This window comes from Acinetobacter sp. ABJ-A23_2, assembly GCF_044538765.1.
Taxonomy (GTDB): domain Bacteria; phylum Pseudomonadota; class Gammaproteobacteria; order Pseudomonadales; family Moraxellaceae; genus Acinetobacter; species Acinetobacter nosocomialis_A.
Genome location: NZ_JBIUCP010000016.1, coordinates 1 through 57671, shown reverse-complemented (window position 1 = coordinate 57671; position 57671 = coordinate 1). Strand labels below are relative to the sequence as shown.

56 protein-coding genes and 1 pseudogene (1 of these 57 running past the window's edge) are annotated in these 57671 nt (G+C 39.3%); 34 read left to right on the top strand and 23 right to left on the bottom strand.

The genetic code is table 11. The features are described from left to right. Positions 1 to 619: the end of an NAD(P)(+) transhydrogenase (Re/Si-specific) subunit beta gene (locus tag ACH63V_RS07765; RefSeq protein ID WP_396463158.1), read on the top strand. It extends 836 nt beyond the left edge of the window; the window shows 619 of its 1455 coding nt (coding positions 837-1455); its start codon lies off the left edge, out of view; the stop codon is at positions 617 to 619. 51 nt (positions 620 to 670) lie between these two features. Here ACH63V_RS07765 and ACH63V_RS07760 read toward each other — a convergent pair whose 3' ends face one another. The 6 genes from ACH63V_RS07760 to ACH63V_RS07735 all read right to left on the bottom strand — a co-directional run bounded on the left by ACH63V_RS07760 (position 671) and on the right by ACH63V_RS07735 (position 7597). Then, the gene (locus tag ACH63V_RS07760) at positions 671 to 1492 is read right to left on the bottom strand and encodes an SDR family NAD(P)-dependent oxidoreductase (RefSeq protein WP_396463157.1); all 822 of its coding nucleotides are present in this window, start codon (positions 1490 to 1492) and stop codon (positions 671 to 673) included. A 239-nt stretch (positions 1493 to 1731) separates the two neighbouring features. Then, positions 1732 to 2133: a ribosome silencing factor gene (gene rsfS / locus ACH63V_RS07755; RefSeq protein WP_001047580.1), complete on the bottom strand. Its 402-nt coding sequence runs from the start codon at positions 2131 to 2133 to the stop codon at positions 1732 to 1734. Between the two features lie 81 nt (positions 2134 to 2214). Then, positions 2215 to 3009 (bottom strand): hydroxypyruvate isomerase family protein, encoded by a 795-nt coding sequence (locus ACH63V_RS07750; RefSeq protein WP_396463156.1) that lies wholly within the window; start codon positions 3007 to 3009, stop codon positions 2215 to 2217. Positions 3010 to 3025: 16 nt separating this feature from the next. Beyond that, positions 3026 to 3892 carry an NAD(P)-dependent oxidoreductase gene (locus ACH63V_RS07745; protein ID WP_396463155.1) on the bottom strand — a complete coding sequence of 289 codons (867 nt, stop codon included), beginning with the start codon at positions 3890 to 3892 and terminating at the stop codon, positions 3026 to 3028. An 11-nt stretch (positions 3893 to 3903) separates the two neighbouring features. Then, positions 3904 to 4692: a crotonase/enoyl-CoA hydratase family protein gene (locus ACH63V_RS07740; protein ID WP_016803787.1), complete on the bottom strand. Its 789-nt coding sequence runs from the start codon at positions 4690 to 4692 to the stop codon at positions 3904 to 3906. Between the two features lie 97 nt (positions 4693 to 4789). Continuing rightward, positions 4790 to 7597: an ATP-binding protein gene (locus ACH63V_RS07735; RefSeq protein ID WP_396463154.1), complete on the bottom strand. Its 2808-nt coding sequence runs from the start codon at positions 7595 to 7597 to the stop codon at positions 4790 to 4792. A 172-nt stretch (positions 7598 to 7769) separates the two neighbouring features. Here ACH63V_RS07735 and cysM point away from each other — a divergent pair, with 172 nt between their 5' ends. From cysM to ACH63V_RS07715, 4 genes are read left to right on the top strand one after another with little or no spacing between them, the layout of a single operon-like run. Further along, on the top strand, positions 7770 to 8702 hold the full coding sequence (cysM, locus tag ACH63V_RS07730; protein WP_002054567.1) for a cysteine synthase CysM: 933 nt from the start codon (positions 7770 to 7772) through the stop codon (positions 8700 to 8702). A 12-nt stretch (positions 8703 to 8714) separates the two neighbouring features. Continuing rightward, positions 8715 to 9533: a 3'-5' exonuclease gene (locus ACH63V_RS07725; RefSeq protein ID WP_396463153.1), complete on the top strand. Its 819-nt coding sequence runs from the start codon at positions 8715 to 8717 to the stop codon at positions 9531 to 9533. A 9-nt stretch (positions 9534 to 9542) separates the two neighbouring features. Then, positions 9543 to 10934 (top strand): 23S rRNA (uracil(1939)-C(5))-methyltransferase RlmD, encoded by a 1392-nt coding sequence (rlmD, locus tag ACH63V_RS07720; RefSeq protein WP_396463152.1) that lies wholly within the window; start codon positions 9543 to 9545, stop codon positions 10932 to 10934. 30 nt (positions 10935 to 10964) lie between these two features. Next, positions 10965 to 13271 carry a bifunctional (p)ppGpp synthetase/guanosine-3',5'-bis(diphosphate) 3'-pyrophosphohydrolase gene (locus tag ACH63V_RS07715; protein ID WP_004698623.1) on the top strand — a complete coding sequence of 769 codons (2307 nt, stop codon included), beginning with the start codon at positions 10965 to 10967 and terminating at the stop codon, positions 13269 to 13271. Positions 13272 to 13315: 44 nt separating this feature from the next. Here ACH63V_RS07715 and ACH63V_RS07710 read toward each other — a convergent pair whose 3' ends face one another. After that, the gene (locus ACH63V_RS07710) at positions 13316 to 14089 is read right to left on the bottom strand and encodes an SDR family oxidoreductase (protein WP_396463151.1); all 774 of its coding nucleotides are present in this window, start codon (positions 14087 to 14089) and stop codon (positions 13316 to 13318) included. A 112-nt stretch (positions 14090 to 14201) separates the two neighbouring features. On the opposite strand from ACH63V_RS07710, the gene mazG reads away from it, so the two are divergent. The 9 genes from mazG (at position 14202) to yjgA (ending at position 20839) form a co-directional block, all read left to right on the top strand. Next, entirely contained in the window at positions 14202 to 15008 is an 807-nt protein-coding gene (gene mazG / locus ACH63V_RS07705; protein ID WP_396463150.1) for a nucleoside triphosphate pyrophosphohydrolase, read from the top strand. Next, the gene (locus ACH63V_RS07700) at positions 14977 to 15387 is read left to right on the top strand and encodes a ComEA family DNA-binding protein (RefSeq protein WP_396463149.1); all 411 of its coding nucleotides are present in this window, start codon (positions 14977 to 14979) and stop codon (positions 15385 to 15387) included. Before mazG ends, ACH63V_RS07700 begins: the two co-directional genes overlap by 32 nt. A 125-nt stretch (positions 15388 to 15512) precedes the next feature. Next, a complete protein-coding gene (gene pcnB / locus ACH63V_RS07695; RefSeq protein WP_396463148.1) occupies positions 15513 to 16976 on the top strand; it encodes a polynucleotide adenylyltransferase PcnB in 1464 nt (487 codons plus the stop codon). Continuing rightward, entirely contained in the window at positions 16973 to 17455 is a 483-nt protein-coding gene (folK, locus tag ACH63V_RS07690) for a 2-amino-4-hydroxy-6-hydroxymethyldihydropteridine diphosphokinase (protein ID WP_031982042.1), read from the top strand. The genes pcnB and folK overlap by 4 nt, the downstream gene beginning before the upstream one ends. Positions 17456 to 17498: 43 nt before the next feature. Further along, positions 17499 to 18308 carry a 3-methyl-2-oxobutanoate hydroxymethyltransferase gene (panB, locus tag ACH63V_RS07685; RefSeq protein ID WP_032047472.1) on the top strand — a complete coding sequence of 270 codons (810 nt, stop codon included), beginning with the start codon at positions 17499 to 17501 and terminating at the stop codon, positions 18306 to 18308. 3 nt (positions 18309 to 18311) lie between these two features. Beyond that, on the top strand, positions 18312 to 19160 hold the full coding sequence (gene panC / locus ACH63V_RS07680; protein WP_212285031.1) for a pantoate--beta-alanine ligase: 849 nt from the start codon (positions 18312 to 18314) through the stop codon (positions 19158 to 19160). 22 nt (positions 19161 to 19182) lie between these two features. Next, entirely contained in the window at positions 19183 to 20034 is an 852-nt protein-coding gene (gene rapZ, locus ACH63V_RS07675) for an RNase adapter RapZ (RefSeq protein WP_042076255.1), read from the top strand. Continuing rightward, positions 20031 to 20300, top strand: a complete 270-nt coding sequence (locus ACH63V_RS07670; RefSeq protein WP_019458135.1) for an HPr family phosphocarrier protein — start codon at positions 20031 to 20033, stop codon at positions 20298 to 20300. Before rapZ ends, ACH63V_RS07670 begins: the two co-directional genes overlap by 4 nt. A 2-nt stretch (positions 20301 to 20302) precedes the next feature. Continuing rightward, positions 20303 to 20839 (top strand): ribosome biogenesis factor YjgA, encoded by a 537-nt coding sequence (gene yjgA, locus ACH63V_RS07665; RefSeq protein ID WP_004883153.1) that lies wholly within the window; start codon positions 20303 to 20305, stop codon positions 20837 to 20839. Between the two features lie 59 nt (positions 20840 to 20898). On the opposite strand, the gene ACH63V_RS07660 is transcribed toward yjgA, so the two are convergent. Next, a complete protein-coding gene (locus ACH63V_RS07660) occupies positions 20899 to 22527 on the bottom strand; it encodes an acyl-CoA synthetase (RefSeq protein WP_396463147.1) in 1629 nt (542 codons plus the stop codon). A gap of 411 nt (positions 22528 to 22938) precedes the next feature. On the opposite strand from ACH63V_RS07660, the gene thrS reads away from it, so the two are divergent. The 4 genes from thrS to ACH63V_RS07640 all read left to right on the top strand — a co-directional run bounded on the left by thrS (position 22939) and on the right by ACH63V_RS07640 (position 26726). Then, positions 22939 to 24861: a threonine--tRNA ligase gene (gene thrS, locus ACH63V_RS07655; RefSeq protein WP_396463146.1), complete on the top strand. Its 1923-nt coding sequence runs from the start codon at positions 22939 to 22941 to the stop codon at positions 24859 to 24861. Positions 24862 to 24866: 5 nt separating this feature from the next. Then, complete coding sequence (infC, locus tag ACH63V_RS07650; RefSeq protein WP_079377112.1) at positions 24867 to 25418, top strand: translation initiation factor IF-3; 552 nt, start codon at positions 24867 to 24869, stop codon at positions 25416 to 25418. 206 nt (positions 25419 to 25624) lie between these two features. After that, a complete protein-coding gene (locus tag ACH63V_RS07645; RefSeq protein ID WP_000566575.1) occupies positions 25625 to 26245 on the top strand; it encodes a glutathione S-transferase N-terminal domain-containing protein in 621 nt (206 codons plus the stop codon). 52 nt (positions 26246 to 26297) lie between these two features. Further along, entirely contained in the window at positions 26298 to 26726 is a 429-nt protein-coding gene (locus tag ACH63V_RS07640; RefSeq protein WP_396463145.1) for a YqaA family protein, read from the top strand. A 39-nt stretch (positions 26727 to 26765) separates the two neighbouring features. Here ACH63V_RS07640 and nreB read toward each other — a convergent pair whose 3' ends face one another. Further along, the gene (gene nreB / locus ACH63V_RS07635; RefSeq protein ID WP_019456644.1) at positions 26766 to 28016 is read right to left on the bottom strand and encodes a nickel resistance MFS transporter NreB; all 1251 of its coding nucleotides are present in this window, start codon (positions 28014 to 28016) and stop codon (positions 26766 to 26768) included. Positions 28017 to 28147: 131 nt separating this feature from the next. On the opposite strand from nreB, the pseudogene ACH63V_RS07630 reads away from it, so the two are divergent. From ACH63V_RS07630 to ACH63V_RS07610, 5 genes and pseudogenes are all read left to right on the top strand, one after another. Continuing rightward, positions 28148 to 28255 (top strand): annotated as a pseudogene (locus tag ACH63V_RS07630) (hypothetical protein); the annotation flags it as partial. 11 nt (positions 28256 to 28266) lie between these two features. Continuing rightward, positions 28267 to 28461: a 50S ribosomal protein L35 gene (rpmI, locus tag ACH63V_RS07625; protein WP_002054552.1), complete on the top strand. Its 195-nt coding sequence runs from the start codon at positions 28267 to 28269 to the stop codon at positions 28459 to 28461. Between the two features lie 11 nt (positions 28462 to 28472). After that, positions 28473 to 28832: a 50S ribosomal protein L20 gene (gene rplT / locus ACH63V_RS07620; RefSeq protein WP_000124858.1), complete on the top strand. Its 360-nt coding sequence runs from the start codon at positions 28473 to 28475 to the stop codon at positions 28830 to 28832. 91 nt (positions 28833 to 28923) lie between these two features. After that, on the top strand, positions 28924 to 29481 hold the full coding sequence (locus tag ACH63V_RS07615) for an NADAR family protein (RefSeq protein ID WP_396463167.1): 558 nt from the start codon (positions 28924 to 28926) through the stop codon (positions 29479 to 29481). Between the two features lie 58 nt (positions 29482 to 29539). Then, positions 29540 to 30043: a GNAT family N-acetyltransferase gene (locus tag ACH63V_RS07610; protein ID WP_396463144.1), complete on the top strand. Its 504-nt coding sequence runs from the start codon at positions 29540 to 29542 to the stop codon at positions 30041 to 30043. Positions 30044 to 30049: 6 nt separating this feature from the next. Here the strand turns inward: ACH63V_RS07610 and ACH63V_RS07605 are convergent, their stop codons facing one another. Beyond that, positions 30050 to 31051 (bottom strand): hypothetical protein, encoded by a 1002-nt coding sequence (locus tag ACH63V_RS07605; RefSeq protein ID WP_200001352.1) that lies wholly within the window; start codon positions 31049 to 31051, stop codon positions 30050 to 30052. 157 nt (positions 31052 to 31208) lie between these two features. Here ACH63V_RS07605 and pheS point away from each other — a divergent pair, with 157 nt between their 5' ends. The 3 genes from pheS to ACH63V_RS07590 are packed head-to-tail and all read left to right on the top strand — an operon-like array spanning position 31209 to position 34896. Continuing rightward, complete coding sequence (gene pheS, locus ACH63V_RS07600) at positions 31209 to 32189, top strand: phenylalanine--tRNA ligase subunit alpha (RefSeq protein WP_311069600.1); 981 nt, start codon at positions 31209 to 31211, stop codon at positions 32187 to 32189. A gap of 32 nt (positions 32190 to 32221) precedes the next feature. Then, positions 32222 to 34603: a phenylalanine--tRNA ligase subunit beta gene (pheT, locus tag ACH63V_RS07595; protein WP_396463143.1), complete on the top strand. Its 2382-nt coding sequence runs from the start codon at positions 32222 to 32224 to the stop codon at positions 34601 to 34603. Next, the gene (locus ACH63V_RS07590) at positions 34600 to 34896 is read left to right on the top strand and encodes an integration host factor subunit alpha (RefSeq protein ID WP_000126166.1); all 297 of its coding nucleotides are present in this window, start codon (positions 34600 to 34602) and stop codon (positions 34894 to 34896) included. Before pheT ends, ACH63V_RS07590 begins: the two co-directional genes overlap by 4 nt. Before the next feature lie 168 nt (positions 34897 to 35064). Here ACH63V_RS07590 and ACH63V_RS07585 read toward each other — a convergent pair whose 3' ends face one another. Further along, positions 35065 to 35310, bottom strand: a complete 246-nt coding sequence (locus ACH63V_RS07585; RefSeq protein WP_263612953.1) for a hypothetical protein — start codon at positions 35308 to 35310, stop codon at positions 35065 to 35067. Positions 35311 to 35403: 93 nt separating this feature from the next. Between ACH63V_RS07585 and ACH63V_RS07580 the strand changes: the two genes are divergently transcribed. Then, positions 35404 to 35538, top strand: coding sequence for a hypothetical protein (locus tag ACH63V_RS07580; protein ID WP_396463142.1), 135 nt, complete (start codon positions 35404 to 35406; stop codon positions 35536 to 35538). A 183-nt stretch (positions 35539 to 35721) separates the two neighbouring features. Here ACH63V_RS07580 and rho read toward each other — a convergent pair whose 3' ends face one another. Then, complete coding sequence (rho, locus tag ACH63V_RS07575) at positions 35722 to 36990, bottom strand: transcription termination factor Rho (RefSeq protein WP_001054522.1); 1269 nt, start codon at positions 36988 to 36990, stop codon at positions 35722 to 35724. 320 nt (positions 36991 to 37310) lie between these two features. After that, positions 37311 to 37637, bottom strand: a complete 327-nt coding sequence (gene trxA / locus ACH63V_RS07570; protein WP_002054512.1) for a thioredoxin — start codon at positions 37635 to 37637, stop codon at positions 37311 to 37313. A 279-nt stretch (positions 37638 to 37916) separates the two neighbouring features. On the opposite strand from trxA, the gene ppx reads away from it, so the two are divergent. The 5 genes from ppx to ACH63V_RS07545 are packed head-to-tail and all read left to right on the top strand — an operon-like array spanning position 37917 to position 43016. After that, on the top strand, positions 37917 to 39437 hold the full coding sequence (ppx, locus tag ACH63V_RS07565; protein WP_311069605.1) for an exopolyphosphatase: 1521 nt from the start codon (positions 37917 to 37919) through the stop codon (positions 39435 to 39437). A gap of 18 nt (positions 39438 to 39455) precedes the next feature. After that, a complete protein-coding gene (locus ACH63V_RS07560; RefSeq protein WP_213688850.1) occupies positions 39456 to 40277 on the top strand; it encodes an acetyl-CoA carboxylase carboxyltransferase subunit alpha in 822 nt (273 codons plus the stop codon). Then, positions 40214 to 41614, top strand: coding sequence for a tRNA lysidine(34) synthetase TilS (gene tilS / locus ACH63V_RS07555; RefSeq protein WP_396463141.1), 1401 nt, complete (start codon positions 40214 to 40216; stop codon positions 41612 to 41614). The genes ACH63V_RS07560 and tilS overlap by 64 nt, the downstream gene beginning before the upstream one ends. Further along, positions 41589 to 42425 carry a pyrroline-5-carboxylate reductase gene (gene proC / locus ACH63V_RS07550; RefSeq protein ID WP_005804294.1) on the top strand — a complete coding sequence of 279 codons (837 nt, stop codon included), beginning with the start codon at positions 41589 to 41591 and terminating at the stop codon, positions 42423 to 42425. Before tilS ends, proC begins: the two co-directional genes overlap by 26 nt. Before the next feature lie 21 nt (positions 42426 to 42446). Next, positions 42447 to 43016, top strand: a complete 570-nt coding sequence (locus ACH63V_RS07545) for a YggT family protein (RefSeq protein WP_000501183.1) — start codon at positions 42447 to 42449, stop codon at positions 43014 to 43016. Positions 43017 to 43068: 52 nt separating this feature from the next. On the opposite strand, the gene polA is transcribed toward ACH63V_RS07545, so the two are convergent. Next, positions 43069 to 45840 (bottom strand): DNA polymerase I, encoded by a 2772-nt coding sequence (polA, locus tag ACH63V_RS07540; protein WP_396463140.1) that lies wholly within the window; start codon positions 45838 to 45840, stop codon positions 43069 to 43071. A gap of 154 nt (positions 45841 to 45994) precedes the next feature. Between polA and ACH63V_RS07535 the strand changes: the two genes are divergently transcribed. Then, positions 45995 to 48799, top strand: a complete 2805-nt coding sequence (locus ACH63V_RS07535; protein WP_396463139.1) for a DUF2339 domain-containing protein — start codon at positions 45995 to 45997, stop codon at positions 48797 to 48799. On the opposite strand, the gene ACH63V_RS07530 is transcribed toward ACH63V_RS07535, so the two are convergent. Both ACH63V_RS07530 and ACH63V_RS07525 read right to left on the bottom strand, forming a co-directional pair. Then, complete coding sequence (locus tag ACH63V_RS07530) at positions 48789 to 49706, bottom strand: mechanosensitive ion channel family protein (RefSeq protein WP_005066312.1); 918 nt, start codon at positions 49704 to 49706, stop codon at positions 48789 to 48791. The genes ACH63V_RS07535 and ACH63V_RS07530 overlap by 11 nt on opposite strands. 9 nt (positions 49707 to 49715) lie before the next feature. Beyond that, entirely contained in the window at positions 49716 to 50537 is an 822-nt protein-coding gene (locus ACH63V_RS07525; protein ID WP_263612960.1) for a hypothetical protein, read from the bottom strand. A 96-nt stretch (positions 50538 to 50633) separates the two neighbouring features. Here ACH63V_RS07525 and gspE point away from each other — a divergent pair, with 96 nt between their 5' ends. Beyond that, positions 50634 to 52124: a type II secretion system ATPase GspE gene (gene gspE, locus ACH63V_RS07520; protein WP_396463138.1), complete on the top strand. Its 1491-nt coding sequence runs from the start codon at positions 50634 to 50636 to the stop codon at positions 52122 to 52124. A 55-nt stretch (positions 52125 to 52179) separates the two neighbouring features. Here gspE and ACH63V_RS07515 read toward each other — a convergent pair whose 3' ends face one another. From ACH63V_RS07515 to ACH63V_RS07485, 7 genes are all read right to left on the bottom strand, one after another. Next, positions 52180 to 52611: an organic hydroperoxide resistance protein gene (locus ACH63V_RS07515; protein WP_000051124.1), complete on the bottom strand. Its 432-nt coding sequence runs from the start codon at positions 52609 to 52611 to the stop codon at positions 52180 to 52182. Between the two features lie 87 nt (positions 52612 to 52698). After that, entirely contained in the window at positions 52699 to 53136 is a 438-nt protein-coding gene (locus ACH63V_RS07510; RefSeq protein ID WP_191107000.1) for a MarR family winged helix-turn-helix transcriptional regulator, read from the bottom strand. A gap of 160 nt (positions 53137 to 53296) precedes the next feature. After that, on the bottom strand, positions 53297 to 53674 hold the full coding sequence (locus ACH63V_RS07505; RefSeq protein ID WP_077169007.1) for a DUF4951 domain-containing protein: 378 nt from the start codon (positions 53672 to 53674) through the stop codon (positions 53297 to 53299). Between the two features lie 14 nt (positions 53675 to 53688). Beyond that, positions 53689 to 54513: a carbon-nitrogen hydrolase family protein gene (locus ACH63V_RS07500; RefSeq protein ID WP_396463137.1), complete on the bottom strand. Its 825-nt coding sequence runs from the start codon at positions 54511 to 54513 to the stop codon at positions 53689 to 53691. 26 nt (positions 54514 to 54539) lie between these two features. Further along, positions 54540 to 55061, bottom strand: coding sequence for an anti-anti-sigma factor GigB (gene gigB, locus ACH63V_RS07495; RefSeq protein ID WP_191106997.1), 522 nt, complete (start codon positions 55059 to 55061; stop codon positions 54540 to 54542). A gap of 102 nt (positions 55062 to 55163) precedes the next feature. Beyond that, a complete protein-coding gene (gigA, locus tag ACH63V_RS07490) occupies positions 55164 to 56132 on the bottom strand; it encodes an RsbU family protein phosphatase GigA (protein WP_263612964.1) in 969 nt (322 codons plus the stop codon). Between the two features lie 115 nt (positions 56133 to 56247). Beyond that, positions 56248 to 57147, bottom strand: coding sequence for a VacJ family lipoprotein (locus tag ACH63V_RS07485; RefSeq protein WP_311087087.1), 900 nt, complete (start codon positions 57145 to 57147; stop codon positions 56248 to 56250). Positions 57148 to 57671: the final 524 nt, after the last annotated feature.

The window sequence follows — 57671 nt, the reverse complement described above, 5'->3', positions numbered from 1 at the left end:
TTCAATCATCAATGTATTGTTTGGTGGTGCAATGGGTGGTGCGGCAGTTTCGACAGCTGCTAAAGGTGAGCAAGTTCAGCGTAACTACCGTTCGGGTTCTGCTGATGATGCTGGCTTCTTGATGTCAAATGCAGACAGCGTTGTAATTGTACCGGGTTATGGTATGGCGCAAGGCCGTGCACAAAATGCTGTGAAAGAGTTGTGTGAAATTCTAAAAGAGCAAGGTGTTCGTGTTCGTTTCGCAATTCACCCGGTTGCAGGTCGTATGCCTGGTCATATGAACGTGTTGCTTGCTGAGGCAGACGTAGCATATGAAGACATCTTGGAAATGGATGAGATTAACTCAGACTTCCCAGCAACTGACGTAGTACTTGTCATTGGTGCAAACGACGTTGTAAACCCAGCTGCAAAAGATGATCCTAGCTCGCCGATTTATGGTATGCCGATTCTTGAAGCTCATAAAGCACGTACAATCATGGTGATTAAGCGTTCTATGGCAACAGGTTATGCAGGTCTTGATAATGACTTGTTCTATAACGAAAAAACAATGATGATCTTTGGTGATGCTAAGAAAGTTGTTGAAGATATGACTAAAGCAATTAATGGTACAGGCCACTAAGATGCTTTGAAATAAAAAACCACCTTCGGGTGGTTTTTTGCTTTTTGGGATTTAAAGAAACTTTTCTACTAAGTCCATTGATTGTTGGTAGAGGTCGCGTGCCAGTTGCTGGTTTTTTGCATGTGAAGATTTCCAGTCAGGCATATGCGCACTGACATATTCGCCGTTTCGGTTTTGCCATGAGTCTCCAATCGCCATCTCTGTGATGAGCTTTGCCGGAACTGAAGTTGGCACTAATCCTACTTTCATGGCTGCATAAACCGGTTTTGGTAAATCACGATAAATATCAGAAGCAACACCGCCAGGGTGTAATGCATTATTAGTAATTGAACTACCAGCTAGTTGTTCAGCTAATACATTGCTGAATAGTAAGTTTGCAAGCTTGGATTGCCCATAATAGAACAGGGGGTTGTAAAAACCTTCTGCACGAAATTTATTAGGTTTAATTGAACCAACCCAGTGGGCAATAGATGCAAGGTGAACAATGCGTGCTTTAGGTGACTGTTTTAAAGCTGGAAGTAACTTTTGAGTGAGTAAAAAATGCCCTAAATAATTAACGCCAAATTGTTGTTCGAAACCATCTGCTGTGAGCTGTTTTCTTTTTGCAAATAGCCCGGCATTATTAATGAGTACATCAAGATTGCCGTATTTATCTGCAATTTCATCAGCAGCTTTTCTGGTTAACTCAAGACTGTTTAGATCAAGAGAAACGATATCAACTTGTCCTTGGTTGAGTGAGCGTAGTTTGTTTTGTGCCTCTTGTGCTTTTTGGTGATTTCGACACGCCAAAATCACATGTTGCCCTTGTTTTACAAGTTGTTCGGCTGTGGCAAAGCCAATCCCTGTGTTGGCGCCTGTAATGAGTATCTTCACTTTTTAGTGCTCCAGTTATGCTATTTATTGATGAGACTTTAAGAGTGGTTATAGTGCTGTAATTCTGACAATTTGTCATGTCAAATTTAAGTAAGGCTGATGACTAGCTTGTAAGTGTTGTTAAAGCTTTGATAGAAATGTCTGAGGCTGTAAGAGATAGTTTGTCTAAATAAAAATTTTGGTTGGTTATATAAACAAAAAGCGGCTCAAAAGAGCCGCTTTTTTTAAAAGCAAAAATTTTATGCGACTGACTCTGGGGCAGTACGCCATAAGCTTTCTAAATCATAGAATTTACGGGCAGTTGGTAGCATCACGTGTACTACAACAAAACCAAGATCAATTAAGATCCATTCGGCATCTCGTTCGCCTTCAACGCCAATCGGGCGGAAACCAGCTTTTCGAGCTTCTTCTGCAACATTGTCAGCAAGAGCTTTGACGTGACGAGTAGAAGTACCACTCGCGATGACAATAGCATCCGCAACGTTGCTAATAGAACTAACATCTAACTGTAGAATATCTTTTGCTTTTACATCAACTAAAGCGTCATGGACGACTTTGAGACAAGCTTGTACGTCTTTATTTGAGGTGTTCATTGCGAAATCGTGAGAATTAGACACGCTGGGCGATGGTTCTAAATTCATATAGGGTATATTTTCCTGACAATTACTCACTATCTAATATAGTGGTTTTCGCGCTAAATTTCAAACAAAACTAGTAACAGTTTATATATTTACATCATCGGAAAAATATTTATTTTTCCAAGTAAATGACTGATTTGACCCGTTTTTAGGTTTGTATTCTGCCGCAATGTAGCCTTCGTAAGCACTTTGCTTAATCCAAGAAAAAATTTGTTCATAAGGAATTTGAGCTGTGTCGGGTTCATGGCGTCCCGGACAATCTGCAAACTGAATATGGCCAATCTGGTGAATATTTTCTTGTAAACCTTCAAGTACATCTTCACCCATCATTGCCATGTGGTAACAGTCATACTGCATTTTTAAGGCTGGGTGATTGACTGCTTCGAGCATTTCTTGGGCTTGGGCAATGTTCTGTACTAAAAAGCGTGGCATATCTGTGCCATTAATCATTTCAAATACAGGTTCAATGCCCTGTTCTGTAAGTAAATGGCAGGCCAATTTTAAATTGCTTGCGAGTGTTTTAAGGCAAGGGAGTAGGTCTGAATCTTGAGGCTGTTTACCTGCCAAAATATTAACACGAGGTACTTTTAAGGCAGTGGCATAGCGAATAGCTAACTCTAGTGCTTCACGAAATGCTTTTTCTTGACCAGGTATACCTGCCAAACCATTTCCACCTTGCATAAGGTCGCCAGCAGGAACATTAATTAAGCATAAACTTAGGTTGTAACGTTCAAGTTGGTCTTGAATATCAGAAATGGAAAGTTCGTATGGGAACTGGATTTCTACATGTTCAAAGCCCTCTGCGTGGGCTAATGCAAAGCGTTCAATTAAAGAAACTTCGGTAAAAATCATGGATAAGTTAACGGCAAGACGACCCATATACAAACTCCGTTTATTATTGCTCTACTACTTGAATCATAGTAGCTAAATCTTTCTCAGCAAAGCCATTTTTTTGGTGAGTTTGTAGCTGTAATAGAGCTTTTTGTGCAACGGGGATGTCTAAATTAACATTGTTAGCCAAAGTTACTGCGTTGTTAAGGTCTTTCGATAATGTTTGAACTTTCCACTGAACAGGCTCGAAAGTATGTGTAGCCATACGTGGTGCAAGTATTTGAAAAGGCTTTGAGTCAGCAAATCCACCTGCTAGGGCTGGGGCGAGTAATGTTGTGTCTACACCTGCGCGGTCTGCTAATGCTACAGCTTCGGCAATAAGAGCACTGTTTGCTGCCACAATCAGTTGATTGCAAATTTTAGTGGCTTGCCCCGTACCTGTATCGCCCATACGTGTTACACGTTGAGAAAGTACATTATAAACAGGACTTAAAGCTTCAATAGTTTGAGCATCTCCACCTGCAAAAATGACAAGTGTACCTTGTTCGGCACCAGCGGTTCCCCCCGAAACAGGAGAGTCAATCCATGTCGTATGTTGTGACGCGGCAGCCTGAGCAAGTGCTTTGGTTGCAGCAACGGACAGGCTTGAAAAATCGACAATAACTTGATTTGCTTTTAAATGAGGCTGGATTTGTTCAAATACGGCTTGCACAGCTTTATCGTCAGCTAAACAAGTTAAAACTATAGGGTATTGTCCGATGTTTGAAAGATCGAGAGCGTGTGCGCCAATATCGATAAGTTCTTCACAAGCAGATGCTGTTCTGTTCCAGACAGCAACTTGAAAACCTGCTTGAATAAGACGGCTAGCCATGCGGCTTCCCATAAGCCCTATACCTAAAAAGGCAATAGGTGTATTACGATCAAAATTCATCTTCAAAGCTCTTATCTATATTGGCGTGGTAAAAATTTAACTTCCGGATGTTTATCTTTTTTACGAGCAAGTTTGCTATTTTTACCAAGTAATAATTTAAGTTGCCAGATTTTTTCTAGGCGCAATGATTTTTCTGGTTGATGCTCCATTGCATCTAATACGCGTTTTGCGGCAGTTAAGGCATCTGGTGAGCGTTGCAGCATTTCTGAGGCAATCGCATTCGCTTTTTCTAATGGATTTTCACTTAAGTGAGTTACAAGGCCAATATCTTTTGCATAGTTTCCGTCAAATACACGGGCAGTTAAGGTGAGTTCTTTGGCAAGGTCAACACCTATTAAACCTTTAAGTGAGCGGGTAAGTCCCATGTCGGGTACTAAACCCCAGCGACTTTCCATAATCGACATTTTAGTCTCTGGGTGAGCAATACGGATATCGGCAGCCAGCGCAAGTTGCATGCCCGCACCGAAGCAATAACCTTCAAGTGCTGCAATCACAGGTACAGGTAAGTTCTGCCAAATCAGAAACGCTTTTTGGAAAAGGCTTTGTCCCGGCTTTACAAGTTCCCAAATCGCAAATGCGGAGTTTTTAGGATTGTTAAGGTCAGATAAATCAATACCAGCACTAAATACTTGTGCTTCACCAGTTAAAATTACACAGCGGATATCTCGGTCTTTCTGTATGGCTTTAGCCGTTGAAACGAGTTCTTTAAGGAGGGCAAAACTCATGGCATTACGTTTATCGGGACGGTTTAGATAAACTGTCGCAATGCCATTATTCTTTTCTATACGTAAAAGTGCCATGAAATTCCCGCTTATTTTTTTATCGATAAGCGGAGCATAACATGGCTTGAAATTGGAAACATGACAGGTCAGTCATGCCTTTTTTACGAGATTTTATTTAGTCGGGTATCACTAAAATTTGGTGAGCTGCACTCTCTACTTCTTTAATGACAAGACCTAATTCATCGAAACGTTGCATGACTTCTTCGATGAATCCGTCATCGGCTCTGCGACGCTCTTTACGTAATGTCGAAACAAACTGTTCGAAGTCACCAGTGACTTGTTGAAGTTTTGGCGTACCGACATAGCGAGTTGCACCGTAGAGGCGATGTAACACATGTTCAAGCTGAGGGAAGTCTTCCAGCTCAATGAGCTGCTGCATTTCATCTAGCTCAGTTGGAAAACTGTCTACCAACATTTTTAGTAAGTCTTGGGCAAGATCTTCTTTATTTGCAGCCAATTGTAGGCTTTGTTGCCAGTTTAATATTTCTGGGTCTAGTGCCTCGGCAACAACATGATGATCTTTATCTAAGGCTTGTGCAGTGAAATTGTTTTTGGTCCATTGCGTTAAAATCTGAATGATTTGCTCCATTTGAATTGGTTTGGTGACATAGTCATTCATACCCACTTTCAGAAGCTTTTGCTTTTCATCAGCAAGAGCGTGGGCTGTTAATGCAATAATTGGAAGCTGCATTTCGCCATCTAGCGTTGACTCTAGCGAGCGGATCGCGCGCGTAGTATCAATACCTGACATAACCGGCATTTGAATATCCATAAACACTAAATCAAACGGCTTGAGTTTTTGGTCAATGCGTTCTTGAATGATATTAAGCGCTTCTTGTCCACTTAAAGCTTTAGTAGTTTTAACATTTAGCTCACCTAACAATGCCTCTAAAACAATTAAGTTTGGCAAGTGGTCATCGACTGCTAAAATATGTAAACCTTGACCATTAAAGTCTTGTTGTTCCTCTTCAAAAATAGGTTGGTCACTTAATAATTGAATGAGTCCGCTACGGCTTAAAGGTTGATAAAGTGGGCGAGCGCGATATTCAGTGAGCATGTTTGGCTCAAGGGTCATTTGATAGCCGTAAACTGCTAAGTTGCCTTGATAGCGGCTACGAATTTCTTTAAGTAAAGCCTCTGTATCGCCACTATGATCAACAATAAGCCATGTGTTGTCTTTCTGGTCGAGGTGTTTTAGGCGGCTAAACAAGTCCAGAATCGACTGCGTTTCGATATGTGGAACTTGGTAATTTTCAAGATAGTATCGTAAAACACTTGCCGTTGCAGGATGTGCTAAATAAGACACCACTTGTAAATGTTCGAAGTGAGGGTGTTCTATCTCATGTTCTTCATCTACAGCAAACTGTGCAGTAAACCAGAATGTTGAGCCTTTTTCTGTTGGTGCACGCTCTTGGTTATCTTCAAAGCCAATTTGACCATGCATGAGATGAACCAGTTGTTTGGAAATCGCGAGACCTAAGCCTGTACCACCAAATTGGCGTGTAACAGATGCATCGCCTTGTGAAAACGACTCAAATAATTTTTTACGGTCAGTACCACTTAAACCAATACCACTATCTTGAACGCTAAAATGCAGTAAACATTGACCAATGTCGTCATGTTCCATACGTACACGAACAATAATTTCGCCATCTGGCGTGAATTTGATTGCATTTGAAATTAGGTTGGTCAAAATTTGCTTAAAGCGTAAAGCATCCCCAATGACTTCTTGAGGAATGTTGTCTGCATAATAAAATGCCATGGCAATATTCTTTTGCGCAGCCAAAGGTGACAACATATCCATCACATCGAAAATAGCTTCTTCTAAATCAAATGGCGCTGTCTCAAGTTCCAGTTTACCTGCATCAATTTTTGAGAAATCCAATACATCGTTAATTAATGCTAATAAATGGGCAGAAGATTTTCGAATAGTTTGTAGATAGAGGTTTTGTTCATTACTTAAGTTTTGTTGGCGAAGTAATAAATGAATAAAGCCATCAATACTGTTAAGCGGCGTACGAAGCTCATGACTGATATTGGCAAGGAAAACGGATTTTGCCTGATTTGATGAAATGGCTTGGTCACGTGCCTGACGGTAAGTAATATTTTGAACTTCGAGAGTATCTAATGTTCTGCGTAAGTCTTCTTCGGTTTGTTCTGTGTGTTCTTTAAGTTCTAAAAAACTAAAATGTAGTCTTTTCACTACATTTGCGATATCGCGCTGCAGTAAGCGTAATTCACCAGTACTGTTAATGACCATATGCTGATCTAAAGTATCTGCATTAAGTCGCTGTAGCTGCATCCGAATTTCGTACATTGGTGCAACCCAACGGCGAGAGAAGAAATTTAGACAAAGTAAAAGTAATAATAAAGTCATTAGACTGGTAATAACTAACGCAATCAGAATGCGATAACGTGCTAATTCTAGTGGCTGATTGTCCATTTCAATTACGAGCCAGACAGGGGCTTTCCCTGCGGTATTGCTGACTCGAATACCATAGATATTGTTATGGTTGTAAGAGATCGGGCCAAAAAAACTATTGTTTTGCGTAAAGTTAGGCCAGTAACGATTATCTCGGTAACCCACACTTAAGTATGTTTGTCCATTACTATCAATTAAAGCAGCACGCTTTAAATCTTTTTCACTGAACATGCTTTGCATAATGTTTTGTGCATGATCATATTCATCAGGTTTTAGTTCTACCAATGTGTAGAGGTTTTTGGCGATTTCATTATAACGAGCCAAAATAGCCGAAGCGTGATGCAGTTGCTGTTGTTTTGCAGAGTGAGAGGTTTCAGTTAAAACCAGAAAAGCACCAACACCGGTTAAAATCATCATGGGCACAAAAATAAGAGCAATCAATTGCCCATATGCATGATTCAGACGTAAGCGTTTCGATAAGGTTTTATTGAAATTAGACATGGCTACATCGGATTGATCTCTCTGTAGGGCATATTATCACGCTTTATTTTAAAACAGACGGCATTTTATAACTGACTGGGCTTTAATCACTTTCATTAAAAAGCATAGTGAAATGGGTGCAGTACCGATCATTTTTTCATACAATAGTGCCACCCCGATTTAGGTGTTGATCATGAGTAATACACAACCTGATTTTTTAGCCGACGAATTTTTGTTAGATCACTATGTAGGTAAAACACCTTTAGTCCGTTTGCAGCGCTTGGCTTGTCACACGCAGGCAACGGTTTTAGCAAAATTGGAAGGTAATAATCCGGCAGGTTCTGTAAAAGATCGCCCTGCATATAACATGATTATGCAGGCAGAAAAGCGTGGTCAAATTAAACCGGGCGATACGTTAATTGAGGCAACCAGCGGCAATACAGGTATTGCGTTGGCTATGGTCGCAGCAATGCGCGGCTATAAAATGAAACTTATTATGCCAAATAACATGAGCCAAGAACGCAAAGATGCGATGTTAGCTTATGGCGCAGAACTGATTGAAGTGACTCCACAGCAAGGTATGGAAGGCGCACGTGATTTAGCTTTGCAAATGGAAAAAGACGGCAAGGGTCATGTTTTAAACCAGTTTGGTAATCCTGATAATGTTGAGGCTCATTACCTGACGACAGGTCCTGAAATCTGGAAGCAAACTGGCGGTAAAATTACTCATTTTGTAAGCTCAATGGGTACAACCGGTACCATTATGGGTGTTTCTAAGTATTTAAAAGAACAAAATCCAGACATTCAAATTGTGGGTTTACAACCAGCTGACGGTTCAAGTATTGCGGGTATTCGCCGTTGGCCAAAAGAATATTTACCAACAATTTTTGATAGCAGTCGTGTAGACCGCATTATTGATATTCCTCAAATTGAGGCTGAAAAAACCATGCGTAAATTAGCGCGTATGGAAGGTATTAGTGCTGGTACATCTTCAGGTGGTGCGGTTTGGGCATCCATCAAGATTGCAGAAGAAAATCCGGAAGCTGTTATTGTGTGCATTATCTGTGACCGTGGTGACCGCTACTTGTCTACAGGTTTGTTCTCAGTACAGGACGATAACTCATAATTGAGAGAAAGAATGCGTTTCCCAACTTTAGTTTTTGACATTGAAACTTTAACTGATTTAAAAGCGGGAGCGCATTTATATCATCTTGATTTGCCAGAGGCAGATGTTGAACGGGCACTCACAAAAATCCGCCGCCAAGAATCAGGTATGGATTTTCAGCGTTTGCCATTGCATGAAATCGTTTGTATCTCTGGTTTATGGATTGATGAATCGGGTTTTAGACTGTTTTCTTTTAGTCGAGAGCACTATTCAGAAGCTGAAATTTTACAGAAATTTTTATCTATTTTTGACAAGCGCCATCCTACTTTGGTGAGTTGGAATGGCTCACAATTTGATTTGCCGGTTATTTTGTTCCGTGCCATGTATCATGGCCTTTCTGCACCGGGCTTGTTTGATCAAGGTGAGCTTGATAGCCAGAAGCGTTTTAATAATTACCAAAACCGTTATCACCACCGTCATATTGATTTAATGGATGTGATGGCAATGTTTAATGGCCGTAATTTCCAGAAACTGGATGAGGTTGCCTGTATTTTAGGTTTACCAGGTAAACGTGGTGAATCGGGGTATCATGTTCCTGAATATGTACGTGCTCAGCAATGGTTAAAGTTAACCAGTTATTGTGAAGGTGATGTACTCAATACATGGTTTATTTATTTGCGTTGGTTGTTACTTAAAGGTCAAATCAATGTAGATGAACATAATCACTGGATTAGTTCGAGTATTGAATATTTACAGACTATGCCTCAGCAGGCTGATTTTCTTGAAGTGTGGCAACGTACGTCGAAACATACCGACTTTACATCCCACTATTTTAATCCTTTAGATTTTTAGGTTCATTCTTTGAAACAGCAAGCCAAATCTCGCAAAGCTCAGCAACCTGAATATATTTTTCAGGTTGAAACTCTTTCTCATGAGGGGCGAGGAATTGCGCACTATGGTTCTCATCCGGATCATCCGGCAGATAAGCATGGTAAAAAGGTATTTATCCGTTATGCGTTGCCTGGAGAAACCGTAAAGGCTCAAATTACGCATGAGGCTAAACGCCTTGAAGAAGCTGAAATGATTGAGCTTTTAGCAGAACCTTCGCCAAATCGTGTAGAGGCAGTTTGTCCTCATTATGGTATTTGTGGTGGCTGTAGCATGCAGCACATCCATCCAGATGAGCAAATTCGCTTAAAGCAAAATGTACTCCAGTCACATTTACAACACTTTGCGGGTATTCAACCTGAACAGTGGTTAGAGCCAATTCGATCTTTACAAAGTGATTATCGTCGTCGAGCGCGTATTGGTGTGCGTTATTTGCTAAAACCAGATCGTTTGATTTTAGGTTTCCGTGAGCATCATAGTAATCGTTTAACTTCTATCCATACATGTAGTGTTTTGGACAAAAAGTTATCAGATAGCCTGCCAGAATTGCGTACTTTACTCCAAAGTCTAAAGGGCAAAGCGCATATTGGTCATGTAGAATTAGCAACAGGTGATGAGGAAATTTCTTTATTGGTTCGTCATGTAGAAAAATTAAACAGTTCTGATGTCAACCAATTAAGACAATTTGCGTTACACAAAGGCTGGCAATTGTATTTGCAACCTAAAGGCCCTGAAAGTCTTCGTCGTATTGATGAAGAGCAAGGCGCTATGCGGTTACATTATGCTTTAAATGCATTTGAGGTAAATTTTGCTTTTTCGCCATTGGATTTTACGCAGGTCAATGGCACAGTAAATGAACAAATGGTGCAATTGGCATGTGAATTGCTTCAATTGCAGCAGGGTGAAAGGGTACTGGATCTGTTTTGTGGATTAGGTAATTTTTCGCTTCCACTTGCACGATGTGTTGGTGCAAATGGACAAGTTGTGGGTGTGGAAGCAAGTGAAGAAATGGTGCAACGAGCAACGGATAATGCCAAGTGTAACAATCTGGTGCAAGCGAGCTTCTTTTCACAAGATTTAACAAAAGATTTTTCGCATCATTCTTGGGCAAATCAAGGATTTGATGCATTATTGATTGATCCTCCTCGTGCTGGTGCATATGAAATTATGCAGTATGTACCAAACTTTGGAGCAAAAAGAATCGTTTATGTATCATGTAATCCAGCGACACTAGCAAGGGATGCAGGTGTTTTGGCTCAACATGGGTACCAGTTAAAAAAAGCAGCGGTTATGGACATGTTTACGCACACAGAACATGTTGAATCGATTGCTTTATTTGAAAAAATTCAAGAGATAAACGATTAAAAACATGAGTTACATATCCAGGAGAATGGTATGGTCACAGTACGTGAACAGTTACCTGAACAACTAACTGAGTTGTCAGAGGAAACGACTGTAGAGCATGCCGCCGAAACACAAGTCGGTTTAGCCTCATGGTTGGATCGGGTTCGTGAAATATTAGATGGGGCAGAGCTTAAACAACTCGAAGAGGTTGCGCATTTAACCCTGCAAAAAGAGTTAGATTCAACGGTTAATCATCGTTCCAATACATTTGCTACTGGTGTTGGGATGGCTGATATTCTTGCGCATTTGCATGTAGATGAAGACACTTTATCTGCTGCGATGCTTTATCGTAGTGTTCGTGAGGACATTACTGATATAGAAGAAGTGAGGCGCAAATTTGGTGAGCAAGTCTATAACCTTGTCAAAGGCACTTTGGCAATGGGTAAGCTTTCAGAGCTCATTGAAAAAAATAAACGATTAGAAGACCATTTTAATAATAACCAGAGGGAACATTTAAGCGGCATTTATAAAATGCTGATTTCTGTGACCGAAGATGTTCGTGTTGTTTTAATTAAGTTAGCTGAGCGTACTTATTCTTTACGTGAGTTGGCGAACTCGTCACGTGAGCGTCAAGAGCGTGTCGCGCGTGAAATTCTAACTATTTATTCTCCATTAGCGCACCGTTTGGGTATTGCACAGCTTAAGTGGGAACTAGAAGATTTAGCTTTCCGCTATTTGGCACCAGACCGTTATAAAGAGATTGCTTCTTTACTCAATGAAAAGCGTTTAGAACGTGAACATTATATTCAGTTCGTGATTGATCGCTTAAAAAATGAGTTGGCGTCTTACGGTATTGAAGCTGAAATTACAGGTCGAGCAAAACACATTTATTCGATTTATCGAAAAATGAAGAGTAAAAACCTGAGTTTCGATCAGCTTTATGATATTCGTGCCTTACGTGTATTGGTCAATAGCGTACCGGAGTGTTATCACTCATTAGGTATTGTTCATCAAATTTGGCGTCATATTCCACACCAGTTTGATGACTATATTACCAACCCAAAAGCCAATGGTTATCGCTCATTACATACTGCTGTAATTGCTGAAAATAAATCTTTAGAGGTACAAATCCGTACTCATGAGATGCATGATGAAGCAGAGTTAGGTGTTTGTTCGCACTTTAACTATAAAGAAGGCTCAAAGAATACCGACCATTCTTTTAACCATCGTTTACATTCGCTTCGTGCTGTTTTGGAACATTACCAAGAGCGTAATGAAACCACAGTACATCAAAACGAAGATGAAACAGAAGGCTTTGATCAACTTCAAGACTTTGAGGGTTTTGAAAAGATTTATGTCTTTAGCCGTGATGGTGATATTAAAGAATTACCACGTGGTTCAACTGTTTTAGACTTCGCTTATCATGTACACACAGAGGTAGGGAATAAATGTTATGCAGCGCGTGTTAACCAGCGCTACGTGCCATTAACCTATACGTTAAAAACAGGTGAGCAGGTTGAAATTTTAACCAAGAAAGACCGTGAACCAAACCGTGACTGGTTGGTGAACTCTCTAGGTTATATCAAGACATCTCGTGCACGTGACAAGCTACGTCACTGGTTCAGACAGCAAGATCGTAGTAAGAACCTTGAAGTTGGTCGTGAGTTACTGAACAAAGAATTGTCTCGATTGGCGATTCACCCGAAGAGTATCGATCTTAACGACTACTCATCGCATTTCAATGTGAAAACAGGCGATGATATTTTGGTTAATCTGGTTAGCGGCGATATAAGCCTGCATGCCTTAATTAACCAGATTAATCGTCAAATGCATCTGGATCAGGATGAGCCTGAACTGGTACTTAAGCCAACATTAAACCCACGTGCCAGCCATACTTTGTCTGCACATGGTATTTTGATTGATGGTTTAGACAACGTAGAGCTACATATTGCACAGTGTTGCCAACCAGTCCATGGTGAATCAATTGCTGGTTATATCACATTGAATCGTGGTGTAAGTATTCACAAAGTCTTGTGTTCTGATTATCAACGTATGATCAAGCAAGAGCCAGAACGTGCTGTTGAAGCCGATTGGGAAATGCAGCCAACTCGTGGTCAAAGTGTTCAAATTGTAGTTGAAGCTTATGATCGTCGTGGCTTACTCAAAGACTTAACTCAAGTGATTTTCTCTGACCAGATTAATATTCGTCAGGTGAACACAATTTCTGAGGCAGATGGTATTGCCAATATGAAGTTGCTCATTGAGGTGAAAGGCTTGGCTCAGCTTTCACGTTTGTTAGCTCGTTTAGAGCAACAACCGGGGATTATTAGCGCACGACGCATGATCCAAGGCGTTTAACTAGATTGAGAAAAAGGCCGTCAATTGACGGCCTTTTTTATAAGCTACTTTCTCGATAAATAAATATTAGTTAACCGATTTAAAAATTGTGGGCTTATTGTTGAAAGTTGATAAAGCAATTTGGTTTTTATACCAACTGGAGTGTGCGTAGGTGTCCAGAAACGAGCTTTTTTCTCGACAAGTGAAAGCACCTGTTGAGCAATATCATTTGGAGTTAAGTCAACGCCCATATTTTGAATACTACCTGCCTCCATATTATTGACCATTGCGGTTTGTACAAATAAAGGCATCACATCTAAAACACGAATACCATATTTTTTCCATTCCACATCTAAACCTTCGGTAATTCCGCGAACTGCAAACTTACTGGCTGAATATGAAATGAGATCAGCTTGCCCATAAATTGCAGAAGCCGAAGAAAGATTAATGACGCGTGCAAAAGAAGCTTGCTTTAAATAAGGAAGTGCAGCATGGCAGCCATTGATAACGCCGTTTACATTAATATTGATTGTTCTTTGATGTGATTGAATATCGATATTTTCAAAGGCTCCGGAATATAATATGCCTGCGTTATTCACCAAAATATTAAGCTCGCCAGCCCAGGCGGTAAATTCTTTTAATATAAGTTGCCACTGGCTGTAATCACTAACATCTAAATAGCCAGAGCATGCATTAGGTCCTAACTCTGTTGCTAAGCTTTGAGCAAGTGATTCGTTGATATCATAAATGCCTACTTTATATCCTTGGTTGTAAAATACTCGTGCAATTTCTGCTCCAATACCTTGAGCTGCGCCACTAATCAGTATGCTATGTTTCATCTTTTTTTCTCTTTATCGTTACAATATGACGAATGATTTGCTGCTTTAATTTTGATCATAGCAAATTAAGATTTTAAATTTACTGACCGACTTTTTGAACTTGAGGGTTACCATGGATAAATTGCTTAAAATTATGCAAGAGCTACGTGAAAAATGTCCGTGGGATCAACAGCAAACCCCAATGTCGCTAACTAAATATGCGATTGAAGAGGCATATGAAGTCGAAGCTGCCATTCGTCAGGGCGATATTGATGAGATTCGAAATGAGTTGGGTGATTTGTTATTACAAGTTGTATTTCAATCACAAATGTTTAGTGAGCAAGGGGCGTTCAATTTTCAAGATGTAGTTGAGGCAATTAGTGAAAAATTGGTACGACGTCATCCACATGTTTTTCAAGCTGATCAATTTAATAACTTAACACCCGAACAAGTCAGTGAGTTATGGAAACAAATTAAACAACAAGAAAAGCAAGGCAAGCCACAATCAAGATTAGATGAAATTAAACATGGGCCAGCACTGTCTCAAGCACAGGAAATTCAAAAAAATGTCGCAAAAGTCGGGTTCGATTTTGAAACAGTAGAAGATGCTTATACCAAATTAGAAGAAGAACTAGATGAGTTTAAAGAAGCGCTCAAAAATCAAAATATTGATGAAATTCAAGATGAATTTGGAGATTGTCTGTTTTCATTGATCAATGTAGGACGTAAACTTAATATTTCAAGTGAAACTTCACTTTTATCGACCATACATAAATTTAGAAGTCGTTTTGCTTTTATTGAAGAGCAAGCCATAAAACAGCAAAGAACATTAGAAGACATGACCTTGTCCGAGATGGATGAATTGTGGAACCAAGCAAAACGACAATTACAATCAGGGGAAAAACGACATGCGATACAGCATGAGACTTTGGAAAAATAAGTGTTTTATTTTAATGATGTTGTGCTTAGGGGTAATTTCACCTTCGGTTTTTGCTCAATCTTTTGACCAGAACTTTCAAGAATGGAAGGCTAAACAGCAGATGTACGACCAAAAGTTAAACGTCTCTAAGCCTTCTCATTCTTATGGTTCTAAAAATTCTTATACTAAGAGTTCTAATGACTCTACAGGGCAAATTCACTTGAATCAGGCCACTGTAAATGAGTTTCAGCAGTTAAAAGGCGTCGGTGAGAAAAAGGCGCAAGCGATTGTAGAATATAGAAAGAAGAACGGAAGTTTTAAAAATATTGACGAAATTAAAAATGTCAAAGGAATAGGACCAGCTATTTTTGAAAAAAATAAATCACGTTTAGCCTTATAAAAGTTGTGTTCGTCAATTATCATTTCCTGCGCAATCTAAAGAGAATCAAATTGCCCTTTGTGTGTGTTAGAGCTATGATTAGCGACAACTTGTTATTTACGTCCTGACGTAGGAGACAGCGTCTTTTGCAAACCTTGCGAGCGTCAAAATGTGGTTTGTCCACAGCCCAACTTCCTTCTTCGATTTTAGATGTGATCGATAGTCTGAACAAAGCAGGCTATGAAGCTTATATTGTTGGGGGTGGTGTCCGTGATTTAATGCTAGGACTCAATCCTAAAGATTTCGATGCAGTCACCAATGCAACACCTTCTCAAATTAAAGAAGTTTTTGGTCGTCGATGCCGAATTATTGGCCGTCGATTTGAATTGGCACATGTCTATTCAGGGCGTGAGCTAATCGAAGTTGCTACTTTCCGTGCCCCTCCTAAAAAAGCAGTCACCAATGCTTCAGGCATGATTTTGCGTGACAATAACTGGGGAACCATCGAACAGGACTTTGCTCGACGCGATTTTTCTATCAATACGCTTTACTACCAACCACGTAAAGGTATTGTGCTCGATTTTTGTAAAGCAATTGATGATGTCAAAAATAAGACTTTGCGTTTATTGGGCGACCCTGTACAACGTTTTGAAGAAGATCCGGTGCGTATGCTACGGACGTTACGTTTTGCAGCGAAGTTAAACTTTAAAATTGATCCAGCGATTCTCGATATTTTTGATGTTGAGATGACGCAGTTGCTTCGTGATGTTTCTCCGCACCGTTTATACGATGAGTCTCAGAAGCTTTTCACAATGGGTCATTTGGCACGTGTATTACCAATGCTGATTGAATTTGGCGTGTGGAAACAGCTTTTTGCTGATATTCGCCCAGATTTGACGCCATTTATTCAACGTGCTGCAAAAAATACAGATCAACGTATTCAAATTGGTAAAACCATTAACCCTGCATTTTTTTATGCAGTTTTATTGTGGCAGCCATTTTTAGAACGTTGTGACTTTTATTTAACGAAAGGTGTAGTTCCAGCTGAAGCTCGTGCCCAAGCTGGTTTAGATGTTTTAAAACGTCAAGCCACACGTACAGTCATTCCTCGTTTTGCCGAAACTTTTATTCGTGAAGTTTGGGAAATGCAAACTCGATTGCTTAATCCAAAGCCACAGCAAATTGAAGCATTGGCAAGCCATGCGCGTTTCCGTGCAGGCTTTGACTTCTTATTACTTCGTGAAAAGTCAGGTGATGACACAACACAAGGAATGGGAAGCTGGTGGGATGCTTACCAAGAAATGTCAAATGACGAAAAAGAAGCTGCGATTAGCCAATATAATCGTCAAAAAGCGAAAAGTCGTCGTAAGGTTGCTGCTGAACCTGTTGAAAACAATAGAGTTGATGCAGAAATTGAGCCTTTGGTGGATGTTCCAGAGCCTCGAAGCCGTCGTGGCAAGAAAGAACGTGCACGACAAGAGCAGTCTGTTGACCGTTTTATGGAAAAATCTTCCGCATCACAAACCAATATGACGAGCGATCACCCAATCTTAAAGCGTAAGCGGGTACAACGTGATTTGAGCCAAGTTATTTTTGGACCTATGCAATGACAGTAACCACATATATTGGCTTAGGAAGTAACCTAGGTGACTCACGCCAAATTTTGTCTGAAGCGATAGCCAAGCTTAAATCTATTGGTGAAGTGAAGGTATCCAAACTGTACCAAAGCCCACCGATGGGTCCTCAAGATCAACCGAATTATCTAAATGCAGTAGCTCAGCTAAAAACTGAGTTACTTCCGCTTGACTTACTCGACCATTTACAGCGTTTTGAACAGGAAGCTGGGCGAGTGAGACTCCGTCATTGGGGAGAGCGAACTTTAGATCTTGATCTACTGATTTATGGCAATGAAAAAATACAAAATGAGCGCTTAACTGTGCCGCATGTAGGAATCTTGCAACGAGATTTTGTTGTGATTCCTTTATTAGATTTAGACGCTGATTTACATATCGATGATCAGCCACTTAAAAATTTAGAACTCTTACAGCAGCCGACGCTGACTGTACTTGCTGATGAGTCTTGGGCTTAAGCCTGACTTATACGTTCTGCAAACTCCTGTAGAGGATACCATCATGATTAGTCTAAGTGACTTAAGAAAATTTAAAGCCGAAGGACGTAAGTTCTCTTGTCTAACTTGTTACGATGCAAGTATGGCAAAAGCAATGGAACTTGCTGAAATTGATACTATCTTAATTGGTGATTCTCTTGGAATGGCAATTCAAGGTCGTGACTCAACTTTACCTGTAACTGTTGAAGACATGGCTTATCATACAGCGGCGGTGCGCCGTGGTAATCAGCATGCATTGATTATGACTGATCTACCATTTATGAGTTATGCCACTTTAAACGATGCTTTGCAGAATGCGAAAACAGTTATGCAAGCTGGTGCCCAGATGATCAAAATCGAAGGCGGTGCATGGCTAAGTGAAACCGTACAAGTGTTAACACGTAATGGTGTACCTGTATGCGTACATTTAGGTTTAACCCCTCAGTCTGTACATGTATTTGGTGGTTATAAACTACAAGCTAGAACCCGTGAAGCTGCTGATCAACTGATTGCTGACTGTACGGCTGTGGTTGAAGCTGGAGCGGCGGTACTATTGCTTGAATGCGTTCCAGCACAGTTGGGCCAAGAAATTGCTGAATTATTCCCGAATACTCCTGTAATTGGTATTGGGGCGGGTAATGCGACTGATGGTCAGGTACTTGTAGTACAAGACATGTTAGGTTTGACATTTGGCAAGGTTGCACGTTTTGTGCGTAACTTTATGAAAGAACAATCTGGTGAAACAGCAATTTTAGATGCGTTTAAGGCTTTTCACGCTGCTGTACAGGACCAGTCGTTCCCAGCCAAAGAACATACTTTCCAAGTTGAGCTGTAATTCATGAAAACAGAAACCACTATACAAGGCTTAGCTGCTTCTTTAAATCCTGCTAGAGCTGCACGTAAAATCATTGGTTTTGTCCCAACTATGGGAAATCTACATGAAGGACATCTAACACTTGTTCGTGAAGCGAAAAAGTTATGTGATGTTGTGGTTGTAAGTATCTTCGTGAACCCGACCCAATTTGGTCCAGGTGAAGATTTTGATAACTATCCACGTACTTTAGAGCAGGACAGCCGTCTACTTGCTGATGTTGGTTGTGATATTATTTTTGCGCCTTCAGTTGAGCAAATGTACGGTACACAGCCTCGTTTAACTAACATTAGTGTTAGCCAAATTACGGATGACTTGTGTGGTAGTTCACGTCCGGGACACTTTGATGGCGTAGCACTGGTTGTCACAAAACTCTTTAATATTGTGCAACCGAATTATGCTTTCTTTGGTCAAAAAGATTACCAACAGTTAGCAGTGATTCGCCAGTTTGTACAAGACTTAAATATTCCATTAGAAGTGATTGGCGTGCCAATTGTTCGTGCGGCCGATGGTTTAGCGCTTAGTTCAAGAAATGGTTATTTGACTCCTGAACAACGTCAAACTGCACCAGTCATCTATCAAGGTCTAAAGCAAGCTGAAGAGCAATTACACCAAGGTAAAGATTTACAACAAGTCTTGGCAGATTTAAAAACGCTGTTGACAGACAATGGTTTTGTTGTGGATTATGTGGAAGCTCGTCAGCCGAACTTGTTAGCTGTTTCTCAGTTTGATCGCGATATTGTGTTATTTGTCGCGGCTAAATTGGGTGCAACACGTTTAATTGATAATTTACAAGTTGCCTTTACACCTCAATAATACATAAAAGGACAGCCATGCCATGAAGCGTATACTTATCGTGACAGGACAGTCTGGTTCAGGAAAATCTTCAGCTCTTCAGGTATTAGAAGATTTGGGCTATTACTGTATTGATAATTTACCTTTGGCATTGCTGCCTGAAATTGTGGCAAAGCTAGATCATGAAAATAATCTTGAACAACTGGCTTTAGGTGTAGATGTCCGAAGTACACGAGCTGATATGCAAGAGTTCGACCATGTTTTTGAGCAATTACAAAAACATGGTACGGTTGATGTGATTTATCTGACGACACAAGATCAGGATTTGATTGCACGATTTAGTGCCTCGCGTCGTCCACATCCGTTGGCGAACCGTTTCAAAAGCCTTTTACAATGTATTCATGAAGAAAAGCAGTTGCTGATTCCAATTCAGTTTCGCGCTACCGTTCATATTGATACTACAGATAAAAGTGTTCATGATTTAAAACATATTTTGCTGTCGAAATTAGGGCAGTCAGATAATCTGATTGTTATATTGCAGTCATTTGGTTATAAACATGGCATTCCTCTAGATGCCGACTATGTTTTTGACGTACGGCATTTACCAAATCCGCATTGGGATTTAGAATTACGCCGCTTTTCTGGTTTAGACGAGCCAGTTAAGCAGTTTTTAGAAGCAAGTCCACAAGCAAACGAAATGTTTGAGGACATACATCACTTCTTAAAAAAATGGTTGCCGGCATTTGCTGAAGGGCATCGTCACTATATGACGGTTTCAATAGGTTGCACAGGCGGCCAGCATCGTTCAGTTTATATGGTAGATAGACTAAAACAAGCACTTGAGGCAGAATGGTCTGTTCAGGTCTTACACAGAGAAATGAAGCACTGGTCATGATAGACACAACTGTTGATGTAATTAATAAACTCGGTTTACATGCACGTGCATCAGGAAAACTGATAGAGGTCACTACGAAGTTTCGTTCATCAATTCAGATTGGTAAGGGCGATCATTTAGTAGATGCAAAGAATATTATGTCGTTACTGATGTTGGGTGCAGGAAAAGGGACCACTTTACGTTTGGTCATTGATGGCGCTGATGAAGAACAGGCATTAAATGAAGTACAGGCGTTATTCGCCGCAAAATTTTATGAGGCAGATTAATCGTGGCACGTCGTCCCCAGCGTTATACTGAAGAAGATTTTGATTCTTTAGAAGGACGTGCAAGTAAAACCGAACAGAAAAAAGCAGTTCAACGTATGGCTGCTTTAGGTGAGCAGTTAGCACAACTTTCTATCAAACAGATTCAAAAGCTTCCGGTTGATGAGCGTTTAATTGATGCTCTTTTGGAAGTTCAGAATATTAGTTCGTTTGAAGCGCGCCGTCGCCAGTTTCAACGTGTTGGTAAACTCTTGCGTAATGAAGATGAGACAGTCATTTTATCTTATTTGACTCCTCAACAAGGCGCGAAAAAACAAGCTCAACTTATGCGTTGGGTAGATCGTATGATCGAGCAGGGCGACCCTGCAATTAATGAGTTTAGTAAAATCTATAATGCATCAGAACGTCATACTTTGCGTCAGCATGTGTTAAGAATTAACCGTGATAAAACTCAGCAAGTTGCGGAAGCAGATCTGGAAGCATCTAAAGGTAAGTTTATTAACTACGTGCAGCAAGTCGCTTTATTGTCAGATCAAGGCTAATACCGTTTTAACTAAAAAAAGCGACGTTAAATACGTCGCTTTTTTATTTCCGATATTGTTTAAACGCGTTCTTTTGCCCATTCACGCAAAATGAATTTTTGCAATTTGCCTGTTGAGGTTTTTGGAATTTCAGTAATCACTACATCTTTGGGAACTTTAAAACGCGCCAGTTCTTTTTGACAATGTGCAATAATTTCTTCAGGAGTCACTGTAGCACCTGTTTTTAATTCAATAAATGCACATGGTACTTCTTGCCAACGTTCATCAGGTTTTGCCACAACAGCCGCTGTTAAAACCGCAGGGTGTTTATATAAAACATCTTCAACTTCTAAAGATGAGATATTTTCTCCACCTGAAATAATAATATCTTTGGAACGATCAGTGATTTTTGCATAACCGTCTGGGTGGCAAACCGCTAAGTCTCCAGTGTGGAACCAACCGCCCGCAAAAGCTTCTTCAGTTGCCTTAGGATTTTTTAAATATCCCTTCATGACAATGTTGCCACGGAACATAATCTCTCCCATGGTTTCACCATCATTCGGAACGGGCTGCATCGTCTCAGGGTCTAGTACGCGCATACTATCTTGAAGTGGATAAGGCACACCCTGACGAGAGTGTAGTTGCGCTTGCTCGGTAATGGAGAGATCGCTCCATCCAGCCTGAGACGCACAAAGCGCAGATGGCCCATAGGTTTCAGTTAAACCGTAAACGTGGTTTACATTAATTCCAATATTTCGCATACCTTCAATCACGGCGACAGGAGGTGCTGCTCCCGCAACCATAACTTCTACATGATGTTCTAAATTCGGCTGTTTTTCTTTAGGTAGGTTAATAATCATGGATAGAACAATTGGCGCACCGCAGAAGTAATCAACCTTATGTTTTGCAATAAGCTGCATCACCAGTTCAGGATCGACCTTACGTAGACAAATATTGGTTCCGCCACTTGCTGCAATACTCCATGCAAAGCACCAACCGTTACAATGGAACAGAGGAAGTGTCCATAAATAAACAGCTCGAGGTTTCATGCCACAGGCTAAAATATTACTAGCCGCATTCAAATAAGCACCTCGGTGATGATAAACCACACCCTTAGGGTTACCTGTTGTGCCGGAAGTGTAATTTAAGCTAATTGCATCCCATTCATCTTGCGGTAAATGCCATTCGAAATCAGTATCACCTTGAGCTATCCATTCTTCATATTCAAACGAACCAATAAATTGGTTTTCACCCTCATATTCTTCATCAGCCACATCAATCACAATAATGTGTTGGTTGGGAATGAGCGATAGAGCTTCTCTGGCTAAATTAACAAACTCTGGGTCAACCAAAAGCACTTTAGTTTCAGCATGCTCCAGCATAAAAGCGATAGTTTTAGCATCTAAACGAGTATTTAGTGTGTTAAGAACAGCACCAGCCATAGGTACAGCAAAATGGGCTTCGATCATTGCTGGTACATTTGGCAATAAGACTGAAACAGTATCGTTTTTAGTTATACCTAATTGTTGAAGTTGAGAAGCAAACTGTCGGCAGCGCTGGTAAGTTTCTTTCCATGAAATCTGACGGTTACCATGAATGATAGAAGCTTGGTCTGGATAGATATAAGCTGCTCGCTCTAAATAGCGTAGAGGGGATAACGCAACAAAGTTTGCGGGTGTGCGTGGTAATTCATCGTATGCACTAACCATGTGAAATAACTCCATGTTCTATTTTTTAATTCATTCTTTGAAAATATGACTTAATATTAATCAAAGCATTAATGCTTTAGTCTTAAACAGAAATACCCCTCAGTCAGGAAATGAGCACAAATGCTATTTCCAACATCTTAAAACAGTTCTGATGAATAATTATCCTATTTATGTATTTCTTAAAATTTAGGTAGTGCGCTTATTAAAGTCATTTATTGCTGTTTACCGTATAAGCAAAATGTATTTATGATTTTATGAGTACAAAGGTTTTCACTTGGCTTGAACAAGTGTAAAATCTTTCAGGTTTTTAATTTTGATTTACACCGTTTTTATATTTTGAGGCTTGCCTCGATCATAATCTCGCGGTGAAATGCTCCTTCGTATAGGGCATCACTCCTTAAGGATTTTTCTATGCCAATTATCACATTGCCAAATGGCGATCAAAAGAGTTTTGATCACCCTGTATCTGTTATGGAAGTCGCTCAAAGTATTGGGCCTGGTTTAGCAAAAAATACTGTTGCTGGACGAGTAAATGATCGCTTAGTTGATGCATGTGACTTAATTACCGAAGACTCGACTTTACAAATTATCACTCCAAAAGATGAAGAAGGTCTTGAGATCATTCGCCACTCTTGTGCACACCTTGTAGGGCATGCAGTAAAGCAACTTTTCCCTGAAGCAAAGATGGTGATTGGTCCGGTCATCGAAGAAGGTTTCTATTACGACATCTGGATGCCACGTCCTTTTACATTGGATGATATGGCAGCAATCGAAGAGCGTATGAAAAAGCTCATCGATCAAGATTACGATGTTGTTAAAAAAATGACTCCACGTAATGAAGTTATTGCTGAATTTACTGCTCGTGGTGAAGAATACAAATTACGCTTGATTGCAGACATGCCTGAAGAAACACAAATGGGCTTGTACTACCATCAAGATTATTTAGATATGTGTCGTGGTCCTCACGTACCGAATACAAAATTCTTAAAATCATTCAAGCTCACTAAAATCTCTGGTGCTTACTGGCGTGGTGATGCGAAGAATGAACAGCTTCAACGTATTTACGGTACTGCTTGGGCTGATAAAAAACAGTTAGCAGCTTATATCAAGCGTATTGAAGAAGCTGAAAAGCGTGACCACCGTAAAATTGGTAAAGCATTAGACTTATTCCATATGCAAGAAGAAGCACCGGGTATGGTGTTCTGGCATGCAAATGGTTGGACTATTTATCAAGTACTAGAGCAGTACATGCGTAAAGTTCAGCAAGACAATGGTTACCAAGAAATTAAAACTCCGCAAATCGTAGATTTTACGCTTTGGGAGAAATCTGGTCACGCAGCAAACTATGCAGAAAACATGTTTACGACTCATTCAGAAAGTCGTAACTATGCTGTAAAACCAATGAACTGTCCTTGTCACGTTCAAGTGTTCAACCAAGGATTAAAATCTTACCGTGATTTACCAATTCGTTTAGCTGAGTTTGGTTCTTGTCATCGTAATGAACCATCTGGTTCTTTACACGGTATTATGCGTGTTCGTGGTTTTACCCAAGATGATGCACATATCTTCTGTACTAAAGAACAGATCGGTAAAGAAGTTGCAGACTTTATCAAACTCACTTTAGATGTTTATAAAGACTTTGGCTTTGAAGAAGTTCAAATGAAGTTGTCTACTCGCCCAGAAAAGCGTGTAGGTGATGACGCACTTTGGGATTTAGCTGAAAAATCTTTAGCAGATGCTTTAGATGAAGCTGGTCTTAAATGGGAATTGCAGCCGGGTGAAGGTGCATTCTATGGTCCAAAGATTGAGTTCTCTTTAAAAGACTGTCTTGGTCGTGTATGGCAATGTGGTACCATTCAGTGTGACTTCAACTTGCCAGTTCGTTTAGATGCTTCTTATGTAACTGAAGAAAATGAACGTGATCAGCCTGTAATGTTGCACCGTGCAATTCTTGGTAGTTTTGAGCGTTTTATTGGTATACTAATTGAACACTACGCTGGTTTTATGCCACCTTGGTTGTCACCTGTACAAGCATGTGTCATGAACATTACTGACGCTCAAGCGGAAGCAAGTGAGCAAGTCGTGGCAAAACTCAAGGAAAATGGCCTTCGTGCTATTTCTGACTTGAGAAATGAAAAAATCGGATTTAAGATTCGTGAGCGTACTCTAGAGCGCATTCCTTACCTGTTAGTTCTTGGTGATCGAGAAGTTGAAGAAGGTACAGTGAATGTACGTACTCGCTCAGGAAAAAATTTAGGTACTATGTCAGTGGATGCTTTCATTGACTTAGTGAAATCTGCCGTCGCCGAACGTGGCCGGTATATTGTGGAGTAAGAAAGATTAAACAGCCTGACCGTAACCAACAACAAGGTGCAAAGAGTAACCGTCCAGCAATTAACGATGAGATCCGTGCAAAAGAAGTACGCCTCGTCGCTGCTGATGGTGAGCAAAAAGGAATTGTTTCATTAAATGAAGCACTGCGTGCTGCTGAGGATGCAGATCTTGACCTTGTTGAGATTGTCGCAAACGCTGAGCCGCCTGTTTGTAAAATCATGGATTACAACAAGCACTTGTTTGACCTGAAACAGAAGCAAAAAGATGCCAAGAAAAAACAGCATCAAGTGCAAGTGAAGGAAATCAAACTACGCCCAGCAACTGATGTAGGTGATTATCAAGTTAAGCTTCGTGCTATTTTGAAGTTCCTTGAAGAAGGTAACAAAGTCAAAATCACCTTACGTTTCCGTGGTCGTGAAATGGCTCACCAACAACTTGGTTTAGCTCAATTACAAAAAATTGAAGCAGACGTAGCTGAGTTTGGTATTGTAGAGCAAGCTCCGAAAATGGAAGGTCGACAAATGGGTATGTTACTTGGACCGAAAAAGAAAAAGTAATACTCATAAAAAAGCACTGCAAAAGCAGTGCTTTTTTATGCCTGTCATTTCGTGATTTAGTATCTTTAAAATGCGATTTAATAACTTTTTAAACCAAAGCTATTCTCAAATTTTATGTATTTTTTGGTGTTGGAGATATCATTGTATTAGCCAAAACATGATATAACGCAAGACGCAGTCATGATAACGATGAATAGGAAAATAGAATGATTGATCTATATTATTGGGGCACACCCAATGGACATAAAATCACAATTGCCTTAGAAGAAATGGGACTGGATTACACCCTTTATCCAATTAATATTTTAGAAAATGATCAATTTCAACCCGATTTCCTGAAAATTTCCCCAAACAATAAAATTCCTGCAATTGTCGATCAGGACGGTCCACGTGGTGAGCCAATTTCAGTATTTGAATCTGGTGCGATCTTGCAATATTTAGGTCGAAAAACTGGCTTATTCTATCCAACAGATGAACAAGAGCGAGTTGAAGTTGAACAATGGCTCATGTGGCAAATGGGTGGACTAGGGCCTATGCTTGGGCAGAATCATCATTTTAACCGCTTTGCGCCAGAGAAAATTCCTTATGCTATAGACCGATATGTAAATGAGACTAAGCGTTTATATGGTGTATTGAATAAACAGCTCATTGGTCAGAAGTTTGTTGCAGGGGAATACTCAATTGCTGATATGGCAATTTTACCTTGGATCCTGCGCTATGAATGGCAGGGTATTCAATTAGAGGACTACCCATATGTGCAAGAATATATTGTCCGTTTAACAGCACGTCCTGCGGTGCAAAAAGCTTTATCAATTAAAGTCATCTAATTTTGCTTGGTAGCACAATGAATAAAGTGAAAGGTAGTTTGGTTTAATTAGAATGCTAAGTTACTTTTTACTTTTTTTGAGTGCTTTTGGGGCGGCTACATTATTACCGCTACAATCAGAAGCTGTACTCGCTGCATTATTATTAAAAAATCAACATTCCGCGTTTCTTCTCATTTCAATTGCTACTTTCGGAAATGTACTCGGTTCATGTGTGAACTGGTGGCTAGGTTTAAAAATAGAACAGTTTAAACATAAAAAATGGTTTCCAGTTTCTGAAAAACGCCTTGAACAAGCTCAACGCTTTTATCATAAGTATGGCTTTTACTCGTTGCTCTTAAGTTGGACGCCTGTGATTGGTGACCCTATTACTTTGGTTGCTGGCTTATTCAAAGAAAATTTTTGGCGCTTTTTATTTATGGTCCTTATCGCTAAGGCTGGGCGTTATATTTTCATTTATTGGGTAATTACAGGTTTTATTTAAAATAAAAGCATCCGAAGATGCTTTATTAAAATGATTTAACTAATCTTCTGAGCTTTTAGTAATATCGACTTTAAAAAGATCATTGGTTTTTAGCCAACAGAAGGTTACTACTGCAAGAGTCATACAGCCACCAAAAATAGTCGCTGCAATCGTTCCCAAATATTTGGCAGCCAAGCCTGATTCAAATGCACCCAGCTCATTACTTGATGAGACAAACATTCCATTTACAGCCGCTACGCGACCACGCATATTTTCTGGTGGGAATATTTGCAAAATGGTTTGTCTAACCACAACTGAAATACTGTCACAAGCACCTGTCATGGCCAGTGCAAATAGTGATAACCACATATTGTTTGAGAAAGCGAAAAGAATCGTAAATACACCAAACCCAGCAACTGCAAGTAGCATGTTACGCCATGCATGCTGGGTTGGTGGAAAACGCGTCAAAGCAATCATGGTAATGAGGGCACCAATAGATGGTGCTGCACGTAGATAACCTAAGCCTTCTGGTCCTACTTTTAAAATATCTTCTGCAAAGATAGGCAGTAGGGCAATCACACCTCCAAATAAAACAGAGGCAAGGTCTAAAGAAATAGCCCAGAGAACTATTTTGGTTTTCCAAATAAAGCGGAAACCATCACCTAAGCTTTCTAATACATTGGTAGTTTCAATTTTAGGAAAGCTTCGTTTTTGTAATAAATTAATGAGAATAAAACAGATGCTGAGTAGGGCTGCAACACTAAAAAGACTGGTTTCTCTGCCTAAGTAAGCAAGCATAAACCCACCTAGCATAGGCCCAATAATCACGCCACTTTGCCAACCAATCGTTGTCCATGTTGCGCCATTGGCATAAAGCTCACGTGGAATTAAGAATGGTTTCAATGATGTAGCAGAGGGATTATAAAATCCACGTATCGTACCTAAGCCAAAAATGACTGCATAAATACCCCAAGAAAGGAAATTTACGCTGATATGACCTAAACCATGCAGATGGAACAGCAACCACAAAACTAAAGGTAGAGGCACTGAGAAAAATAAACAGATTTTCATAATGACTTGTTTATTAAACTTATCAGCAAAATAGCCACCCCAAAGGGATAGAGCAATAAATGGAATGGCTTCTGCGAGACCAATTAAGCCTAAAGTTAGGGGATCTTTGGTAATTTGATAAAGTGAGTAAGCAACAATAATTTCTTGAATCAAAATTGCTAACGTTAAGCAAAATTGATTAATGGTAACAATAGAGAAATCTCTATACCGTAGTGCAGCGAATGCATCATGTTTCTGCATTTGAAATATCGTATGTTGATAATTTGAACATATTATAGAGCTAAATTAGCCATGATGCTGAATTTATTAGCAATGACCAACCTGTGTAAACAAACAATATAAATTTTTAATTTGTTAAGACATCAATCCAAAAAAATGCTACGAGTAGTTTTAATTTTAGTCAGCATGCTATAAAATACGCGCTTCCTTACCTGCAGGTCGATTTTGCAATGGTGCAATCGCGCCGAACAGGTGCCTAAAAGAGGTTACTATGGCTAAGTTAAAAACTCGCCGTGGTGCAGCTAAACGCTTCAAAGCGACTGCAAACGGTTTTAAGCGTAAACAAGCGTTCAAGCGCCACATCTTGACCAAAAAATCTGCTAAACGTATCCGTCAATTACGCGGCTGTGTAATGGTTCATGTTTCTGACATGAATTCAGTTCGTCGTATGTGCCCATACATCTAAGGAGATTATAAATGGCTCGTGTAAAACGTGGTGTAGTGGCTCATCGTCGTCACAAAAAAATTCTTGCTCGCGCTAAAGGTTACTATGGTGCTCGTTCACGCGTTTACCGCGTAGCGTTCCAAGCGGTAATCAAAGCTGGTCAATACGCTTACCGTGACCGCCGTCAAAAGAAACGTCAATTCCGTGCTCTATGGATTGCGCGTATCAATGCTGGTGCTCGTCAAAACGGTTTGTCTTACAGCCGTATGATCGATGGCTTGAAAAAAGCTCAAGTGATCATCGACCGTCGCGTATTAGCTGACATCGCTATGCATGATGCAGTAGCATTTGCTGCTTTAGCTGAAAAAGCTAAAGGCGCATTAGCTGCATAAGCTTAGAGATTCAAAGAAAGACCGCTTTTTAGCGGTCTTTTTTATTTTTAGGGTTCTATTTTAAAAAAGAGAAAATAATCAGAGATAAATGATGAAAGACGAAAAATTTCTAAATGACTTAATTCAAAAAGTGCAGCAAGGTCACCAGTTTAAATACTTATATTTTTGGGGGCATACACCTAAAGAAGCTGATCTTGTTGATAAAAGCTGTTTCAGCCAGTGGTTTCCTGCGCAATTTGAAATTGAGGGTGTTGAGTACTTTACTGCTGAGCACTATATGATGGCGCAAAAAGCAAAATTATTTAATGATGAAGAAATTTTTGCACAGATTTTGCAAGTTAAACATCCGAATGAAGCAAAGCAACTCGGCCGTAAAGTACGTAATTATGACGAACAGATATGGCGAGAAAACCGTTTTGATATAGTGGTGCATGCGAATTTTACCAAATTCTCACAGCATCCTGAGTTGAAGAAATTCTTATTAGCAACGAAAGACCGTATTTTGGTTGAAGCATCTCCTGTCGATAAAATTTGGGGTATTGGTATGGCGCAAGACCATCCAGATATCGAAAATCCATCTCTATGGCAAGGTCTAAATTTGTTGGGATTTGCTCTAATGCATGTTCGAGAGCAGTTTTTAACTGAGTAGGTTAGTGTGAGACTAATCAATACTTCACTCTAAAAAGTAGTGAAGTGAGGGGAGTGAATTGAAACCATTAAATGACACAGATATTCGTATAGCAACATTTAAGGATGCATTATCTATTGCAGAAGTACATGTGCAAGGTTGGAAAGAAACCTATACCGGTATGGTTAAGCAAGAAATATTAGATGAGCTTAACGTACTAGATAAACAACAGTTATGGAGAGAGATAAGCAAAAGTCCTGATCATCAGTTATTTATCTATACTGAAAATGGGGTAGTGAAAGGCTTTCTTGATGGTTATTTAAACCCAGAAAGTAATATTGCTGAAATTCTTGCTTTTTATCTTTTAAAAGAAGTTCAAAAACAAGGTGTAGGCTGTGAGTTATTCCAAAAGTTCTATCAATGCGCTTTAAAGCAAGGTTATGCTTTTATTCATTTAGCGGTTTTTAATAAAAATCCGAGTCGTTTCTTCTATGAAAAAATGGGAGCAAAGTTAATTGATGAGGCCGAACTACCAGAGTTCGGCCTCGGAATAACAGAATTACTTTATCAATGGGAACTTTAATCTTGATTAAAGACCAAAATAATAAGCTAAGGCACAAATAATGATGGTTAGAACAATAAGCTTGATTACACCTGTTCCTCCAGCCTTATGATGAGGTGCTTTTAAATGGGTTGCAGACTCATTCGTTGCATCAAAAGGAGAGGGTTTCTCAACAGGCTTTAATTGAGCTGTTTGATAGTGATTTGCTGCTTTCACAATCAGCTTTGCAAATAGGTCGTCAGTTTTGTGGGTAAAATTTCTTAAGTTAATAATTTGTTCTTGGTCTAAGTCTTCCCCTAAAGGATCATTTGCGGTGCGTTTCTTCTGCTCTAAATAATCTGATAAAGCCTGAGTGCGGTAGAGGAGTTGATGTGCACAATCAGCTGGGTAGTTTTCAGGAATAAGAGCAAGAGTCGGTTGATGATCTACCGAAATTTGATGTGTTGACCCATCAAAATATTTTTTCAGAAATTCTGGTTCTTCAAAACCTGCTGCATACTTACTTCGAAATAACTCAGTTTCCATAAAGTCAGCTATTTCATCCCATTGAGGTACTTTTAAGTCAGCATCAACTTTCTTAGATAATTTTTCGTTCAGTTCAAAACGCCAGAAAGTTTCTAAACGTAAATCACTACGCTGATTTAAAGGCGCTTCAAATTCATTATCGCTGCTGTACCACTCTGCAAGCTCATGGCCAAAAATCCATGCGATTTTTTTATTGTTTTGATGGCTCACAATAAAATGGGTATAGGGTAAAAGTTCTACATTATTATTTGGATTTTGCTCTTCATTTAAGATGGTTGATAAGTGAAGAGAGATTTGGGTTGTCCCTTGTTTTTTGAGTGCTTCTAGCCAAACTTGGAAATGTTGAGCAAGTAAATGCTGTGAAATTAAGTCACGAAACTGAAAACTATGTTGGTCAAAAATATGATGTTGTCGCCATTGGTTGAAGCTTAAATTCTGGCGAAGGTATTCATTACCGTAGGTCACAAGTGTAAGTTGTTGTTTCCAAATCTGATTGAGCGCCATAATAATTGATCTCATTGACGATAGTATTATTTTATACGTTTTATCTTTTTGTTGCCTAATACATTTTTCATGATGGATAAACTTCATCAATACGGTGAAAAACTGTTAGAATGCAGCGTTTTATTATATTTTTAAATTTGTTGCTTTGAGAGTTAATATGTCACTGGAAGCCCTGACCACAGAAGCGCTTGCTGCCATTGCAGCAGCTCAAGACCTTGTTGCACTTGATCAGGTGCGTGTGCAATTTACAGGGAAAAAAAGCCAGCTTGCAGAACAATCGAAAGCATTAGGGAAAATGGACCCTGAAGAACGTAAAGTACAAGGTGCTGCGATTCATGCTGTTCGAGAAACAATTAATAGCGCTTTAAGTGAGCGTCAAACGGCATTACAACAAGCTGCGCTAGCGCAAAAACTAGCAAATGAGACCATTGATATTACTTTACCAGGTCGTGGACAGCGCATTGGTACAGTTCATCCTGTTATTCAAGTACAAGAACGTATTTGCCAGTTCTTTACTAAAGCTGGTTTTACAGTTGCAACAGGACCAGAAGTTGAAGATGACTATCATAACTTTGAAGCATTAAATATTCCTGGGCATCACCCTGCACGTGCTATGCACGATACTTTCTATTTCGATGCAAACCATTTGTTGCGTACGCATACTTCTGGTGTGCAAATTCGTACCATGGAAACAAGCCAGCCACCAATTCGTATTGTATGTCCGGGCCGTGTATATCGCTGTGACTCAGACCAAACGCATTCGCCAATGTTCCATCAAATCGAAGGTTTGTACGTTGCTGAGAACACCAGCTTTGCTGAATTAAAAGGTTTATTAATTAACCTACTGAATGAATTTTTTGAGAAAGATTTAAAAGTACGTTTCCGCCCATCATATTTCCCATTTACAGAGCCTAGTGCAGAAGTGGATATCATGGATGAGCGTGGACGTTGGTTAGAAGTATTAGGCTGTGGCATGGTACATCCAAATGTACTACGTGCTGCGGGTATTGATCCTGATAAATACAAAGGCTTTGCTTTTGGTTTAGGGGTAGAGCGTTTTGCAATGTTGCGTTATGGCATCAATGACTTACGTATGTTCTATCAAAATGATGTGCGTTTCTTACGCCAATTTGCCTAACATTTTTTCAGGATTAAATAAGGTTTATAAAGATGAAGATTAGCGAAAATTGGTTACGCACATGGGTTAACCCAGCCATTGATAGTGATACATTATCTGATCAGTTGACTATGCTTGGTCTTGAGGTAGATGAACTAGCATCTGTTGCTAAGCCATTTACTGGAGTTGTGGTTGGTGAAGTTCTAACGGTTGAACAACATCCAGATGCAGACCGTCTGCATGTAACAACAGTTAACATTGGTTCAGGTGAACCTCTGCAAATTGTATGTGGTGCTCCTAACGTTCGTGTTGGAATGAAAGCACCTGTAGCAACTATTGGTGCAGTATTACCAGGCGATTTTAAAATCAAAAAAGGTAAGCTTCGTGGCATCGAATCACAAGGTATGCTGTGCGGCGCTTCTGAAATCGACCTTGAAGATAAAATCGATGGTTTGCTTGAGCTACCTGCCGATGCTCCAGTAGGGGTGAACATCCGTGAATATTTGAAACTTGATGATAACGTTATTGATATCAGTATTACACCAAACCGTGGTGACTGTTTCAGTATCCGTGGTATCGCACGTGAGATTGCAGTAATTAACCAACTGCAAATGAATGAGCCTGAAATCAAGTCAGTTGATGCGACAATCACTGATGAGAAAAAAGTAGTGATCAGCACGGATGGGGCTCCACGCTACTTAGGACGTGTAGTTAAAAACGTGAATGTAAAAGCTGCGACCCCAGAGTGGATGGAACAAGCTTTAGCACGTTCAGGAATTCGTACTCACAGTATTCTGGTTGATGTAACGAACTATGTCCTCATGGAATTGGGTCAGCCAATGCATGCTTTTGATTTAGCTAAAATCGAAGGAACTGTACACGTTCGCCAAGCTCAGCCACAAGAAAAGTTGCAACTCTTGAATGATCAAGAAGTTGAGTTGCAAGAAGATGTGATGGTTATTGCAGATGACCAGAAAGCACTAGCAATCGCTGGTATTATGGGCGGTCTAGCATCAAGTGTAACTGATGATACAGCTGATATCTTCTTGGAGAGCGCATTCTTCGCTCCACTTGCGATTGCTGGGCGTGCTCGCCGTTTTGGTTTGCATACAGATTCTTCGCAACGTTATGAACGCGGTGTAGATTTTGAATTGCCATTAATTGCGATGAATCGTGCTTCTCAGCTCATTCAAGAATTAGCGGGTGGTGAGTTTGGTCCTATCACTGTAGCTGAAAAAACTGATTTACTTCCAAAACGTGAAGCTATTGAACTTAAGCAAGCTCAAGTAGACCAATTATTGGGATATCAAGTTGCTGCTGATTTCATTACAGATGCTTTAACTCGACTAGGGTGTAAGGTAACAGTTAAGGCTGAGAGTGAATGGAGTGTAGTACCACCATCACATCGCTATGACATGGCTATTTATCAAGACTTAATTGAAGAAGTAGCGCGTATTGATGGCTATGACAATATCCAAATTAGCTTACCAAGCATGGATGTTAAATTTGCTAAATATCAAGATCGTTTTGAACTCGCTGAGTTGCGTCAAACGATCGTGACTTTAGGTTATCAAGAAGCAATTAGCTTTAGCTTTGCTGATGCAAAACTTGAAAAGCAATTAAATCCAGAAGTTCAGCCACTAATGTTAGCAAATCCAATTTCAAGTGATTTGGCTGCAATGCGTAGTACTTTACTTTCTAGCTTAATTCCTTGCGTACAATATAATCTCAACCGTCAGCAAAGTCGCGTGCGTTTCTTTGAGCTTGGTTTACGTTTTGATTATCAAAATGCCGCTTCTATTCAAGACTTAAAGCAAATCCCGACATTAGCTTTAATTGCTGTAGGTTCTCGTGAACCTGAATCATGGCATGCTAAGCCACAACCAATGGATTTCTTCGATTTCAAAGGTGAAGTAGAAGAGGTTTTAGCTGCTGGACGTCTTAAAGTTGAATATGCTCGTTCAGAGCGTGCTTGGTTGCATCCGGGACAGTCAGCTGAAATTTTAGTTGATGGTAAATCAATTGGTTACCTAGGCCGTTTGCACCCATCTTTAGAAAATGAGCTTGATTTGAGCACAACTTGGGTTGCTGAGCTTGATCAGGCAGCAGTTTTGCAATCTTATGTATCTAATTTTACAGAATTATCACGTTTTCCTTCGGTTAGACGTGATATTGCGCTTTTAATCTCTGATAATATAAATGTTAGAGATATTCAGCAGTTAATCGAAAAAACTGGTGGAGAGCTTTTAGACTCTACTTGGTTATTCGATGTGTATACGGGGCAGGGTGTCGAAGATGGTAAGCGCTCATTAGCGTTTGCATTACTATGGCAACATCCTTCACGTACGCTTGAAGATGCTGAAATTAAATCTGGTATGGACAATATAATCCAAGTGTTGGAAAACACTTATCAAGCGACATTGAGGGCCTCATGACAGCACTAACTAAAGCAGACATGGCTGATCATTTAAGTGAGTTAACCAGCTTAAATCGCCGTGAAGCAAAACAAATGGTCGAGTTGTTCTTTGACGAAATTAGCCAAGCGCTTATCGCGGGTGAGCAAGTTAAGCTTTCTGGTTTTGGTAATTTCGAACTTAGAGATAAACGCGAGCGTCCAGGACGTAATCCAAAAACAGGCGAAGAAATTCCGATTTCTGCGCGCCGTGTAGTGACCTTTAGAGCGGGTCAGAAATTTAGACAACGCGTTGGAAATGAGCAGATCGATTGATCTGCTTTTTTTTATTTATAATTTTTAATGGTTTGGAATAAAATATATTTTATAGGCGATAAATATAATTTAAATAATATATAACGTAGCTATTGTTTAAATTATAAAATTTAAGCATAAAAAAAAGAGGACATAAAGTCCTCTTTTTTATCTAATCTAGAGTATAGATTAGTGTGCAGCAGAAGCAGCAACGTCAGAAGCAGCAGCAGCAACGTCAGAAGCAGCAGCAGCAGTTTCAGAAGCAGCAGCGTCAACAGCAGTAGCAGCTTCAGAAGCAGCAGCAGTAGCTTCAGAAGCAGCAGCTACAGCTTCAGAAGCAGCAGCAGCAGCAGGAGCTTCTTCTTTCTTAGAACAACCAACGAAAGCTAAAGTAGCAGCAACAGCAGCAGCAACAGCGAATTTTTTGAATAACATGGCATCACTCTCACAAAAAAAATTTGAGATTAAAAAAACCTAAGTTAGGCTGTTTTGCTTTTATTATTCCTAAACGTAGCTAGGTAACAACGCATGGAGCAGTCTAACTGGTCTGCCGCTATGCTATCACTGCGAATGTTGAAATACTACTGTCACCTGTCAAAAAAGAGCAGAAAAATCGAAAAAACAGTCTGTTTTTTAACAGAAAAAAACAATCAAATAGATTAGATATATTGGAAAAGGTGTAAGTAAACTACTAAAAAACATAATTTTTTTATATTAAAAATATTTGTTTTCAAAAGCTTAAATATATCCTTACATAAGGAATAGTAAAATGTAGTTTTGTGTAAAGCATGTCAACCAAATAAAAAAGCTACTCATGAGAGTAGCTTTTTTGGAACAAATTAATGATTAAGTTGAAGCTTTACGTTTCATTTGATCAAAGAAGTCATCATTTGTTTTGGTTTCTTTCATACGGTCAAGTAAGAATTCCATAGCAGCCAACTCATCCATAGGATGAAGGAGTTTGCGAAGGATCCAGACTTTACGTAATTTATCTTCATCCATTAAACGTTCTTCACGACGTGTGCCTGATTTCTTAATATTCATGGCAGGGAAGACACGTTTCTCAGCAATACGGCGATCAAGCGTAATTTCTTGGTTACCTGTACCTTTGAATTCTTCGTAAATTACATCATCCATTTTACTGCCAGTTTCAATAAGCGCAGTAGAGATGATTGTTAAAGAACCGCCTTCTTCGATGTTACGAGCAGCACCAAAGAAACGTTTTGGACGTTCTAATGCATGAGCATCTACACCACCCGTTAATACCTTACCTGATGAAGGGATTACAGTGTTGTATGCACGAGCTAAACGTGTAATAGAGTCAAGCAAAATCACAACATCTTTTTTATGTTCAACAAGACGTTTTGCTTTTTCAATGACCATTTCAGCTACTTGTACGTGACGGGCAGGTGCTTCATCAAATGTTGAAGCAACGACTTCACCACGTACAGTACGTTCCATTTCAGTTACTTCTTCTGGGCGCTCATCAATAAGTAAAACAATAAGGAACACTTCCGGATTGTTTCTCACAATAGATTGAGCAATGTTTTGAAGTAACATTGTTTTACCCGCTTTTGGCGGTGCAACAATAATCGAACGTTGACCTTTACCAATTGGGGCAACTAAGTCGACAACACGAGCAGTTAAGTCTTCTGTTGTACCATTACCTAGTTCCATAACCAATTGTTCAGTTGGGAAAAGGGGAGTTAAGTTTTCAAATAAAATTTTATTTCGAGAATTTTCAGGCGTGTCATAGTTAATCTGATTAACTTTGAGTAACGCGAAATAACGCTCACCTTCTTTCGGAGGGCGAATAGTACCTGTGATGGTATCACCTGTACGCAAGTTAAAGCGTCGGATTTGTGAAGGACTCACATAAATATCATCCGGACCTGCTAAATACGAACCTGCGGCAGAGCGCAAAAAACCAAAACCATCAGAGAGAATTTCAAGAACGCCGTCACCAAAAATTTCTTCGCCATTCATTGCATGGCGTTTCAAAATGGCAAAGATAATATCTTGCTTTCGGTTACGAGCCATACCTTCAAGGCCCATAAATTCAGCAATTTTAATTAGTTCGCCGATTGGTTTTTTCTTGAGTTCAGTTAAATTCATAAGGGTCAGAATTAGGAAAGAGTAGAGTGTGGTTTAAAAGAAGAAAAATCGCTCGCATACAAAAAAGAGTATCGCAATTGTATTTACACAATAACAATTCAGAAGTCTGATTAACTGTTTCGAAGAGAAATGTGAAAAAACAATTTCTGTTGCCGAGTGGCGATCTTTATGTTTGTGTCTTGTAAGAAGCCGGACAGAAGACGATTCCCTTCAGTGCCTCTTGAGCATGCAATATAAGTGAGATCAGCTAATTTGTCAATTTATAGCCGAAAAAAATACGCTATAGAGATATAGCGTATTTTCATTTGTAACATTTCGTCTTAAACGTTTTCGTCAATGAAGCTAACGAGTTTAGAGCGAGGTACAGCACCGATTTGTTGAGCTACTACTTCACCATTTTTGAAAAGTAATAAAGCAGGAATATTACGGATATTGTATTTTACTGCAGTATCTTCACAAGAAGTCACGTCAACTTTAACGATTTTTACTTTACCAGCATATTCACTTGATAAATCTTCAAGAACAGGTGCAATTGCTTTACAAGGTGCACACCAACCTGCCCAGAAGTCAACAAGTACAGGTGTTTCTGCATCTAGAACATCTGCTTGGAAGTTATCATCAGTTGTATTTACAATAGTCGCAGACATGGTACGGCTCCAATTTTTAGAAAAAAGTGCTATCACTATATGAGGATATAATCTCTATCAGTATTACATAGCTACTTAGTTCAATGTAAGGGTTTGATGCTATTATTCAAGGCTTAACTGAATTTGTCTAATGGATGCTCACGATATTCACCATCGGCTTGTACAATCGTTTAACAAATAGAAAAATATCGATGTCTATTAATTGTTGATGAAAATGGCTTTTCAATTGCATTCTTGTGAATTACTCTAGGCGTGAATTGTTATGGGTTTAGTTCAATAATGTCTGATTTTCTGATTGATGAAGAATTACTTGCTGCCATAGATATGGGGTCGAACAGTTTTCACCTTGCAATTGCACGGGTAGATCACGGTGAAGTTAAAAAAGTGGCTTCAATGTCAGAAAAAGTACAGCTTGCGGCTGGTCTTGATGAAAATAAAAATTTAACAGAAGCAGCACAACAACGTGGATTAGCATGTTTAGCTCGTTTTGTGGGACGTTTAAGTTCTGTTCAACCCAATCGTTTAAGAATTGTGGCAACCAATGCTTTACGTCAGGCTAAAAATGGCCATGAATTTATTCAAAAAGCCGCTGAAATTTTACCCAAACCTATTGAAATTATTGCTGGTCGTGAAGAAGCACGACTGATTTACCTTGGTGTATCTCACACGATGGCTAACGGTGGACGTCGTTTAGTTGTGGATATTGGTGGGGGATCTACCGAGTTTATTATTGGCGAAGAGTTTGAGCCAATTTATACCGAATCATTACAAATGGGATGTGTAGCTTATACAAAAGCCTATTTTGCTGATGGTGAAATCACACAAAAAGCATTCGATAAGGCAGTAGTTGCTGCCCGTAAAGAACTTTCAGCAATCGCAACGACTTATAAGATGGAAGGTTGGGATACTGTTGTTGGTTCAAGTGGAACTATTAAAGCCTGTCGTCAAATTATGGTGAATATGGGGTTAAGTGACGAGCAAGAAAATGTCACTCGTGAAGGCCTCTATAAACTTAAAGATAAGTTACTTAAGTTCAAAAATATTTCTGAAATTGATTTTGAAGGACTTCGAGAAGACCGACGAGCAGTTTTGCCAGCCGGATTGGCAATTTTGTACGCAGTTTTTGAAGTATTGGAAATTGAATATTTGGCATATTCTGATGGTGCATTGCGTGAAGGAGTCATGTATGACCTGTTAGGTCGTTTTAAACATGAAGATATCCGAGATCGTAGTGTACAAGCCCTAATGGGACGTTATAACGCTGATCCGAAACAAGCAGAACGAGTTGTAAATACAGCTCAACAGTTATTCGATGGTGTAGCAAAGCCACTTAATTTAACCAGTGAAGACAGTGACTTACTGCGCCGTGCTGCATATTTGCATGAAATTGGTTTAGCAATTAGTCATGGTGGTTACCATCGTCATGGTGCTTATTTATTACAGCATTCTGATATTCCAGGTTTCTCACAAATTGATCAAAACCATCTTTCACATTTGGTTGCTCATCATCGTCGCAAATTACGTAATGATGTAAAAAATGAAGTTTTAAAGGCTGGCGGTTATAAATTACTTTACTTAAGTTTATTACTTCGCCTTGCAGTTTTACTCAACCATAGTCGCAGTGATCAGATGCTTCCTGCCATTGAATTGACCATCATAAATGATCAACAATGGCAGCTTAGTGTTTCTGGTGATGCCAAACAATGGCCATTGTTAGTTGCCGACTTGCATGATGAGCAAGAGCAGTTTAAGCATTGGGACATTGAATTGAATATTCAGTCGGAAAAATTTATCGATTAAAGGGATAATATTCGACCTATGAAAAAAGCTACTCAGTCCAAAGCGTGGACAACGGTTCAAATTGCACGTCATCCTGATCGTCCGCAGTTTCTAGATTATGTCGGTGAAATCTTTACAGAGTTTGATGCCTTGCATGGTGATCGTTTGTTTGGTGACGATGGTGCGATGGTAGGTGGTCTTGCTCGTTTTGACGGTCAACCTGTGATGGTCATTGGACAACACCGTGGTCGTAGTACCCGTGAAAAATTAAAGCATAACTTTGGTATGGCTAACCCTGAAGGTTACCGTAAATCTCAGCGTTTATTAGATATGGCTGAGCGTTTTAATCTTCCTGTGTTCACGTTTATTGATACGATGGGTGCATATCCGGGTGTTGGTGCTGAAGAACGTGGACAAGCTGAAGCAATTGCAACGAGCCTTGCTCAACTTTCAAGTTTGAAAGTTCCTGTTGTTGCAACAGTACTCGGTGAAGGCGGTTCTGGCGGTGCTTTAGGTATTGGTGTTGCAGACCGAGTAATTATGTTATCGCATAGTATTTATTCTGTAATTTCACCAGAAGGTTGTGCTTCTATTTTATGGAAGACTGCTGAAAAAGCAGCTCAAGCGAGTGAAGCTTTAGGTTTAACAGCAGATAAACTACAATCTCTAGGTATTGTTGAATATGTAGTAGATGAAGGTGAAGGGGCTCATTTAGACCCTGAGCGTGTTATGCAAAACCTAAAAGTGGTTTTGAAGCAAGCTTTGGAAGAGTTGCTACCAATGGATGCAAATGAACGATGCGAAGCACGTTATCAACGTTTAATGAAGTTTGGCAGCGAAAATTTAGGCATCACGTCTTAAAGCAGGCTCAAGAGTTTTCAGAAAATAGTTCTTTTCTTATTGGATGTAGTGGTGGCATGGATTCAATGCTACTACTACATTTAATGGCTCAAATTTTCCCTCAAAAGATCCGAGCAATTTACATTGATCATCAACTGCAAGAACAAAGTGCAGAATGGGGGGAATTTGTTGCCAGTCAGTCAACAAGTTTAAATATTCCTTATATTATTCAAAAAGTTCAGATTTCTGATGGGAATCTGGAAGCTCAAGCACGTCAAGCACGTTATCAAGCTTATCAGCAACATTTACAAGAAAATGAAATTCTATTGCTTGCTCATCATCAGCAAGATCAGGCCGAAACAGCTATTTTACGTTTATTGTCAGGTACAGGTGTAGATGGACTTGCTGCGATGCAAGCTATTGATTACCGTGAAAGCATGACAATTTGGCGCCCTTTTTTGGATCTAACACGTGAGCAAATTACTTTTTGGACTGCTCAGCTTGAAGTTAAGTATATTGATGATCCAATGAACTATGATACCCATTATGACCGTGTGTGGTGTCGTGAAGAGCTTTGGCCATTTTTATCAAAAAGATTTCCAAAAATGCAGCAGGCACTGAGCCGAACCAGTTATCTCATGCAAGATGCTTCTGAAATTTTAGAAGAAGTTTTGAAAGCCGATTTAAAGCATTGTGGAACGGCTGAATACTTAGATCTAATTAAACTATTAGATTTGTCATCTGCTCGTCAACGTCAATTACTTTCTGCTTGGATGAAGGGTGATGGGCAATATCGGCCTGCATTTGAAATGGTTGAGCGGTTAAAAAATGAAGTAATTGATTCAAAGTCTGATGCACAAGCGGCATTACATTGGAACCAGTTTTACTATGCCCGTTATCAACATCATCTTTATAGATTGAGTCGACAAGTTTTTCTTGCTGAAAAATTAAACCCAGTTGAAACCGAGATGGAGCATTATTTTCAACTAGGGGAAATAGTGGAGTGCGCTTCAGGACAATTTCAAATTACTCAAAAAAATATGGGTTTGTCTGCATCTTTATTAAATAAAAAATTAAAAATTATTCGACGCCAAGGTGGTGAAAAGGTCCATTTATATGGTCGTGTTGGGCAATGGCCATTAAAAAAAGCAATTCAAGAAGCACATATTTTGCCTTGGCTTCGTCATACAATTCAAATATTAGTCATAGATAATGTTATGCTTGGGGTTTTTACACCGAAAGGATTTTGGTTGGCTCAGTCTCCGTATTGTGAGCAAGGAGGATGGCAACCAGATTTAATTTCTTATTCTTGTAATCTGGTAAATGGCGAAGATGGTTATGACAAGTGCAGTAAATAGTAATATCTGTTTTATTGGTGGTGGTAATATGGCCCAAGCTTTGATTGGTGGGCTCATTTCAAGAGGTTTACCGCCAACACGTATTACCGTTTCAGATCCTGTTGAGCAAATACGTCAATTATTGCAAGAAAAAGAAGTCCATGTGACACAAGATAATGTAGCTGCAATTAAAAATGCTGATGTCGTTGTACTGGCAGTAAAACCACAAGTTTTGGCGACTGTTTTACGTCCTTTAAAAGGACTGTTATCAGATAAATTGGTTATTTCAATTATTGCTGGTGCTGAAATCCAAACGATATCAAACTTAATTGATAGCAATCGAATTGTTCGAGTTATGCCAAATACGCCAGCTCTAGTTCAGACGGGTGCGCATGGTATCTATGCAAATGATGTAGTAGGTACTTCGGATCGTGAATTAACAAGTCAGATTTTAGCAGCCACAGGCTTAACAATTTGGGTAAACTCCGAAGCTCAAATTGATGCGGTAACAGCGGTTTCTGGCTCAGGTCCTGCATATTTCTTCTATCTCATGGAAAGTATGATCCGTGCGGGTAAAAATTTAGGACTTGATGAAAAAGTTGCAACTGCGTTGACTCTTCAAACGGCATTAGGTGCAGCTCAAATGGCAATTACGAGTTCAAATACTCCTTCTGAACTTCGTAAGAATGTGACATCGCCAAATGGCACAACTCAAGCTGCACTTGAAGTTTTTGACCGTGCACAAATCTCCCAAAATATTCAATCTGCATTGGCTGCTGCACAGAAGCGTAGTCAAGAATTGGCTCAAGAATTGAGTGACAGTGCGAAATAGCTTAAATAGGATAAGACAACTATGGGTGCAAATTCTGCGCTAATTTTTGGAATTTTAATTAATGTTGCGATTTTATTGGTCTTTTTCCGTTTTTTAATGCAATTGGCGGCAGTAAGTCCTTATAATCCTGTGGTTTTATCGACCGTAAAGGCGACTAAAATTGTTGATATTTTTGGCCGAATTTTTCCGACGGTCGCAAAAGGCCGATTTAATTTGGCTGCGTTGGTTCTTTTAATTATTTTATATTTGCTGAAAATTTTTGGCGTGATGTATCTTTCTGGTTCTATGCCAAATAGTCCGGTTCACTTAGTGATTCTGACATTTGTGACGATGATTCAGGACCTAATTCGTTTCTGCCGTTATTTAATTTTCGCGACAATTATTTTGAGTTGGGTGGTTATGTTCACTCAATCGCGTTCACCTTATATTGAAGTGATTCAAGATTTAGCTGAACCATTACTCGCACCATTCCGTCGTTTATTGCCTAATATGGGAATGATTGACTTATCTCCAATTTTGGCGTTTTTGGCGCTTTATATTGCCGAGATCTTAATGAATGAAGTTGCAAAAGTTCTTTTAACGGGACTTTAAGCTAACGCAATAAAAAAGGGCTGTTAATACAGCCCTTTTTTATTTCTACTAATTAATGGGCATCATCCCAGTTTTGCCCTTGCCCAACTTCAACAACTAAAGGCACAGAAATTTTTACTACAGATTCCATGACAGTCGCGATTTGCTTAGAGAGCTCATCGGCAATGTTTTGATCTGCTTCAAATACTAATTCATCGTGTACTTGAAGAAGTAACTTGGCTTGATCTTTTGGCAAGATTTTATCGACTTCAATCATTGCGAGTTTAATGATATCAGCAGCACTACCTTGTAAAGGCGCATTAATTGCAGCACGTTCGGCAGCCTTACGTACCATTACATTTCGTGCATCAATATCTGGTGTATAAAGACGACGACCTAAAATAGTTTCAACAAAACCTTGCTCTGATGCAACTTGACGTGTGCGTTGCATATATTCATAGATACCCGGATAGCGTTGGAAATATTGCTTAATATAGTTTTGTGATTCTTGACGTGTAAAGCCTAATTGACGAATCAAACCAAACTCAGACATACCATAAAGTAGGCCAAAGTTAACTGCTTTCGCTTGACGGCGTTGGTCATTGGTCACATCTTCGATAGCAATACCCAATACTTCTGCAGCAGTACGGCGGTGAACATCCTGTCCGTGCTGGAACGCATGTACTAAAGCATCATCTTGAGAAAAATGAGCCATTAAACGTAATTCAATTTGCGAGTAATCGGCAGCCAATAATACTCGACCTTCTGGCGCAATGAATGCTTTACGAATTTGGCGCCCAATTTGTCTACGAATTGGAATATTTTGTAAGTTAGGATCTGAAGAGGAGAGGCGACCTGTTGCTGTAAGTGCTTGGTGATAACTTGTATGTACACGATGCGTGTCGTTATGAGATTGCTCAACTAGACGATCAGTATAGGTACTTTTTAGCTTTGCTAAACCACGATGCTCTAGAATAATTTCCGCTAAAGGATGTTCAATTTTTTCTAAAACACTTTCACTGGTGCTGTATTGTCCAGTTGCAGTTTTTTTACCGCCTTTGATTCCTAATTTATCAAATAGGATTTCACCTACTTGTTTAGGAGATGCAATATTAAAAGTTTCATCTGCAATTTCCATCGCCTGATTTTCAAGCCCTTCCATTGTTTTTGCAAATTCAACGCTTAATTTATCTAAGAAGGCATGATCTAGACGAATTCCATCTTCTTCCATACCCGATAAAATACGGGCAACTGGCATTTCGATGTTATATAAAATATTTTCTAGCTCAGGGAATGGCTTAAGTTTGTTTGAAAGCACTTCATATAAACGATAAGTCACATGTGCATCTTCTGCAGCATAGTGAGCAGCAACTTCAATCTCAATTTGATTGAAAGTCTTTTGTTTAGCACCCTTACCAGCAATTTGTTCAAAAGTGGTGGTTAAGTGGCTTAAGTAGACACGAGCTACGTCATCCATGCCGTGACGAGTCGCCGCTGCATTTAGTACATAAGATGCCAGCATGCTATCGAAATACCAGCCTTTAAGTTCTATACCGTGGTTTGCAAAAATGTGTGCATCATACTTGAGGTGATGACCAATTTTTTTAACTGCTTCATTTTCTAGCACAGGTTTAATTTGAGCCAGAACTTGTTCACGATTCAGCTGCTGCGGCGCATTTTCATAATTATGCGCTAATGGAACATAGTAGGCATCTTTCGCATCAAATGCGATTGAAAAACCAACCATTTCTGCAATACGGTAATCAAGGCTTGTAGTTTCTGTATCAATAGCAAAATGATCGGCATTTTGCATGCGTTGCCAGAGCTGATCCCATGCTTCTTGGGTTAAAACAGTGTGATAATTTGCAGTTCCAAGCTGGTCATCTTGACTAGTTAAGCTTGCTTGATCTTCGGTTTCTATAGATTCAGCAGGTTTAACTTCATTTTGAACAATAGTTTGTGAAGCTTGTTGTTTATAGCTTGAGCTATTTGGATTATTTGGATGATCAAGTGACTGTAACTGATTTCTAAACTCAAGCTCAGTATAAAGATTACGTAAAGTCTCTACATTTGGATCGGTAAGCTTTAACTCGTGCCAATCGAGTTCTAAAGGAAGATCACAAACAATGCTAGCTAACTGGTGATCAAGCTTAATATTGTCTAAGTTATCTTTAATATTTTGGCTAAGTTTGCCTTTAAGTTGGTCTGCATTGGCAATAATATTGTCTAAAGTGCCATATTCAGTTAGTAATTTAGCTGCTGTTTTTGCACCAACGCCAGGTACACCCATGATGCCATCAGACGCATCGCCCATAAGGGTTAAGTAATCGATAATTTGATTTGGCCAAACACCAAATTTTTCAAATACCCCGTCGGTATCCATGACGCGATCTTTAAAGCTATCTTCAAGTTTTACATGATCATTGACGAGCTGAGCCATGTCTTTATCTCCGGTTGAGATAAGTACATGATGGCCTTCGAGTACGGCACGTTTAGCGAGTGTACCGATAATGTCATCTGCTTCTGCACCCGGAAGACTATATAAAGGAATCCCCTGAGCTTTAATCAATGCATGTAAATATGGAATCTGTTGAGATAACTCTTCCGGCATGGTAGGGCGATCACCTTTATAAATAGGTGAAAGCTTGTGGCGGAAAGTTGGCTCAGGCGTATCAAAAATGACGGCCATATGTGTTGGTTGCATACGGCGCATTAATTTTTGAATGGCAGAAATTGCCCCACGTATTGCATTGGTATGTAACCCTGTAGAGGTCGTCAATGGTGGTAATGCATGATATGCACGAAATAAAAAATAGGACCCATCAACCAAGACAAATGGTGGCATTGAACAATTCCTTAATTTGAATTAGGGGTATTTTACGTGAAAACGGCTATGAATGCAGGTTTATGATTTTTGCAGTATTTTGTATGTATAAATATACGCTTGTATTGGCTTGAAGTAAGATGACCTGTAATGAAGGTGTCATATTGCTAAGCCCATGTATAAAAAAGACAAACAGGGAATGATCATTGTTTTGATCGCTTTGACTTTGTTTTTAGCCATTTCAATTGGTTTTAAATTTCAGAGTGCTGTTATTGCTTTATCTATTGCACTTACTGTCATTCTAGTTCAATTACTGTCAAATCTGCATGAGCGTTTAACTCATTTAGAACAGCAGTTTTCTCAGCAGAAAACGCCACTTTATTCTATTCACATGCAAAGAACAGTGATTTATGCAGCAGCCTTGGTTGCATTAGTTGCTTATATCAATCATTGGATGTGGATTGCTGGTGGGGCTTTACTGGTTTTATTGCTATGTTTGATTCAAACCATTAGTGCATTTCATACTCGACTATTATACCTCGAGTCAGCAAAACAAACTGTTCATGTAAATGAGACCATACAAACAGAAGTTATAAATCCTGTAATAGAACAAGTTAGTTCCAATAATACAGACACGCTAGTCCCAGCGGGAACGGCACCTTTAAATCAAACAGAACAACCAGCACATGTTCAGACCGCATGGTGGCAACCAGCCGTGGATTGGATGATTCATGGTAATCCAATCTTAAGAGTTGCTGTTGCTGTGCTTATGGTTGGGGTCGTGTTGCTATTACGTTTTGCAAGCGAGCATTGGCAACTTAGTTTAGGTGTGAAACTTGGATTTATTGCGATTGCTGGAGGTGTGTTAACGGCATTTGGGTATACATTGCAAAAGAAAAATCAGCTGTTTGCTGTGGCATTGCAAGGTGTCGGGCTGGCTGTTGTATTCCTGACACTTGTGTTCTCACATCATTTTGGTGTAATTGCCAACCTAACTACAGCGAGTATTCTGTTTACGATTTTATTAGCTATTACGGTATTCCTGAGCTTAAAACAACAAGCTATTTATTTGGCAATATTAGCACTTGGTATGGCTTATGCGGCTCCTTTAGTTATTCCGCAATATCGCCCTGATGTAACTTTCTTATTTAGCTACTACTTAGTAATTAACTTAGCAGTTGCTGCGGTTAATTTTATTCAGCCTTGGAAAATCTTAAATCAAATAGCTTTTTTTGCCACAATGTTTATTGGTGGTAGTGCAATCGCATTTTATGCAGAACCCGCAAAATTTAATACATTAGACTGGATTTTGTGGTGCCATATAGCGCTGTTTATTTGGCTTAGTGTTCGTTATAGCCAAAATATATCTCGGACGTCAGCAAGTGAAGAACAAGAAGGCATTCGTTTACCTCCGCTCTTAGATGTTGGTCTTATTTTTAGTGTGCCAGTACTGGGCTTTACCCTTCATGCCTACTTAGTACATGAGTCTACACAAGCATTGACGATTGGTGCAGCCGTCTTGGCAGGTACCTATGCAGTATTAACTTTCTGGATTAAAAAAACTCATCCACAGCTTTCGGTCCTTGCAAAAAGCTTTTTCATTCTCGCGGTTGCGTTTTTTGCCTTAATTTTCCCGCTTGCAAAAGGAGCACATTGGACAGCAATTGGTTGGGTTGCTCAAGGTACGGCTTTAATTGTTTGGGGAGTAACTGAGCGCTACCGTTTAAGCCGATATATTGGTGTAGTTTTAGTTTTACTTAGCTCTATTGCACTGTTTTATCAGGTGTGGGCAAATGAAGAGTTCCCAACGCTAAGCACAAGCATCTATGCAATTGCCCAATTTATTTCTGCCTTTTATTTATTGCAATACAACAGTAAAGAGCAACGCTATTTTAGCGCAAGCATGTTTAGTGGCATTTTCTTGTGTTTAGGAATGTATGCGGGTGCTGTAGCTGGTGTAGAAATCATGGCATGGCATCATCATGCTTTGAGTCCATATTTGATGTTCGCCGTAGTTCTAATAGCAATATTTAGCGCAGTTGTTCACTATAAACTTCGTGTGCAATGGCAAAGTTTGCAGTTAATTTTGATTAGCCTGTTACTGTTGTTAGTTTTGGGTGAAGCGTTTGCGAGTCAAGTGTTTACGTTGTTTAAATGGGTAGACTCATTACAACAAACTACTTTCTTAGTCGCTACCATTATTCTAAGTGCTTTATTTCTTATGGCTCAACCGCAGTCGGATGAGTCTGGGTACTTAAATGTCTGGGCTGGTTTAAGCTGGTTGGCGTTAGCAGTAGTTGGTTTGGCGATCTTTCCAAAAATGCCAGTTGTTACTCTGGCTTTTATCCCTGTGGTTTATTCGCTTTGGGCGTATAAGGCTCATAAAACTACATTGTTGCATCAAATTCCTGTTTGGTGTTTAAGCTTAATTTGGTTGCTAGTTGTGAGCGTTGATCGCCACTCTGCTGAGTACCTTTATTTTGTTCCTTTATTTAACTTAACTGATTTTCTTTCTATTGTAGTATTTGCAGGTCTGCTCTTTATTATTTATCAACATGCTTTTGATCAAGATAAATCACTAGAGTGGACTTTTAAAATTACAACAATTCTAGTGGGGTTGTTGGTATTCAGTAGTGTGGTGGTCAGAGGCTTGCACTATTACTGGGCAACACCGCTATGGGGCGCTGCAATTTGGACAAACGGAATAGTCCAGTTAAGTTTGACATTGCTTTGGGTCATTTTGGCATTTGTATTAACTACATTCTCAAGCCGTAAAATGATTCGTCAACTCTGGTTTGTAGGTGCTGCGCTTTTAGGTATTGTGGTATTAAAGTTGATTTTGCTTGACCTATCACAAAGTGCGACATTAACTCGAGTCATTTCGTTTATTGGGGCAGGTGGAGTAATGTTAATTATTGCTTATCTTGCGCCATTACCCCCGTCGTCTACCGCACAGAAGAATCAAGAGCCTAAGCTTTAGGCTCTCGTTTTAATTCTTTTTGATTGCTATATTGATCGATATCATCTTCAGCAAAACCAGTAGACGGTCGATCAATCAAGCCCATTTTAGGAACAGGAATTTCAATTCGGTTATCTAAAAATCCATTTCGGATTCGTTCTTGCATTTCATCCCGAACTTTTAAAGAGTTCTCTTGTCTACACCACATCGTGAATAAAAGCTCAATTGATGACTCCCTGAATGCGGTAACCGTAACTGCAGGTTTTGGATCATCCAGTACAAGTGGATAATGAGCTGCTACATTCAGTAGAACCTCACGGACTTTAATAATATCTTCGTGAAAGTTGATTGCGAGCGTAATTGGGATACGTCGTATCGGATATTTAGACAAGTTGTGTACAGGCGCACGAATAAGCTGTTCATTCGGCAAACGAATATAGACATTGTCGAGTGTAAGTAATTTTACCGAAAGCAAATCAATTGAAATGACTTCGCCTTCAATTGTATTACCACGAATGAGAGTAATCTGGATCGTATCACCGACTTCAAATGAACCCTCACCAATCAAAAATAAACCACTAATCAAGTTACTGGCAGATGTTTGCGATGCAAAACCGAGTGCTACAGTTAAAATCCCTGCTGCACCGAGGAATACACTAAGTTTGAACCCAGCTTCTTTCAAACTCGTCATGATGAAGAGTAAGAAAATGAAATAAAAAATACCACGGCGCCATACAAGGCGTTGGTGAGCATTAAAACGTGAGCCAATGGTTCTAATAAACGTATTGGAAATAATACGGGCAAGAACAAAGCCAATGAAACACAGTACAACAGCGACTAAAATTTCACTAATACGTTCGGTATTGATATTGGTAAATATGCTTTTGAGGCTATCAGCGATATCTTTTGGAATATTTGAATCAGCCATATAAACCTCTTAAAAGAATGAATCAAACATATTGAATAATGCTCCACCAGGTGAACGTGGTGGGTGAACATAGGTCACTTCACCAGCAAGAGGTGGCGTACGATTTTCAATACGAATACGTGCCGGACGATCAGAACCCTCATAATAAACTTTAATTTGTGAAGTCCATAAACGACCTGTACTTTCACTATAAAAAAGAGGAAGGGCGGTAACTGGCACATTCATACGATCAAAGCGTAATTGATGATTACTTGTGTTGTGAAAGTCGATTGGAGTAACAGCACGGAAAGCGCGTGGTGTTAATAGATTCAAATCAGTACGGCCATCCACGGAAGTGGCATAACAGATTTCACCTTGCTGTGCATTAGGACCAAACCACGTATCTTTAGGCTGAATCACGGGAATCTCAAACAAAGGTTCATGCTGACTTTCAACTAAACCGGCAATCCAGAGAGGAGTACTAATATAAAGAGTCCCACGTTGACCTGCTGGAATATAAATCGGATCAACAGGTTTAATAACCACAGAACGATCTGCCAGACGTGGCATAAGTAAAAATTCTGAATTGGTCTTTCGAAACATATACCGTTCGACTTGAACATTATGTGGAAAAGCAAAATGTGGGTCGGCAACTGGATGCCAATCTTGCTCATTATCATCTTGAAGAGAAGGACGATAATATTCGATACGCCATTCTTTTATGCCACGCGTTAAACGAAAGAGCATTGAACCGAATTGCCATGCTTTGGATTGGTTAATTTCAAAGTGCTGTTCACCCCACCATTTTAAAGAATTTTGGGGGTGAGGCTGATATTCATTATTTTCAAACAAGACGTAAAATTCCTCTACCGAGTTGTTAAACAGACTTCACGCTGTAATCTGCTTAGAGTACACTCAAAATCATCTTACTCATCATTATAAATTGTGATGCAAATATTGAAACAAATACAAGTTCCATATAGTTTTGCCAAGCGTCATGGTGTTTTATTTCGTTATGACGGTGATCAAGTTTTTATTGTTAGACGTCAAAATACAGAAAAAATTGCATTGCAGGAAGCAAGACGAATTTTGGGGAAGCCTGCACATTATCAGTTATGTACTGAACAAGAGTTTAATAGCCTATTAAGTACGAGTTATGCGGGGGACACAGGTGAATCACAACAAGTTGCGGCAGGTTTAGAAGACCACCCAGATTTATTGAGCTTGGCCGATCAGGTACCTGAAACAGAAGATTTAATGGATCAAGAGGATGACGCACCTATTGTGCGTCTGATCAATGCACTTCTATCAGAAGCAATCCGTGTAGGCGCTTCAGACATTCATATTGAAGCTTTTGAAAAAAAATTATCTGTACGTTTACGGGTAGATGGTCAATTACGCGAGATTGTACAGCCTCGCCGTGAACTGGCCCCGTTACTTGTTTCGCGTATTAAAGTTATGGCGAAACTCGATATTGCCGAAAAGCGTGTACCGCAAGATGGACGTATTTCTTTGCGTCTTGCTGGCCGTGAAGTTGATGTCCGTGTTTCAACTTTACCATCGTCACATGGTGAAAGGGTTGTTATGCGTTTGCTCGATAAACAAGCGGGTCGACTCAATATGACTCACTTGGGTTTAATGGCAAGTGACTATGAACGTTTAACTCAATTGGTGCATCGTCCACACGGTATTATTTTAGTCACAGGACCTACTGGTTCGGGGAAAACGACGACTTTATATGCTGCCTTATCAGATCTAAATGACAATACCCGTAACATCTTAACAGCCGAAGATCCAATTGAATATCAGCTTGAAGGTATTGGCCAAACTCAAGTGAATACCAAAGTGGATATGACTTTTGCTCGAGCTTTAAAGGCAATGTTACGTCAAGATCCAGATGTGGTCATGGTCGGTGAGATTCGTGATTTAGAAACTGCTGAAATTGCGGTGCAGGCATCTTTAACAGGTCATTTGGTGTTATCAACACTACATACCAATACTGCTATTGGTGCAGTGACTCGACTTAAAGATATGGGGATTGAACCCTTCTTATTATCAAGTTCTTTAATTGGGGTCGTTGCTCAGCGTTTGGTTCGTACCTTATGTCCACATTGTATGACATGGCGTGAAGCCGATACTTTTGAAAAGCAGGTTTTTCAGCATATTTCGCATGAGCCAACTTTAAAGATACCAGAAGCTCAAGGGTGTGATCAGTGTTCTCATTTAGGGTTTAATGGCCGTACGGCTATTTATGAAATTGTACCTATTGATGAACCGATGCGTCGTCTCATTCATGGTAATGCGGCTGAATATGAATTAGAAAATCATGCTCGTGAGTATTCAGGTTCTATTCGTGATGATGGCTTACGTAAGGTACTTTCAGGTAAAACCACACTTGAAGAAGTATTGCGTGTTACGAATGAAGCAAGTGAAGCATAATCTGTAAGATATAAAAATGCCCGAGTTAAATCGGGCATTTTTGAAATAACAAAACTTATTCAGTCACAATATTAAAAGTCACATCAATATTATTGCGAGTCGCATTTGAATATGGGCAAACAATATGAGCTGCAGCAACTAACTTCTCAGCTTCTTCACGGTCCATACCAATTAAGTAAACATTTAACGTTACTTCAATACTAAAACCTGTAGGAATTGGACCAATACCAACTTCACCTTCAACATAAGCATCTTTGCTAATATTAAATTTATCGCGGTTTGCAACGAATTTTAAAGCACCCAAAAAGCACGCTGAGTAACCAGCTGCAAATAATTGTTCTGGGTTAGTTACAGCACCACCAGCGCCGCCCATTTCTTTAGGCACACCAAGTTGTACGTCTAACACACCGTCTGATGAAGTTGCACGACCATCACGGCCACCAGTTGCTTTAGCTTTTGCACGATACACAACTTTTTCTAAAGACATCTTATAATTCCTAAATTAAATTGAATACAAATATATCGTACACGACTTAATTATTTTGACAAGCCAAAATTGTAAAAAAATGGGTGATTATTTAGCTATATTTGTACGAAGTTGTGTCAGCTGATCTTTCAGATCAAGTAGGGTGGTCATGTCACAAGAACTTGCTTCTAAAATATGAGCAGGAATATTTACGGCTTGTTCTTTAAGTATTTTCCCTTTTTCACTTAGGGTAATAATCACTTGGCGTTCATCTTCTTTTGAACGCGTGCGATTCACAAGTTGCATTGCTTCTAATTTTTTTAAAATGGGAGTTAAGGTAGAAGATTCTAAAAATAGTTTGTTGCCAATTTCTGAAACGGTAACCTCATCTTTTTCCCATAGAACCAACATCACCAAATATTGAGGATAAGTAATGCCTAATGGAGTCAAAAGTTTTCGATAAAGCTGATTAAGCGCTAAATTTGTTGAGTAAATGAGGAAACATAATTGATTCTCAAGCTTTAAATTTTGACAGTCTTGGTCCATATATTCCTCAGAAAACTAAAAGATGCTTTTCTAGTATATCGCTTTATGTCTGATTTCTTAAATGCTCATAATTCTGAGCTATCGATAAAAATGAGATAACGCAAAAAAAAAGAGTAATCGAAAGATTACTCTATAACTTTAAAATATGAACTTGAAACAGTTACCAGAGATCGGCAATTTTCTTCATTAAACGAGCACGGTATTTTGCAGTTGGGTTGTTTTCATTACGTTGCTGTTCTTGTTCATAGAAATCTTGCCAAGCTGTGATCATTTCTAAGGTTGTTCCTTGTTTTTTAATCATAGAAACATCAGCAGGTTGAATATTTTCTAAACGTTGCCTTGCGCCTTCAGCACCCGTTCCCCAGCCAATAATCCGCTGACCAAAAGCAGGTAGAGGAATATTTTTTGGAGTAGGTGGAAGAACATCTTGTTTAAGCTGCAAATTTGGAGAAACAAAATGATTCGTTGCACCAAACTCAGCTGCATAACAGTGAATATTTGCCCCTAAGCAAAAAATGCTAAATAAGTATTTCCACATGAATAATTAAGCTTTTAATAGTGAATTAATTTACGATGCGTCATTAAAGGCATTGATGTACGAACAAGCTCTTGAGCAGATAAATCAAAAGGTACAGTAATTAAACCATTGCCTTCATATTCAATCATACTTAAAACTTGTCCACGGCTATCAGTTGCTCCTGCATGTCCCCACGTTTGACGTTTTTCCCCATGCCAACCTTGTTGCGCTGCTCCTAGAACATAACATTGACTATCCATTGCACGTGCTTGTAACAAAAGCTGCCAGTGCATTTGTCCTGTTGTATAGGTAAATGCTGCTGGAGCAGTCAATAAATGAGCGCCTTGTTGTCTGAGAGTTAAAGCTAACTCAGGAAAACGCAAGTCATAACATACCATTAGCCCAATATTGCCAAAAGGGGTAGATGTGACTACAACGTCTGTTCCAGATTCAAAAAAACGGGATTCTTGATATCCACCAACTGCATCGCCAACTTGCACATCGAATAAATGTATTTTGTCGTAGCGCGCTTCTGTACCTTCAGGACTGATACATAAGCTTACTGTGCGCACGCGACCATCTTGTATGATAGAGCCATCTGGACGGAATGGGCATGGTAAAGTGCCTGCAACAATCCAGATTTGATATTGATGCGCAAGTTTCTCAAGTCTTTGCTGAATTGATTCAAATTGCTCAGCTGTTTCACGCTGTTTGCCAGCAGCGAAACATACAAAGTTTTCGGGGAAAACAATTAAGCTGGCATTTTGAGCACTGCTTTGCTGAATCAATGACTCGATTATTTGAAAGTTGCTTTCAATGTCATCTTGAGAATTCATTTGAACAACTGAAACAAGAGTCATATACAAATCCAGATTAGCAATAAAATTTAGGCATTTTGCTTATCAGATACTTGTTCAAGCGTGTCTTGTTCTTTCTGCAATTGCTTAACAAGTGGCTCAAACATATTCTGATTATTTGCATTGAGTTTCATCAATGTCTTATGTGCATCCAGAACAGTTCTTAGCATCGCATTATGAGTAATGTGTTCATCCGTTAACGTTAGAGTGCAAACACTAGGATCACCACAATAATTCAGAATGACAAAAACCTGCCCTAGCCCCATGCTGTTGGCTAAGGTTGTGATATCTGGATTGGTAGATAGCATCACAGCTTGAATATGATGAGTCTGTTTAAGTTTTAAACCTAGCTTGGCTAGGATACCTAATACAGTACTATCAATAAATGTTGTTTGGGTTAAATCAACGATTGCACCAACAACATTCTCTTGCTGTTCAATTCTGTTTAAAAGTTTGTCTAGACTTATACAAGAATGGGCTCGCACTTCACCAATAAGTTTGAAAATATGCGTTCCATTTAAGCTTGCATATTCAACATGACCTGTTGACATATAAATGCCATTTTCAGAGAAGGATAGAAAAATTATCACATAGTGCCATCTCAGACTCAAGAGTCCTTAAGTCGTATATTTTTTAATTGATTGATTTTTAAATTAATTCATTCGACAAAGACTAAAGATGGCAATGTCATCAGCAACATGATCAGGGGCTTGGAATGATTGATTTTGCAAATGTTGGACCAATTGTTGAAATTGATCATTCAATCCACCATCAAATGGTTCTAGTGCTCCATCTGAACAAACAATGAAACGCGCATGACGATTTAATGTACATACATGTTCTTCAACTTCCAATTCGTCAGTTAAGCCCAGAGGAAAGCTACTAGTCGTTAAAATTTTTGGAGGTTGATTAGGTTCAAAAATAATTGGAGGAGGGTAGTGACCTGCACTAGACCAGCGAAGATTATGCGTTTCAAGATTTAAAATACCGACCACGATTGTAATATGTTTTTCAATATTCTCTTGAACGAGCATTCCATTTAATTTTTTGATCAACTGTCGCGGTGTTTTTGAACGGCCATGAAATGCAGCCATCCATGAAGTCAATAAACTGCTTGTGACACCGTGTCCCGATACATCGGCAAGATAAAATAAAACTTCTTTATCATTTAATTTCCAATAATCATACCAGTCCCCTGATAGATAAGCGGAAGGTTGAAAAAAAGTTTCAACTTCATAATTTAATAAATCAATAGGATTTGGTAATAATCGTTTTTGTAATTCTGCTGCCGAAGGTAAGTCACGGCTATCTTGATTACGTTTATATTGAGCATCAATTCTGGTTAATGCTTTATTTAAATCTTGAGGTAACTGATTCCATACCCATCCAGCAAGAGCACCTGCTTCCCATGCCTGAGCTAAAGCACTACCTTCATGTTCAAAAGCGATCACAATTGTAGGCAAACGCCATTTATGAGTCAGGAAATCTTGTACATCTGCAATTGCAATAATTGTTGGGTCATATAAATCGAGATCATCTATGTGAATGACTTGTAAGTCTGGTAATGCATCCAGAGCTTGCTCTAATAAAGGGATAGAGCGGGTCGGTTTAATAAAATACATAGAAGATATGGTAGTCCTTTTACAAGATCACTTTATCCATCATAGAGGATGTATGATCAAAATCAAGGTATTGCCTTTTTATATAAAGAGCACAATACCTTGATTTCTTCTTTAATTATTTTTTAGTTTTAATATGACTGTCGTCTGGAACATCTTCAGATTCGTCATCATCAATGAAAGATACATCTGCTGAATTACCTTTTTTCTCAGCAATCTGGAATGCCTTACGTTGGAGATATAAATCGCGAATCATCGCATATTGATCACCTTGTATGGTTTGATCCAAATCTAGATATTGAGCACGTGTATCAATGGCCTGTAACACATTGGTTGACCAGTAAAGACCATCTTGATTATCCATAATATACTTTTGTGGGCGAGCCTGAGAATCTACAGCTAAGCCAATACCATCACGTAATGTACTTGGTCCAAAGAAAGGCAACATCAAAAATGGTCCAGAAGGAACGCCATAGTAACCAAGAGTGACACCAAAGCTTTCATCTTCAGGCGGAAGACCTAAGCGACTAGCAGGGTCAGCTAAACCTAAAGTTGTTAATGTATTAACAGTAAATCGACCAAGTGTCTTTGCAGCACGTCCAGGGCGTCCTTGAATTAACTGGTTAACAGCATTCCATGGCTCTCCAAGATTTTTGCGGAACTGGCGATAAGAGCCACGCACATCTTCTGGAGTTTTCTCATTATATTGAACTGCAACGGGGCGAAGAATATTGCGGTCTAACATGTCATTAAAAGAATAAATCGGACGGTTTAATGACTGTAATGGGTCTTTTACTGTATCTGGTTGAGCGGCATTTGCATTGATTTTTAAATCTTTAGCTTTTAGGCCTTTCAAATCTTTAATAATTTGTGAACGGGGGCGGCCCTGCTGAGCCTCTGTAGAAGTAGCATCTTCCGAACTAGCGGCAGATTCTTCAGTAAGATTTTCTTGAGCGTGTGCTGAGGTATAAAGACCCACAGTTAATAAGCTCGATAATAGTAAATTAGAATAATTCATATAATTCCTTAACCGCTAGCCAGGCTCTGTTCAATATGCAGTTGGATAGAGATATATTTTAATACAAAAGCGATAAGCTATTATCAATGTAAAATTGGTCAAATAATATAGAAAAATGACTAAAAAGCCTAAAAATTGATCGGTTGAATGATAAAGTTTGAGAAAGGGCTTGCAACTGGATCTTAATGGTCTATAATGCACATCCATCGGCGGTGATGCAGATAGAAACTTGTTGAAAAACAGTTACTTGGAATTAAGTTGGTTACTTTAAGTGATGAATTTGATGAGAAGTTGGTTTTGAGAATAAGTTTTAAAAATATCGAAATTACCTGTTGACTTTTAAGAGATTAAGAGTAATATAGCCGACCTAGCTTGCTGGTGACGAACCAGGAAGAAGATCATTAAGAGAATTGAAGAACAACTTGTGTGGATTTTTACTGATTGATTAATCGAAATAATTTTCATTGATTGATTGGTTTAAATTACTCGAAGTTTATTTGAGCGAAATTTAAGTCAGTAATTGA

Excerpts from the sequence above, each read along its gene's own strand:
- rsfS (WP_001047580.1), bottom strand. The coding sequence starts at position 2,133 with ATGAATTTAGAACCATCGCCCAGCGTGTCTAATTCTCACGATTTCGCA.
- ACH63V_RS07750 (WP_396463156.1), bottom strand. The coding sequence starts at position 3,009 with ATGGGTCGTCTTGCCGTTAACTTATCCATGATTTTTACCGAAGTTTCT.
- ACH63V_RS07745 (WP_396463155.1), bottom strand. The coding sequence starts at position 3,892 with ATGAATTTTGATCGTAATACACCTATTGCCTTTTTAGGTATAGGGCTT.
- ACH63V_RS07740 (WP_016803787.1), bottom strand. The coding sequence starts at position 4,692 with ATGGCACTTTTACGTATAGAAAAGAATAATGGCATTGCGACAGTTTAT.
- ACH63V_RS07735 (WP_396463154.1), bottom strand. The coding sequence starts at position 7,597 with ATGTCTAATTTCAATAAAACCTTATCGAAACGCTTACGTCTGAATCAT.
- cysM (WP_002054567.1), top strand. The coding sequence starts at position 7,770 with ATGAGTAATACACAACCTGATTTTTTAGCCGACGAATTTTTGTTAGAT.
- ACH63V_RS07725 (WP_396463153.1), top strand. The coding sequence starts at position 8,715 with ATGCGTTTCCCAACTTTAGTTTTTGACATTGAAACTTTAACTGATTTA.
- ACH63V_RS07715 (WP_004698623.1), top strand. The coding sequence starts at position 10,965 with ATGGTCACAGTACGTGAACAGTTACCTGAACAACTAACTGAGTTGTCA.
- ACH63V_RS07710 (WP_396463151.1), bottom strand. The coding sequence starts at position 14,089 with ATGAAACATAGCATACTGATTAGTGGCGCAGCTCAAGGTATTGGAGCA.
- mazG (WP_396463150.1), top strand. The coding sequence starts at position 14,202 with ATGGATAAATTGCTTAAAATTATGCAAGAGCTACGTGAAAAATGTCCG.
- ACH63V_RS07700 (WP_396463149.1), top strand. The coding sequence starts at position 14,977 with ATGCGATACAGCATGAGACTTTGGAAAAATAAGTGTTTTATTTTAATG.
- folK (WP_031982042.1), top strand. The coding sequence starts at position 16,973 with ATGACAGTAACCACATATATTGGCTTAGGAAGTAACCTAGGTGACTCA.
- panB (WP_032047472.1), top strand. The coding sequence starts at position 17,499 with ATGATTAGTCTAAGTGACTTAAGAAAATTTAAAGCCGAAGGACGTAAG.
- panC (WP_212285031.1), top strand. The coding sequence starts at position 18,312 with ATGAAAACAGAAACCACTATACAAGGCTTAGCTGCTTCTTTAAATCCT.
- rapZ (WP_042076255.1), top strand. The coding sequence starts at position 19,183 with ATGAAGCGTATACTTATCGTGACAGGACAGTCTGGTTCAGGAAAATCT.
- ACH63V_RS07670 (WP_019458135.1), top strand. The coding sequence starts at position 20,031 with ATGATAGACACAACTGTTGATGTAATTAATAAACTCGGTTTACATGCA.
- ACH63V_RS07660 (WP_396463147.1), bottom strand. The coding sequence starts at position 22,527 with ATGGTTAGTGCATACGATGAATTACCACGCACACCCGCAAACTTTGTT.
- thrS (WP_396463146.1), top strand. The coding sequence starts at position 22,939 with ATGCCAATTATCACATTGCCAAATGGCGATCAAAAGAGTTTTGATCAC.
- ACH63V_RS07645 (WP_000566575.1), top strand. The coding sequence starts at position 25,625 with ATGATTGATCTATATTATTGGGGCACACCCAATGGACATAAAATCACA.
- ACH63V_RS07640 (WP_396463145.1), top strand. The coding sequence starts at position 26,298 with ATGCTAAGTTACTTTTTACTTTTTTTGAGTGCTTTTGGGGCGGCTACA.
- nreB (WP_019456644.1), bottom strand. The coding sequence starts at position 28,016 with ATGCAGAAACATGATGCATTCGCTGCACTACGGTATAGAGATTTCTCT.
- rpmI (WP_002054552.1), top strand. The coding sequence starts at position 28,267 with ATGGCTAAGTTAAAAACTCGCCGTGGTGCAGCTAAACGCTTCAAAGCG.
- rplT (WP_000124858.1), top strand. The coding sequence starts at position 28,473 with ATGGCTCGTGTAAAACGTGGTGTAGTGGCTCATCGTCGTCACAAAAAA.
- ACH63V_RS07615 (WP_396463167.1), top strand. The coding sequence starts at position 28,924 with ATGAAAGACGAAAAATTTCTAAATGACTTAATTCAAAAAGTGCAGCAA.
- ACH63V_RS07605 (WP_200001352.1), bottom strand. The coding sequence starts at position 31,051 with ATGGCGCTCAATCAGATTTGGAAACAACAACTTACACTTGTGACCTAC.
- pheS (WP_311069600.1), top strand. The coding sequence starts at position 31,209 with ATGTCACTGGAAGCCCTGACCACAGAAGCGCTTGCTGCCATTGCAGCA.
- pheT (WP_396463143.1), top strand. The coding sequence starts at position 32,222 with ATGAAGATTAGCGAAAATTGGTTACGCACATGGGTTAACCCAGCCATT.
- ACH63V_RS07590 (WP_000126166.1), top strand. The coding sequence starts at position 34,600 with ATGACAGCACTAACTAAAGCAGACATGGCTGATCATTTAAGTGAGTTA.
- ACH63V_RS07585 (WP_263612953.1), bottom strand. The coding sequence starts at position 35,310 with ATGTTATTCAAAAAATTCGCTGTTGCTGCTGCTGTTGCTGCTACTTTA.
- ACH63V_RS07580 (WP_396463142.1), top strand. The coding sequence starts at position 35,404 with ATGGAGCAGTCTAACTGGTCTGCCGCTATGCTATCACTGCGAATGTTG.
- rho (WP_001054522.1), bottom strand. The coding sequence starts at position 36,990 with ATGAATTTAACTGAACTCAAGAAAAAACCAATCGGCGAACTAATTAAA.
- trxA (WP_002054512.1), bottom strand. The coding sequence starts at position 37,637 with ATGTCTGCGACTATTGTAAATACAACTGATGATAACTTCCAAGCAGAT.
- ppx (WP_311069605.1), top strand. The coding sequence starts at position 37,917 with ATGTCTGATTTTCTGATTGATGAAGAATTACTTGCTGCCATAGATATG.
- ACH63V_RS07560 (WP_213688850.1), top strand. The coding sequence starts at position 39,456 with ATGAAAAAAGCTACTCAGTCCAAAGCGTGGACAACGGTTCAAATTGCA.
- tilS (WP_396463141.1), top strand. The coding sequence starts at position 40,214 with ATGCGAAGCACGTTATCAACGTTTAATGAAGTTTGGCAGCGAAAATTT.
- proC (WP_005804294.1), top strand. The coding sequence starts at position 41,589 with ATGGTTATGACAAGTGCAGTAAATAGTAATATCTGTTTTATTGGTGGT.
- ACH63V_RS07545 (WP_000501183.1), top strand. The coding sequence starts at position 42,447 with ATGGGTGCAAATTCTGCGCTAATTTTTGGAATTTTAATTAATGTTGCG.
- polA (WP_396463140.1), bottom strand. The coding sequence starts at position 45,840 with ATGCCACCATTTGTCTTGGTTGATGGGTCCTATTTTTTATTTCGTGCA.
- ACH63V_RS07535 (WP_396463139.1), top strand. The coding sequence starts at position 45,995 with ATGTATAAAAAAGACAAACAGGGAATGATCATTGTTTTGATCGCTTTG.
- ACH63V_RS07530 (WP_005066312.1), bottom strand. The coding sequence starts at position 49,706 with ATGGCTGATTCAAATATTCCAAAAGATATCGCTGATAGCCTCAAAAGC.
- gspE (WP_396463138.1), top strand. The coding sequence starts at position 50,634 with ATGCAAATATTGAAACAAATACAAGTTCCATATAGTTTTGCCAAGCGT.
- ACH63V_RS07515 (WP_000051124.1), bottom strand. The coding sequence starts at position 52,611 with ATGTCTTTAGAAAAAGTTGTGTATCGTGCAAAAGCTAAAGCAACTGGT.
- ACH63V_RS07510 (WP_191107000.1), bottom strand. The coding sequence starts at position 53,136 with ATGGACCAAGACTGTCAAAATTTAAAGCTTGAGAATCAATTATGTTTC.
- ACH63V_RS07505 (WP_077169007.1), bottom strand. The coding sequence starts at position 53,674 with ATGTGGAAATACTTATTTAGCATTTTTTGCTTAGGGGCAAATATTCAC.
- ACH63V_RS07500 (WP_396463137.1), bottom strand. The coding sequence starts at position 54,513 with ATGACTCTTGTTTCAGTTGTTCAAATGAATTCTCAAGATGACATTGAA.
- gigB (WP_191106997.1), bottom strand. The coding sequence starts at position 55,061 with ATGTCAACAGGTCATGTTGAATATGCAAGCTTAAATGGAACGCATATT.
- gigA (WP_263612964.1), bottom strand. The coding sequence starts at position 56,132 with ATGTATTTTATTAAACCGACCCGCTCTATCCCTTTATTAGAGCAAGCT.
- ACH63V_RS07485 (WP_311087087.1), bottom strand. The coding sequence starts at position 57,147 with ATGAATTATTCTAATTTACTATTATCGAGCTTATTAACTGTGGGTCTT.